At 63.6% G+C, this 55,653-nt stretch carries 55 protein-coding genes (2 of these 55 running past the window's edge); 27 read left to right on the forward strand and 28 right to left on the reverse strand.

Going from position 1 to position 55,653, the window contains the following annotated elements; all coding sequences use genetic code 11:
• From FDP25_RS03015 to FDP25_RS03040, 6 genes are all read right to left on the reverse strand, one after another.
• Positions 1-239, reverse strand: the 5' portion of a protein-coding gene (locus FDP25_RS03015; protein WP_154148797.1) for a DUF2484 family protein. The gene continues 10 nt to the left of window position 1, outside the view; the window shows 239 of its 249 coding nt (coding positions 1-239); it begins with the start codon at positions 237-239; its stop codon lies beyond the left edge, outside the window.
• Positions 236-1,423, reverse strand: coding sequence for an APC family permease (locus FDP25_RS03020; RefSeq protein WP_154148799.1), 1,188 nt, complete (start codon positions 1,421-1,423; stop codon positions 236-238). The genes FDP25_RS03015 and FDP25_RS03020 overlap by 4 nt, the downstream gene beginning before the upstream one ends.
• Before the next feature lie 94 nt (positions 1,424-1,517).
• A complete protein-coding gene (gene murC / locus FDP25_RS03025; RefSeq protein WP_154148801.1) occupies positions 1,518-2,918 on the reverse strand; it encodes a UDP-N-acetylmuramate--L-alanine ligase in 1,401 nt (466 codons plus the stop codon).
• A 29-nt stretch (positions 2,919-2,947) separates the two neighbouring features.
• The gene (locus FDP25_RS03030; protein ID WP_343031946.1) at positions 2,948-4,051 is read right to left on the reverse strand and encodes a UDP-N-acetylglucosamine--N-acetylmuramyl-(pentapeptide) pyrophosphoryl-undecaprenol N-acetylglucosamine transferase; all 1,104 of its coding nucleotides are present in this window, start codon (positions 4,049-4,051) and stop codon (positions 2,948-2,950) included.
• 58 nt (positions 4,052-4,109) lie between these two features.
• Positions 4,110-5,276: a putative lipid II flippase FtsW gene (ftsW, locus tag FDP25_RS03035; protein ID WP_154148803.1), complete on the reverse strand. Its 1,167-nt coding sequence runs from the start codon at positions 5,274-5,276 to the stop codon at positions 4,110-4,112.
• A 247-nt stretch (positions 5,277-5,523) separates the two neighbouring features.
• A complete protein-coding gene (locus FDP25_RS03040; protein WP_154148805.1) occupies positions 5,524-6,156 on the reverse strand; it encodes a helix-turn-helix domain-containing protein in 633 nt (210 codons plus the stop codon).
• Between the two features lie 160 nt (positions 6,157-6,316).
• Between FDP25_RS03040 and FDP25_RS03045 the strand changes: the two genes are divergently transcribed.
• Together FDP25_RS03045 and FDP25_RS17295 are read left to right on the forward strand one after the other, a co-directional pair.
• Positions 6,317-7,366, forward strand: a complete 1,050-nt coding sequence (locus FDP25_RS03045) for a zinc-dependent alcohol dehydrogenase family protein (protein ID WP_154148807.1) — start codon at positions 6,317-6,319, stop codon at positions 7,364-7,366.
• A 103-nt stretch (positions 7,367-7,469) separates the two neighbouring features.
• Positions 7,470-7,604, forward strand: coding sequence for a hypothetical protein (locus tag FDP25_RS17295; RefSeq protein ID WP_281350445.1), 135 nt, complete (start codon positions 7,470-7,472; stop codon positions 7,602-7,604).
• A gap of 79 nt (positions 7,605-7,683) precedes the next feature.
• Here FDP25_RS17295 and ndk read toward each other — a convergent pair whose 3' ends face one another.
• Positions 7,684-8,106 carry a nucleoside-diphosphate kinase gene (gene ndk / locus FDP25_RS03050; protein WP_154148810.1) on the reverse strand — a complete coding sequence of 141 codons (423 nt, stop codon included), beginning with the start codon at positions 8,104-8,106 and terminating at the stop codon, positions 7,684-7,686.
• 131 nt (positions 8,107-8,237) lie between these two features.
• Between ndk and FDP25_RS03055 the strand changes: the two genes are divergently transcribed.
• The 3 genes from FDP25_RS03055 to FDP25_RS03065 are packed head-to-tail and all read left to right on the forward strand — an operon-like array spanning position 8,238 to position 11,343.
• Positions 8,238-10,091: an ABC-F family ATP-binding cassette domain-containing protein gene (locus tag FDP25_RS03055; RefSeq protein ID WP_154148812.1), complete on the forward strand. Its 1,854-nt coding sequence runs from the start codon at positions 8,238-8,240 to the stop codon at positions 10,089-10,091.
• Between the two features lie 6 nt (positions 10,092-10,097).
• Positions 10,098-10,727, forward strand: a complete 630-nt coding sequence (locus FDP25_RS03060) for a MarC family protein (RefSeq protein ID WP_343032065.1) — start codon at positions 10,098-10,100, stop codon at positions 10,725-10,727.
• A 37-nt stretch (positions 10,728-10,764) separates the two neighbouring features.
• Positions 10,765-11,343: a retropepsin-like aspartic protease family protein gene (locus FDP25_RS03065; protein WP_154148816.1), complete on the forward strand. Its 579-nt coding sequence runs from the start codon at positions 10,765-10,767 to the stop codon at positions 11,341-11,343.
• 9 nt (positions 11,344-11,352) lie between these two features.
• Here FDP25_RS03065 and FDP25_RS03070 read toward each other — a convergent pair whose 3' ends face one another.
• A complete protein-coding gene (locus FDP25_RS03070) occupies positions 11,353-11,787 on the reverse strand; it encodes a CBS domain-containing protein (RefSeq protein ID WP_154148818.1) in 435 nt (144 codons plus the stop codon).
• 63 nt (positions 11,788-11,850) lie between these two features.
• Positions 11,851-12,741, reverse strand: a complete 891-nt coding sequence (locus tag FDP25_RS03075) for a LysR family transcriptional regulator (protein WP_154148820.1) — start codon at positions 12,739-12,741, stop codon at positions 11,851-11,853.
• A gap of 103 nt (positions 12,742-12,844) precedes the next feature.
• On the opposite strand from FDP25_RS03075, the gene FDP25_RS03080 reads away from it, so the two are divergent.
• From FDP25_RS03080 to FDP25_RS03110, 7 genes are all read left to right on the forward strand, one after another.
• Positions 12,845-14,344: a CoA-acylating methylmalonate-semialdehyde dehydrogenase gene (locus FDP25_RS03080; RefSeq protein ID WP_154148822.1), complete on the forward strand. Its 1,500-nt coding sequence runs from the start codon at positions 12,845-12,847 to the stop codon at positions 14,342-14,344.
• A 112-nt stretch (positions 14,345-14,456) separates the two neighbouring features.
• Entirely contained in the window at positions 14,457-15,590 is a 1,134-nt protein-coding gene (locus tag FDP25_RS03085) for a carboxylate-amine ligase (RefSeq protein WP_154148824.1), read from the forward strand.
• 59 nt (positions 15,591-15,649) lie between these two features.
• Positions 15,650-16,123: a paraquat-inducible protein A gene (locus tag FDP25_RS03090; protein ID WP_154148826.1), complete on the forward strand. Its 474-nt coding sequence runs from the start codon at positions 15,650-15,652 to the stop codon at positions 16,121-16,123.
• Positions 16,124-16,236: 113 nt separating this feature from the next.
• Entirely contained in the window at positions 16,237-17,001 is a 765-nt protein-coding gene (locus FDP25_RS03095; RefSeq protein WP_154148828.1) for a DNA repair protein, read from the forward strand.
• A gap of 39 nt (positions 17,002-17,040) precedes the next feature.
• Positions 17,041-18,405, forward strand: coding sequence for a DNA repair protein RadA (radA, locus tag FDP25_RS03100; protein ID WP_154148830.1), 1,365 nt, complete (start codon positions 17,041-17,043; stop codon positions 18,403-18,405).
• A gap of 27 nt (positions 18,406-18,432) precedes the next feature.
• Positions 18,433-18,993 carry a CvpA family protein gene (locus FDP25_RS03105; protein ID WP_154148832.1) on the forward strand — a complete coding sequence of 187 codons (561 nt, stop codon included), beginning with the start codon at positions 18,433-18,435 and terminating at the stop codon, positions 18,991-18,993.
• 18 nt (positions 18,994-19,011) lie between these two features.
• Entirely contained in the window at positions 19,012-19,458 is a 447-nt protein-coding gene (locus FDP25_RS03110; protein ID WP_154148834.1) for a DMT family transporter, read from the forward strand.
• Between the two features lie 22 nt (positions 19,459-19,480).
• Here the strand turns inward: FDP25_RS03110 and FDP25_RS03115 are convergent, their stop codons facing one another.
• Positions 19,481-20,665 carry an alpha/beta hydrolase gene (locus FDP25_RS03115; RefSeq protein WP_172982737.1) on the reverse strand — a complete coding sequence of 395 codons (1,185 nt, stop codon included), beginning with the start codon at positions 20,663-20,665 and terminating at the stop codon, positions 19,481-19,483.
• A 181-nt stretch (positions 20,666-20,846) separates the two neighbouring features.
• Between FDP25_RS03115 and FDP25_RS03120 the strand changes: the two genes are divergently transcribed.
• The 5 genes from FDP25_RS03120 to FDP25_RS03140 all read left to right on the forward strand — a co-directional run bounded on the left by FDP25_RS03120 (position 20,847) and on the right by FDP25_RS03140 (position 25,344).
• Positions 20,847-21,047 carry a hypothetical protein gene (locus FDP25_RS03120; RefSeq protein ID WP_154148838.1) on the forward strand — a complete coding sequence of 67 codons (201 nt, stop codon included), beginning with the start codon at positions 20,847-20,849 and terminating at the stop codon, positions 21,045-21,047.
• 228 nt (positions 21,048-21,275) lie between these two features.
• The gene (gene purF / locus FDP25_RS03125) at positions 21,276-22,730 is read left to right on the forward strand and encodes an amidophosphoribosyltransferase (protein WP_172982809.1); all 1,455 of its coding nucleotides are present in this window, start codon (positions 21,276-21,278) and stop codon (positions 22,728-22,730) included.
• Complete coding sequence (locus FDP25_RS03130) at positions 22,730-23,146, forward strand: DUF1284 domain-containing protein (RefSeq protein ID WP_154148843.1); 417 nt, start codon at positions 22,730-22,732, stop codon at positions 23,144-23,146. Before purF ends, FDP25_RS03130 begins: the two co-directional genes overlap by 1 nt.
• 341 nt (positions 23,147-23,487) lie before the next feature.
• Positions 23,488-24,159, forward strand: a complete 672-nt coding sequence (locus tag FDP25_RS03135) for a hypothetical protein (protein WP_172982738.1) — start codon at positions 23,488-23,490, stop codon at positions 24,157-24,159.
• A gap of 276 nt (positions 24,160-24,435) precedes the next feature.
• Positions 24,436-25,344, forward strand: a complete 909-nt coding sequence (locus tag FDP25_RS03140; protein ID WP_154148847.1) for a pirin family protein — start codon at positions 24,436-24,438, stop codon at positions 25,342-25,344.
• Between the two features lie 76 nt (positions 25,345-25,420).
• Here FDP25_RS03140 and FDP25_RS03145 read toward each other — a convergent pair whose 3' ends face one another.
• Entirely contained in the window at positions 25,421-25,987 is a 567-nt protein-coding gene (locus tag FDP25_RS03145; RefSeq protein WP_154148849.1) for a biotin transporter BioY, read from the reverse strand.
• Between the two features lie 115 nt (positions 25,988-26,102).
• Here FDP25_RS03145 and FDP25_RS03150 point away from each other — a divergent pair, with 115 nt between their 5' ends.
• The 4 genes from FDP25_RS03150 to FDP25_RS03165 all read left to right on the forward strand — a co-directional run bounded on the left by FDP25_RS03150 (position 26,103) and on the right by FDP25_RS03165 (position 29,521).
• Entirely contained in the window at positions 26,103-26,756 is a 654-nt protein-coding gene (locus FDP25_RS03150; protein WP_154148851.1) for an SDR family NAD(P)-dependent oxidoreductase, read from the forward strand.
• A 90-nt stretch (positions 26,757-26,846) separates the two neighbouring features.
• Complete coding sequence (gene surE / locus FDP25_RS03155) at positions 26,847-27,629, forward strand: 5'/3'-nucleotidase SurE (protein WP_154148853.1); 783 nt, start codon at positions 26,847-26,849, stop codon at positions 27,627-27,629.
• On the forward strand, positions 27,626-28,282 hold the full coding sequence (locus FDP25_RS03160) for a protein-L-isoaspartate(D-aspartate) O-methyltransferase (protein ID WP_154148855.1): 657 nt from the start codon (positions 27,626-27,628) through the stop codon (positions 28,280-28,282). Before surE ends, FDP25_RS03160 begins: the two co-directional genes overlap by 4 nt.
• 63 nt (positions 28,283-28,345) lie before the next feature.
• Entirely contained in the window at positions 28,346-29,521 is a 1,176-nt protein-coding gene (locus tag FDP25_RS03165) for a peptidoglycan DD-metalloendopeptidase family protein (protein ID WP_154148857.1), read from the forward strand.
• A gap of 82 nt (positions 29,522-29,603) precedes the next feature.
• On the opposite strand, the gene FDP25_RS03170 is transcribed toward FDP25_RS03165, so the two are convergent.
• The gene (locus tag FDP25_RS03170; RefSeq protein ID WP_154148859.1) at positions 29,604-30,302 is read right to left on the reverse strand and encodes a winged helix-turn-helix transcriptional regulator; all 699 of its coding nucleotides are present in this window, start codon (positions 30,300-30,302) and stop codon (positions 29,604-29,606) included.
• Between the two features lie 97 nt (positions 30,303-30,399).
• On the opposite strand from FDP25_RS03170, the gene FDP25_RS03175 reads away from it, so the two are divergent.
• Complete coding sequence (locus FDP25_RS03175; protein ID WP_172982739.1) at positions 30,400-31,209, forward strand: class I SAM-dependent methyltransferase; 810 nt, start codon at positions 30,400-30,402, stop codon at positions 31,207-31,209.
• Between the two features lie 36 nt (positions 31,210-31,245).
• Here FDP25_RS03175 and FDP25_RS03180 read toward each other — a convergent pair whose 3' ends face one another.
• Positions 31,246-33,717, reverse strand: a complete 2,472-nt coding sequence (locus tag FDP25_RS03180) for a penicillin acylase family protein (RefSeq protein WP_154148862.1) — start codon at positions 33,715-33,717, stop codon at positions 31,246-31,248.
• Positions 33,718-33,797: 80 nt separating this feature from the next.
• On the opposite strand from FDP25_RS03180, the gene FDP25_RS03185 reads away from it, so the two are divergent.
• Positions 33,798-34,670, forward strand: coding sequence for an NAD(P)-dependent oxidoreductase (locus FDP25_RS03185; protein WP_154148864.1), 873 nt, complete (start codon positions 33,798-33,800; stop codon positions 34,668-34,670).
• Positions 34,671-34,752: 82 nt separating this feature from the next.
• On the opposite strand, the gene FDP25_RS03190 is transcribed toward FDP25_RS03185, so the two are convergent.
• The 4 genes from FDP25_RS03190 to FDP25_RS03205 are packed head-to-tail and all read right to left on the reverse strand — an operon-like array spanning position 34,753 to position 37,812.
• Positions 34,753-35,418, reverse strand: coding sequence for an alpha/beta hydrolase (locus FDP25_RS03190; RefSeq protein WP_154148866.1), 666 nt, complete (start codon positions 35,416-35,418; stop codon positions 34,753-34,755).
• Positions 35,415-36,041, reverse strand: a complete 627-nt coding sequence (locus FDP25_RS03195; protein ID WP_154148868.1) for a DNA-3-methyladenine glycosylase family protein — start codon at positions 36,039-36,041, stop codon at positions 35,415-35,417. Before FDP25_RS03195 ends, FDP25_RS03190 begins: the two co-directional genes overlap by 4 nt.
• Positions 36,041-36,769, reverse strand: a complete 729-nt coding sequence (locus FDP25_RS03200; protein ID WP_154148870.1) for a cobalt-precorrin-6A reductase — start codon at positions 36,767-36,769, stop codon at positions 36,041-36,043. The genes FDP25_RS03195 and FDP25_RS03200 overlap by 1 nt, the downstream gene beginning before the upstream one ends.
• Positions 36,766-37,812 (reverse strand): cobalt-precorrin-5B (C(1))-methyltransferase, encoded by a 1,047-nt coding sequence (locus FDP25_RS03205; protein WP_154148872.1) that lies wholly within the window; start codon positions 37,810-37,812, stop codon positions 36,766-36,768. The genes FDP25_RS03200 and FDP25_RS03205 overlap by 4 nt, the downstream gene beginning before the upstream one ends.
• 150 nt (positions 37,813-37,962) lie before the next feature.
• On the opposite strand from FDP25_RS03205, the gene cobA reads away from it, so the two are divergent.
• From cobA to FDP25_RS03220, 3 genes are read left to right on the forward strand one after another with little or no spacing between them, the layout of a single operon-like run.
• On the forward strand, positions 37,963-38,814 hold the full coding sequence (gene cobA / locus FDP25_RS03210; RefSeq protein WP_154148874.1) for a uroporphyrinogen-III C-methyltransferase: 852 nt from the start codon (positions 37,963-37,965) through the stop codon (positions 38,812-38,814).
• Positions 38,815-38,817: 3 nt separating this feature from the next.
• A complete protein-coding gene (locus tag FDP25_RS03215) occupies positions 38,818-40,089 on the forward strand; it encodes a cobyrinic acid a,c-diamide synthase CobB (RefSeq protein ID WP_154148876.1) in 1,272 nt (423 codons plus the stop codon).
• A 42-nt stretch (positions 40,090-40,131) separates the two neighbouring features.
• Positions 40,132-41,349 (forward strand): MFS transporter, encoded by a 1,218-nt coding sequence (locus FDP25_RS03220; protein ID WP_154148878.1) that lies wholly within the window; start codon positions 40,132-40,134, stop codon positions 41,347-41,349.
• A 124-nt stretch (positions 41,350-41,473) separates the two neighbouring features.
• On the opposite strand, the gene FDP25_RS03225 is transcribed toward FDP25_RS03220, so the two are convergent.
• The 5 genes from FDP25_RS03225 to FDP25_RS03245 all read right to left on the reverse strand — a co-directional run bounded on the left by FDP25_RS03225 (position 41,474) and on the right by FDP25_RS03245 (position 46,622).
• Entirely contained in the window at positions 41,474-42,253 is a 780-nt protein-coding gene (locus tag FDP25_RS03225; protein WP_154148880.1) for a squalene/phytoene synthase family protein, read from the reverse strand.
• A 5-nt stretch (positions 42,254-42,258) separates the two neighbouring features.
• Positions 42,259-42,990: a class I SAM-dependent methyltransferase gene (locus FDP25_RS03230; RefSeq protein WP_154148882.1), complete on the reverse strand. Its 732-nt coding sequence runs from the start codon at positions 42,988-42,990 to the stop codon at positions 42,259-42,261.
• Entirely contained in the window at positions 42,987-44,606 is a 1,620-nt protein-coding gene (gene cimA / locus FDP25_RS03235) for a citramalate synthase (protein ID WP_154148884.1), read from the reverse strand. The genes FDP25_RS03230 and cimA overlap by 4 nt, the downstream gene beginning before the upstream one ends.
• Before the next feature lie 100 nt (positions 44,607-44,706).
• Positions 44,707-46,122: a cysteine--tRNA ligase gene (gene cysS, locus FDP25_RS03240; RefSeq protein ID WP_154148886.1), complete on the reverse strand. Its 1,416-nt coding sequence runs from the start codon at positions 46,120-46,122 to the stop codon at positions 44,707-44,709.
• 200 nt (positions 46,123-46,322) lie between these two features.
• Positions 46,323-46,622, reverse strand: a complete 300-nt coding sequence (locus FDP25_RS03245) for an FtsB family cell division protein (protein WP_154148888.1) — start codon at positions 46,620-46,622, stop codon at positions 46,323-46,325.
• Positions 46,623-46,762: 140 nt separating this feature from the next.
• On the opposite strand from FDP25_RS03245, the gene FDP25_RS03250 reads away from it, so the two are divergent.
• A complete protein-coding gene (locus FDP25_RS03250) occupies positions 46,763-48,391 on the forward strand; it encodes an acyl-CoA dehydrogenase family protein (protein ID WP_154148890.1) in 1,629 nt (542 codons plus the stop codon).
• An 89-nt stretch (positions 48,392-48,480) separates the two neighbouring features.
• Here FDP25_RS03250 and FDP25_RS03255 read toward each other — a convergent pair whose 3' ends face one another.
• The 6 genes from FDP25_RS03255 to glyS form a co-directional block, all read right to left on the reverse strand.
• The gene (locus FDP25_RS03255; RefSeq protein WP_154148892.1) at positions 48,481-50,019 is read right to left on the reverse strand and encodes a trimethylamine methyltransferase family protein; all 1,539 of its coding nucleotides are present in this window, start codon (positions 50,017-50,019) and stop codon (positions 48,481-48,483) included.
• 222 nt (positions 50,020-50,241) lie between these two features.
• Positions 50,242-51,426, reverse strand: coding sequence for a pyridoxal phosphate-dependent aminotransferase (locus FDP25_RS03260; protein ID WP_154148894.1), 1,185 nt, complete (start codon positions 51,424-51,426; stop codon positions 50,242-50,244).
• A 147-nt stretch (positions 51,427-51,573) separates the two neighbouring features.
• Complete coding sequence (gene rpmG / locus FDP25_RS03265; protein WP_039682682.1) at positions 51,574-51,741, reverse strand: 50S ribosomal protein L33; 168 nt, start codon at positions 51,739-51,741, stop codon at positions 51,574-51,576.
• A gap of 114 nt (positions 51,742-51,855) precedes the next feature.
• Positions 51,856-52,464 (reverse strand): cell wall hydrolase, encoded by a 609-nt coding sequence (locus tag FDP25_RS03270; RefSeq protein WP_154148896.1) that lies wholly within the window; start codon positions 52,462-52,464, stop codon positions 51,856-51,858.
• A gap of 172 nt (positions 52,465-52,636) precedes the next feature.
• Positions 52,637-55,207 (reverse strand): putative PEP-binding protein, encoded by a 2,571-nt coding sequence (locus tag FDP25_RS03275; protein WP_154148898.1) that lies wholly within the window; start codon positions 55,205-55,207, stop codon positions 52,637-52,639.
• A gap of 156 nt (positions 55,208-55,363) precedes the next feature.
• Positions 55,364-55,653: the final stretch of a glycine--tRNA ligase subunit beta gene (gene glyS / locus FDP25_RS03280; RefSeq protein WP_154148900.1), read on the reverse strand. It continues 1,966 nt past the right edge of the window; only the last 290 of its 2,256 coding nucleotides appear in the window; its start codon lies off the right edge, out of view; the stop codon is at positions 55,364-55,366.

The following is a 55,653-nucleotide window of genomic DNA, read 5'->3' on the forward strand; positions in this document are numbered from 1 at the left end:
ACGCGACGCCGCAACCACCGGCCCAGGTAGACAAGGGGCCAACGCAACACGCTCATCCCGCCGATCATGAAGGCCAGCCCCCACCACGGCCCGTTCTGATAGGTGACGAACCCCAAAAGCGGAATGCCAACCGCGATCAGGGCATAGGCCCGGCGCCAATGGTTGTCCCGGCTCGGGATCATGCCCAGAACATTGGCCAGAACGACCCAGATACAGGCCAGGAGAAGCGACACGGTCATACCCCACCTCCAAAACTCAAGACCAGGGCCGCCAGCGCCGCCAACAGCCCCGCGACCGGCACGATCATCGGAACAGTAAAGGGCGCTTCGGGGGTGCGCCGCTTCATGGCAATCAAGGCGGCATTGACCAGAACGAAAACCGACAACAGGATGACCGAGGTCACCTCGGCCAGTTGCGCCACCGGCAATAGAAGGGCCCCGGCGATCACCCCCGCCCCGATCACCACGGTCGCCAGGACCGGCGTACCAAAACGCGGGCTGGCATGGTAAAATACCGAAAGCCCGGAATGCCGCCGCCCCAGGCCGAACAAGACCCGCGCCGCCATCACGACCTGGGCCAGAATCCCATTCAGTGCGGCGGCCACAGCGATCAGCGATAAAAACCCGGCACTGCCGCCCCGCGCCTGGGACCAAACCAGCGGAAGGGGCTGTTCGCTCATCGCAAGCCGCTCAAGCGGCACCACGCGCACGGCGGCCCAACTGACCAAGCCATACAGCAGGCTGGTCAACAAAAGCGAAAGCAGAATGGCCCGCGGCAGGGTGCGCTCGGGGCGGCGCACTTCCTCGGCCATGTTGACGATATCCTCGAACCCGATGAAGGCGAAAAAGGCCAGGACCGCGGCGGCCACCACGCCCGACCAAACAATCCCGGACGGCGCAGTATAGTCGGCCACGGGGTCCGCGCCCGCCCCGGCCCAGACGACAAGGCACAGGCCGAAAACCTCGATGGCGGTGAAAATCGCGGCCATGCTGAGGCTTTCCAGGACGCCCGCAATGGCCACCCCGACCAAGGCCAGCCCCATGATCACGACCACCCAAAGATCGGGCCACCCGGTGACCGAGGTCAGGTATCCCGCGCCTCCGCGCAAAACCGCCCCGGCCGAGACCGTGCCGGCCGCCACGATCCCCAAGCCCACCACAAGGCCCAAGAACCGTGAACTCAGGCCCTTTTCCACGAAAAGCGCTTCACCCGCCGCTTCCGGCAGGCGGGTGCTGAACTCGGCATAAGACAGCGCCGTGGGGGCGGCAATCGCGCCCGCGATGAGAAAGGATAATGGCGCCCAGACCCCCGCTTGCGCGGCCACGGCCCCCACAAGCACATAGATGCCGGCCCCCACCATGACCCCCACGCCATAGGCGGTCAGCAGGCCCAGCCCAATACGGCGTTGCAGGTGCTCGGTCATTCGTGCCCCCGTCCTCCAAACTGCCCGGGAGCCGGAAAATTCGAATTTTCCGGCACGGAATTCTTGATAAATTCCGTTCGCCCGCGCCCCATGGTCAGCCCCGGCTCAACCGCTCCGGCAGACCGTTGGCCCATGTGCTGATGGTGCCCGCGCCAAGGCAGACAACCATGTCCCCCGGTTTCGCCTGTTCGCGGACCAGCCGCTCCAGATCGTCCTCGTCCTGAATGGCCCGTGCATGGCGATGCCCTGCGCGGATCAACCCGGCCACCAGATCGTCCCGCGTGGCCCCTTCGATGGGGTCTTCGCCCGCGGCATAGACCTCGGCGATGGCCACCACGTCGGCCTCGTTGAAACAGGCGCAGAAATCATCGAAATGGTGATGCAGGCGGGTATAGCGGTGCGGTTGATGCACGGCGATGACCCGCCCCTCGCAGGCCTGCCGCGCCGCCTTCAGAACGGCGGCAATCTCGGTCGGGTGGTGACCGTAATCATCGATCACCGTCACGCCGTTCACCTCGCCCACACGGGTAAAGCGGCGGTTCACGCCTCCAAAACTCGCCAAAGCCTCGCGGATTTCCTCGCGCTTCATGCCCAGATGCCGGGCAACGGCCACGGCACTCAAGGCATTGCTGACGTTATGATCCCCCGGCATCGGCAACCGGCACCCCTCGATCACCTTGCCCTCGGCCTGCAGCGCCACATCGAAATGCGCCACGCCCTTTTCATAGCGCAGGTTCATGGCCCGGATGTCAGCCTGCGTGTTGAACCCGTAGGTCACCACCCGCCGGTCGGTCAGCTTGGCCACAAGCGCCTGCACATCCGGATCATCGGTGCAGCAGACCGCAAGGCCGTAAAAGGGAATGTTGCTCACGAAGTCATAAAAGCCCCGGTGCAGGTTTTCCTCGGTGCCCCAATGCTCCATGTGCTCGGGGTCGATATTGGTAACAATGGCAATCGTCGCGGGCAGGCGGTTGAAGGTGCCGTCGCTTTCGTCGGCCTCGACCACCATCCATTCGCCCTGCCCGACGCGGGCGTTCGATCCATAGGCATGGATGATGCCGCCATTGATCACCGTGGGGTCGAACTTGCCATGATCCAGCAAGGCCGCGACCATCGTGGTGGTGGTGGTCTTGCCATGGGTGCCCGCCACGGCGACATTGGATTTCAACCGCATCAACTCGGCCAGCATCTCGGCCCGGCGCACCACCGGAAGGCCCTTCCGGCGCGCCTCGTCCAACTCCGGGTTCCCCGGCTTGATCGCGCTTGAAATCACCACCACCTCGGCCTCGTCAAGGTTCTCCGCCGTCTGCCCCTGAAAGATATGCGCGCCCATGGCCTCAAGCCGCTGGGTGATGGGCGTCGATTTCAAATCGCTGCCCTGCACCACGTAGCCATGGTTCAACAGTACCTCGGCGATCCCCGACATGCCGATGCCGCCAATGCCGACGAAATGGATGGGGCCCACGTCCCCCGGCAGTTTGGTTGCGGCATTCATCGCTCTGTCCCCTCTGATCGCCAGATCTTTCATGTTTCCCGACCTCCTGCCAAGTCCTCGACCATATCGGCCAAATGCACCGGCGCGTCGGGCAGGCCCTGCCCAAGGGCCGCCTGCGCCATCTGTGCGGCCCCCTGCGGGTTGGTCAGAACGCTGGCTATCTGCTCTGAAACCACCTCGACCGCAAGCTTTCTTTCCGGGATGACAATCGCGCCGCCCGCCTTGGTCAGCCCCTTGGCGTTCGCCGCCTGATGATCCCCCGCTGCCGCCGCATAAGGGATCAGGATACTAGGGCGCCCGATCACGCTGATATCTGCGATCGAAGAGGCGCCCGCCCGGCTGATCACCAATTGCGCCTCGCTCATCCGGCGCGGCACATCGCGGAAGAAGGGCTCCACCTCGGCGTCGATCCCGGCCTCGGCATAGAATTGCGCCACGCGCTGCCCGTCCTCGTCGCGCGCCTGGTGCGCCACGCGGACATTGCGCCGCAAACCCTCGGGCAACGCCGCAATCGCCGCCGGGATCATATCCGACAGGATGCGCGCCCCCTGGCTGCCGCCGATCACCAGAACCGACATCGGGTAATCGCCGGGCGGAATATATCCTGCCCCTGCCCGCTCCAGAACACTGGCGCGGACCGGGTTGCCTACATGTACCCCCGCGACACCCTCGGGCAAATCCGTCGGCCATGTGCCACAGGCCACACGATCAACCCGCTTGGCGAATATCTTGTTGACCCGGCCCAGAATCCCGTTCTGCTCATGGATCATCCGCGGCCTGCGTAACAACCACGCCGCGCCAAGCGCCGGGATCGTCGGATAGCCCCCAAAGCCCACCACCACGTCGGGGATGTCGCGCATCATGCCGAAGGCCGCCCCGATGACACCGCCCAGAATGCGGAACGGCACCAAGGCCTTGGCCAAAAGCCCCCCCCGGGCAAACGTCGCGCTCGACACCTGACTGATTTCGACGGAATGCGGGAAGCCCCCGGTATAACGCGTCCCGCGCGTATCGGTGGACAGCTTCACACGCCAGCCCCGGCGTAACATCACCTCGGCCAGCGACTGCGCCGGAAACATATGCCCGCCGGTGCCCCCGGCGGCGATCACAAGTAATGGCTGTCTTTCGCTCACAGCATCACCTCATTGCCTGAATTGCGCCCTCATGGCGCAAGAGGCCGGAATTGACCAGTCACCTGAACCGTCCACGCAGAATATCGCCGATCTCGCCCTGCGGCCGGGATCGCGTGAAGGCAAAAAGCATTCCCATGGCCAGTCCCCCCGCAATCAGGGACGAGCCGCCATAACTCACGAAAGGCAATGTCATGCCCTTCGCGGGCAACAGGCGCACGGCCACGCCCATGTTGATCATCGCCTGCACACCGAACATGGCCACAAGACCCGCGCCGGCCAAGCGAATGAACGGGTCCCGCTCACGCATCAAGCGCGCCAGGGACCGGACCAGCACCGTAGTATAAAGAGCGATAATACACAGCACGAGGATCAGCCCGTATTCCTCGGCCGCCACGGCAATGATGAAATCGGTATGCGCATCGGGCAGGCTCCATTTCACCTCGCCCTCGCCTACACCGACACCGAAAAATCCGCCCTCGCGAATGGCATTGGTGGCAAAGCCCAACTGCGTGTTGGGGTCCACGTCGGGGCTCAGGAACCCGTCGATCCGGCGCGCGAAGTGCTCGGAATTGGAATAGGCCACGCTCCCCGCCACGATGACACACAGCGCCATGCCCAGCAAAAGCACGATCGGCGCACCGGCCACGAAATACATCACGCCCCAGCCGAACAGCACAAGGCAGGCCTGCCCGAAATCCGGCTGCATGGCCAGAAAGGCGACGATCACGATTGCCAGAACGAAGGACCAGCTCAGCCCCGGAGGCCCGTTGATATCCTGGCTGGCCGCCATCATCCATGCCGCGACCACCACGAATCCGGGCTTGAGAAATTCCGACGGCTGCACCGAGGCGAAGCCAAGGCTGTACCACCGCACGGCCCCCTTGCCGAAATCGGTGCCGAAAACGGGCAAAAGGATCAAGGCGGCAAAGGCCGCCAGAAAGCCGATCACGGCAAGACGCCGCACGAGGGCGGGGCTCATCATCGACGTCAAAAGCATGGAGCCAAGGGCCAGGCAGCCGAAAAAGGCCTGCCGCTGGACATAGTGAAACGGGGCAAACCCGTTTTTCTCGGCCAAGGGCGGCGAGGCCGCCAACCCAAGAAGAATGCCGATCCCGAACAGGATCAAAACACAGGAAATCGACCACTTGTCGATTGTCCGCCACCACTTGGGAAGAACGGGCTCCGCATCCCGCACCGGGACCGCGCCATACACCATCTCTGTCATCAGAACCGCCGATACTGCCTCGAACACGCCCCGTTTTCGGGGTCTATCAGGGAATAGTAGCAGGTCCGACGCGCCGTGGGAAGAGTCTTGCAATCACATCGCCTTCAGGGGGCGCTGCCCCCGCCGCCCTGCGGGCGTCTCCCCCGGAGTATTTATGGAAAGATGAAATGCGCAGGAGCAGTTTTCATCTTTCCCAAAATACTCCCGCCGGAGGCGCGACCAGTTGGATGTCACCAGACGAGTGGACTTAATTTCCACCCTGCGGATACGAGATCACCGAAAGATACCGTATCGGCATCTTGATCAGTTCATCCGGGCCATGCGGCGCGTCCGCGTCGAAAAACAGGCTGTCTCCTGGGCGCAGGTGGAAACTCTTGTCGCCATGGCGGTAGCCCACCTCGCCTTCGAGGATATATAACAGTTCCACACCATCGTGCTGGAAGGTCGGGAAGACATCCGAGGTTTCGTTCAGGGTGATCAGGTAGGGCTCCACGATCACGCCGCTGCTGTTGGCGTCCAGGTGGCCCAGCAGGTTATACTGATGCCCTGCCCGCGTGCCTGCACGCTCCATCTCCACGGCTTCCCCCGCCTTGACATGCACGGCCTCGCGCCGCTCCTCGAAGCGGAGGAAAAAGGACGTGATGGGGACGCTCAGGGCCGCCGAAAGGGTCTGCAACGTCGTGAGCGACGGCGAGGTCACACCATTTTCGATCTTCGACAACATTCCCACCGACAGTCCCGTTGCCGCCGAAAGGTCGGCCACCGTCATCGCCCGCGCGCGGCGCATGTCGCGCACCTCTCGCCCGATGGCTGTTTCAAGATTCTTCTCGCGGGTTTCCCGGATCTTGTGGGGGTTCTGGCGCAGTTTCGTGTCGGACATCTGTGTTCCCTTGTGGCGACGCTCAACCATGGAAAATCACGCCGCGAATTGCAAGGTTCGTACGAGTTGTACGATGGGGGTCGCAAAGCGGCAGGATTTCGTATGAAACTGGGTCGGTAGTCGTACGAGTCGTACGTTTGATTCCAACCCGAGGTTCCCCATGAAAGCCGCCCTTCTCACTGCCTTCGACACCGCCCCCGAAATCGTGCAGGTGGCCGATCCCGATTGCCCGCGCGACGGGGTGGTCGTCGCGGTGCGTGCTTGTGGTGTCTGCCGCTCGGACCACCACGCATGGAAGGGCGCGGACCCGGATGTTGCCTTGCCGCATGTCATGGGGCACGAATTCTCGGGCGACGTGATCGCCGTTGGCCCGGAATGCCATGGGTTTGCGACAGGCGACCGGGTAACCGCACCCTTTATTCTGGGCTGCGGCGCCTGCCCCGATTGCAGGGGCGGAGAGCCCACGATTTGCAACCACCAGCATGTCATCGGCTTCACCGGCTGGGGCGCCTTTGCCGAACAGATCGCGATACCTAGGGCCGATTTCAACCTCGTCGCCCTGCCCGAGGGGGTTGGCTATGCGGCGGCAGCAGGCATGGGGTGCCGGGTCACGACCGCGTTTCGCGGGGTGGTGGACCGGGCGAAAATTCAACCGGGAGAATGGCTTGGCGTGCATGGTTGCGGCGGTGTGGGGCTTTCGGCCATCATGATCGGCGCCGCCCTGGGGGCCCGCATCGTCGCCGTTGACGTCAACCCCTCCGCGCTTGAGGCCGCACGCGTTGCCGGGGCCAATGTCACCCTAAACGCCAATGACCATGACGATGTCGGCGAGGCCCTGCGCGAGGCCACGGGCGGCGGCGCGCATGTCTCGGTGGATGCGCTCGGTGTCACCGCCACCTTCCATAACTCTCTGAGGTCGCTTCGCAAAATGGGGCGCCACGTCCAGATCGGCATGCCGCTTGGCCCCCATGCAACCCCGCCCCTCCCCCTTTTGGAATTGGTCTATGCCCGCCAGATCACCCTTCACGGCACACGTGGTATCGGCGCACATCGGTTTGCCTCGCTCTTCGAGATGATCGCCGCCGGGCGGATCGACCCGGCGTCCCTTATCACCAAGGAAATCGCGTTGAGCGGCGTCGCCCAAGCCCTCAAGGACATGGATGAATTCACCGGTCACGGCGTCACGGTCATCACCGACATGAGCGGCTGAGGCCCTGCCACATTTCCGCCCCATTTGGAGGGTATTCTGCCTTTATAATCAGGCGCCGGCCGGGCGCCGTCCGGCTGGTTTGCCTCATAAAAGGAGCAGACCCATGGCCAGCACAACCCCACCCAAACCACCCAAGCAGGGGACAGACGCCCCGAAAGAGGCCGGTCCCACCACCTCGCGCCCCCCGGTTTCACAAGGCGATCCACGCAAGGTCTTCAACGACTTCGCAAGCATCTAAGGCCTTGTGTTCCCAAAAGAAAAGGCCGCGCCCATGAAGGCACGACCTTGATCTTTCCGGTGATCCGAAACGCTGTGGCTTAGCCCACCAGTTCCAGACCCGAGAAGAAGAAGGCGATCTCGACCGCCGCGGTTTCCGGAGCATCCGACCCGTGAACCGAGTTTTCGCCGACCGACTCCGCGAATTCTGCGCGGATTGTGCCCGGCGCCGCATCGGCGGGGTTCGTGGCGCCCATCACTTCGCGGTTCTTGGCAATCGCGCCGTCCCCTTCCAGCACCTGCACGACAACCGGCTCGGACGCCATGAATTCGCACAGTTCGTCATAGAACGGGCGTTCCTTGTGCACGGCATAGAATTCACCGGCTTGCGCCTTGGTCAGCTGGATACGCTTTTGCGCAACGATGCGCAGGCCCGCATCTTCGAACTTGGCGTTGATCTTCCCGGTCAGGTTGCGTTTGGTGGCATCGGGTTTGATGATGCTCAGGGTGCGTTCCACAGCCATGTCAGCCTCTTTCCTTGATGAATAGGCGCGGAACCGTCCCGCGCGCGTTTGATCGCGGCTCCGATAGCATGGGGTCGGCCCTTTGAAAAGCCGCGATTGACGCCTGCCCGGGATTGCGTCACACCCCGGCCATGCTGCGACTTGATGACATTTCCTATTCGGTGGCGGGACGCCCGTTGATCGAACATGCCTCGGCCACGATACCCGATGGCCACAAGGTGGGCCTTGTGGGCCGTAACGGCACCGGCAAGACCACGCTTTTCCGGTTGATCCGGGGGGAACTTGCCCTTGAAACCGGGGATATCACCCTGCCCTCCCGCGCGCGGATCGGTGGCGTGGCCCAAGAGGTGCCCGGCAACGAGGTCTCGCTGATCGACACGGTTCTGGCGGCCGATACCGAACGGGCCGAACTGCTGGCCGAATCCGAGTCATCGACAGACGGCACCCGGATTGCCGAAATCCAGACCCGGCTTGCCGATATCGACGCGTGGTCCGCCGAGGCACGGGCCGCCAGCATCCTCAAGGGGCTCGGCTTTAATGACGCCGAACAGCGAATGCCATGCAGCGCCTTCTCCGGCGGCTGGCGGATGCGCGTGGCGCTTGCCGCCGTGCTTTTCGCACAGCCCGACCTGCTGCTGCTCGACGAACCCACGAACTACCTCGATCTGGAAGGCGCGCTATGGCTGGAAAGCTATCTGGCGCGCTATCCGCACACCGTTCTGGTCGTCAGTCACGATCGCGGACTGCTCAACCGCGCGGTCGGCTCGATCCTGCACCTCGAAGACCGCAAGCTGACGCTCTATCAAGGCGGCTATGACAGCTTCGCCAAGACCCGCGCCGCGCGTCTGGCGGCGGCACAATCCGAGGCCAAGAAACAGGAGGCCCGCCGCGCGCACCTGCAATCCTATGTCGATCGTTTCCGCTACAAGGCCGACAAGGCCAAGCAGGCGCAGGCCCGGATCAAGGCCCTCGCCCGGATGGAGCCGATCACCCAACCGCAAGAAGCCGCCCTGCGCCGCTTTACCTTCCCCGAACCCGAGGAACTGTCGCCGCCCATCCTCCGCCTCGAAGGGGCTGCCGTGGGCTATGACGGCGAGCAGGTCCTCAGCCGCCTCGACCTACGCATAGATCAGGATGACCGCATCGCCCTTCTGGGCCGCAACGGTGAGGGGAAGTCGACACTGTCCAAGCTTCTGGCAGGGAAGCTTTCGCCAATGGACGGGCGCGTGCACAGCGCCTCGAAACTGCGCGTGGGGTATTTCGCGCAACATCAAGTGGAAGAACTGCACGTCGATGAAACCCCCATCGACCATATCCGCCGCCTGCGCCCGGATGAGGCCCCCGCCAAGCTGCGCGCACGATTGGGAGGCTTCGGCATCGGTGCCGAACAGGCCGAAACCCTCGTCAGGGGGCTCTCGGGCGGGCAAAAAGCGCGCCTGTCGCTCATGCTTGCCACGCTGGATGCACCGCACCTGTTGATCCTCGACGAGCCCACGAACCACCTTGATATTGAAAGCCGCGAGGCCCTGGTCGAGGCGCTGACCGCCTATAGCGGCGCGGTGATCCTCGTTAGCCACGATATGCACCTTCTGGAACTGGTGGCCGACCGGCTTTGGCTGGTCAAGGATGGCCGGGTTGCGCCTTACGAAGGTGATCTGACGGCCTATCGCACTATGCTTCTCTCCGGCGACGCACCGGCGAAAACGGCTTCCAAGCCGAAACCGGCCAAGCCCAAGCGCCCCTCTCGCGATACCCTCCTCGCCCTGCGGCAGGACCTGCGCAAATGCGAGCAACGCGTTGATAAACTCAACGAAATGCGGGATCGTATCTCGGCCAAGCTGGCGGACCCGGCCATGTATGACGAGGCCAACGTCAACGACGCCGCCGAGTGGCAAAAGAAATTCGCCGAGGTCGAGGACGGGCTGGCCCGCGCCGAAACCCTGTGGATGGCGGCACTGGAGCGACTGGAAGAGGCCGAGGGATAGATGATCATAGATACCGCTTTTCTCATTACGGCTTTCGTCACGCTTTTCGTGATCATCGACCCGATCGGCATGACGCCCCTCTTCGTGGCCATGACCCAAGGGATGGGCACGTCCAAACGGCGCGCGATTGCCCTGCGCGCCTGTATCACGGCGGCGCTGATCCTCATTATCTTCGCCAGCTTCGGCGAGGCGGTGCTTGGCTTTATCGGCATCTCCATGCCCGCCTTCCGCATCGCCGGGGGGATCCTGCTGTTCCTGACCGCCCTTGACATGCTGTTCGAGCGGCGCAGCAAGCGGCGCAAGACACAGGCGGATGAAGCCGAGGAAGAAGACGACAGCGACGATCCGTCGATTTTCCCGCTGGCCATTCCGCTGATTGGCGGGCCGGGGTCGATTACAACGGTGATCCTGCTGGCCGGTCAGAAACCGGGGCTGGAGGGGCTGGCATGGGTCATCGGCGTGATGCTCTGTGTTGTCAGCATGGTCTTCATCCTGTTCCTGACGGCGGGTATGCTGGAACGGGTCATGGGCCGGACCGGGATCAACGTGATCACCCGGCTTTTGGGGATGCTGCTGGCCGCTCTGGCGGTACAATTCGTGCTGGACGGGTTGCGCGGTTTCGGGCTGGCGGCCTGACCTTTCAAAACCCTTACCCCCGCCATATATCCAGCCCATGCAAAATGATCTCACCAGCCTTGTTTACCTTGTCATCCTCGGGTCGGCCATCGGCCTGTGGTTCTTTGCGCAAAACCGCCAATCATTGGGAAAGCTGGCGCAACAGGCGGCGGCCTGGGGCCTGATTTTCATCGGTGCGATCGCGGTTGTGGGGTTGTGGGGTGACATCCGGCAAAGCGTGGCACCCAGTCAGAATATCGTGGCGGACACAGGCCAGATCGAACTGCCCCGCGCCCCGGACGGCCATTATTACCTGACGGCGGAAGTCAACGGGGAACCCGTGCGCTTTGTCGTGGACACCGGGGCAACGCAAATCGTGCTCACCAAGGACGACGCCCGCCGTGCGGGCCTGAATGTGGACGATCTGGTTTATCTTGGCCGCGCCAATACCGCCAACGGCGAGGTTCGCACGGCCCCCGTGCGCCTTGACCGGTTCACAATTGGTCCGATCGAAGACTGGGATGTGCGCGCCGTGGTCAACGACGGCGTCATGGATGGCTCCCTTCTTGGGATGGAGTACTTGCAGCGCTTTTCAAGCGTCGAAATCGGCGGCGGGAAACTTATCCTGACGCGGTGAGTGCAGGGCTCAGTAGCCCATGATCATCCCTTCGAGGGCGTCTTTCTCCATCGACAGCTCCTGAAGCCGCGCCTTGACCACGTCACCGATGGTCACGATCCCCACGAGCTTGCCGTCTTCCACCACCGGCATGTGGCGGAACCGCCCGTCGGTCATGCGGGCCAAGACTGCATCGGAGCTATCCTGCATGGTGCAGCATACCGGGTTGGCCGTCATCATCTCGTCGATGGTCTCGGCCAGGCACCCGGCCCCGCGCACCCCGAGCGAGCGAACGATATCGCGCTCCGAGATAACGCCCTCCACCTTGATCCCGTCCCTGGACACGACAAGCACCCCGATCCGCCGCTCGGCCAGTGTTTGCGCCGCATCGGAAACGCGCGTTCCGGGCTTCACCGTGACAACCTTGTGGTCCCCTTTGGATTTCAGGATCTGTTGCACGAGCATGTTGAAGCCCTCCAAGTTTTTTTTATGACGCGTATACCACGGTTCACGATAATAAAGTTTCTGTCAAGCAAGGGCTTCAAGCCGGGACACTTCCTGTCGCAATCCGTCTACCAAAGCGGCGGCAAAACGGTTTTGCCGTTCCAGCCGCCGGTCGTCGGCGTGCCGCACAAGGTAGAAACTGCGCGTCAGGCTCACCTCCCCGGGCAAGACCTTGACCACCCCGGGGGCTGCCGGGATCGAAAAATCATGCAAAATACCCACCCCGGCCCCGTTCCGCACCCAGTTGAGCTGTACCGCGACGGAGTTGGAGGCAAGGTTCACCGTGTCCACCCCCGCCTCGCGCAGGTAATCCAGTTCCTTGTCGAAAATCATGTCCTGAATATAGCCGACCACCCGATGTCGGCTAAGGTCGTCAAGACGCTCAATCGGGTCGTATTGGTCAAGATACCGCTTCGAGGCCGCCAGATGCAGGCGATAATCCGTGATTTTCTGCACCGTGAGGCGCCCCGCCGTGGGCGGGCTTACGGCGATCACCATGTCGGCCTCGCGCCGGGTCAGGTTAAAGACGCGCGGCAGGGCGACGATCTGCACCTCAAGATCCGGGTTTTCCTCGGCGATCCGGGCGCAGACCTGTGGCAGGAGGTAGTTGGCCGCGCCATCGGGCGCACCGATGCGGATTTGCCCGGTCAACCCGCCGGATTGGCCTGCCATCTCTTCGGCGGCGCCTTCGATGGCCTGCTCAACCCTGACCGCATGACTCATCAGCCTCTGCCCCGCATCCGTCAGGGCATAGCCCGTGGGCGACTTGGCGAACAAGGGCGCGCCGACATCGGCCTCAAGCCGCGCCACGCGCCGCCCCACCGTTGCCGGATCGACCTTCAACACACGCCCCGCCCGTGACAGGCTTTCGTGCCGCGCCACGGCCAGAAAGGTTTTCAGATCATCCCACTGCATGCCTCGCCTTTGCATATTTGCAAAACACTTTTGGAATATTTCCCCTTTTGCGGGGATAGTTGCAAGACTAAGCTGCGCGCAAATCTCGGATTGGGAGGATTCCATGAAAGAACTGACGCATTATATCGACGGCGCCCATGTCAAAGGCACATCGGGCCGCTTTGCCGATGTCTTCAACCCGGCAACGGGTGAAGTGCAGGCCAAATGCCCCCTTGGCAACAATGATGAACTGAACAAGGCCGTCGAAGCCGCCGCCGCCGCGCAGCCCGCCTGGGCCGCCACCAACCCACAGCGCCGCGCGCGGGTGATGATGAAATTCGTCGCCCTGCTGAACCGCGACATGGACAAGCTGGCCGAGGCGCTTTCGGCCGAGCACGGCAAGACCTTCCCCGACGCCAAGGGCGATGTGCAGCGTGGCCTTGAAGTGGTGGAGTACTGCATCGGCGCCCCCGAACTCCTGAAGGGGGAATACACCGACAGCGCCGGCCCCGGCATCGACATGTACTCGATGAAACAGCCGCTTGGCGTGTCGGCAGGGATCACCCCCTTCAACTTCCCCGCCATGATCCCGATGTGGATGTTCGCCCCCGCCCTTGCCTGCGGCAACGCCTTCATCCTCAAGCCGTCCGAGCGCGACCCCTCGGTGCCGCTCATGCTGGCCGAACTGATGGAAGAGGCCGGCCTGCCCAAGGGTCTGCTGCAGGTCGTCAACGGCGACAAGGAAGCCGTCGACGCGATCCTTGATCACCCGGTGATCCAGTCGGTGGGCTTCGTCGGCTCCACCCCGATTGCCGAGTACATCTATTCGCGCGGCTGCGCGAACGGCAAGCGCGTGCAGTGCTTCGGCGGTGCGAAAAACCACATGATCATCATGCCCGACGCCGATATGGACCAGGCCGCCGATGCACTTATCGGCGCAGGCTACGGGGCTGCCGGCGAACGCTGCATGGCCATCTCTGTCGCCGTGCCCGTGGGGGATGAAGCCGCCGACCGCCTGATCGAAAAACTGGTGCCGCGCATCGAGAAACTGAAGGTCGGCCCCTACACCGCAGGCGATGACGTGGATTATGGACCCGTGGTCACAGGTGCCGCCAAGGAAAAAATCCTCGGCCTCGTGCAATCGGGCATCGATCAGGGCGCGGAATTGGTCGTGGACGGTCGCGACTTCCAGCTTCAGGGATACGAGGACGGCTTCTTCGTCGGCCCGCACCTCTTCGACAAGGTGACGCCCGACATGGACATCTACAAGCAGGAAATCTTCGGCCCGGTCCTCAGCACGGTGCGCGCGGGCTCCTACGAAGAGGCCATCGGCCTTGCCATGGATCACGAGATGGGCAACGGGACTGCGATCTTTACCCGCGACGGTGACGCCGCCCGCGACTTCGCCAACCGTATCAACATCGGCATGGTCGGCGTGAACGTCCCGATCCCCGTGCCGCTGGCCTACCACACCTTCGGCGGCTGGAAGAAATCCATGTTCGGCGACCTGAACCAGCACGGGCCGGACGCCTTCAAGTTCTACACCCGCACCAAAACGGTGACCTCCCGCTGGCCTTCGGGCATCAAGGAAGGTGGCGAGTTCAACTTCAAGGCCATGGACTAATCCCGCATCCGAACTGATAGGAACGCCCGCCCTTCCGGCGGGCGTTTTCCATTGCGCCCCCCTGCCTGCACATGCTGAAATGGCGCGACGACATGGCAAAAGGGGGCGCATCATGGCCCTGATCCATCCCGAGTTCACGATCGGCATCGAGGAAGAATACCTGCTTGTCGACCGCGACAGCATGGCCTTGTCCGAGGCCCCCGCGGCCATGATGGACGAGTGCCGCGCGCAACTCGAAGACCAGGTCAGCCCCGAGTTCCTCAATTGCCAGATCGAGATCGGCACCAAGGTCTGCCGCAACGTGGCCGAGGCGCGTGATGATCTCAAACGCCTGCGCAGCACCGTGTCGGCTTGCGCGGCCAAGCATAACCTTGCGCCGATTGCCGCCTCCTGCCACCCCTTTGCCGATTGGCGGGATCAAAAGCACACCGACAAGGAACGCTACAACATGCTGGCGGGGGATTTGGCCGGGGTGGTGCGGCGGATGCTGATCTGCGGTATGCACGTGCATGTCGGCATTGACCCGCCCGACCGCCGCGTCGACTTGATGAACCAGCTCAGTTATTTCCTACCGCATCTGTTGGCGCTCAGTTGCTCCTCGCCCTATTGGCAAGGGCAGGATACCGGCCTGAACTGCTATCGCCTGACGGTTTTCGATAACCTGCCCCGTACCGGCCTGCCCCCGCGCATGGAAAGTTTCGGGGAATTCGAACGCTCGGTTCAGGTTCTTGTCGATCTTGAGGTGATCGAGGACAGCTCGAAGATCTGGTGGGATTTGCGCCCCTCGCACCAGTTCCCCACGCTGGAATCCCGCATTTGCGACGTGCAGCCCCGGCTGGAGCACGCCCTGACACTGGCCGCCGTGGTCCAGGCGCTGTCGCGGATGCTCTGGCGCCTTGCCGTCAAGAACCAGCGGTGGCGCATCTACGACCGCTTCCTGATCGCCGAGAATCGGTGGCGCGCGCAACGATACGGGGTGCGCGAAGGGCTGATTGATTTCGGCCTGGGCGAGATCATCCCCATGGGCGATCTGGTCGAGGAACTGATCGAGCTTTTGCAGGAAGACGCGCAGTTTTTCGAATCCGTGGCCGAGATCGAAGGCGCGCGCGAAATGCTGCGGACAGGCTCCTCGGCGGGGCGTCAACGACAGGCCTATTCGGATGCCCTCCACGCCGAGGACGACCCCGATCATGCCATGCGCGCCGTCGTCCGCCACCTGATCGAGGAATTTCACGCCGACCTGTGACACATTGCATCCCTACGACGATGCGCCTAGATGGCTTGGTGTGTCCATCTAGGGTCTGCATGTTGAAATACGCCAATCTCGCGCTTCTGGTGCTGTTTCCGGTTGCATGGTTCGCACCGCTGATGCGTGCCGGGCTATTGCCGATTTTCGGCCTGTCCGAGGTCAGCGTGATCACCGGGTTGCAATCCCTGTGGGAAAGCGATGTCTTGCTTGCCCTGATCGTCACGGCCTTCGCACTTTTCGCCCCTTACCTGAAAACCATCGGCCTTGCGCTGATCCACTTCGGGCTATTGCGCCGGAAGGTTCTTCCCGCGCTCCAAATTCTGGGGAAACTGGCGATGGCCGATGTCTTCCTGATTGCGCTTTACATCACCCTCTCCAAGGGAATCGGGGTGGGCCGGATCGAGACCGCATGGGGCCTTTACCTGTTCACGGGCTGTGTCCTGGCCTCGATTGCCATTGGGTACTTCACTGAAAAGCCGCCCCGAATTGGCAAAATTGTTTCCAAAGGGGAAACGCCAAACCCGCAATAACGCCGGTTTTTCGGACCTTGACACAATTTTGCACAATTTATCCTTGGGCAATCACCCTTCATCGGCATAAACTTGCCTATGTATTAGGTTAGATCGCTTTCTGGGGGGAAGTCATGTCCGACCAGATCAAATCGCTTTTTGTTTTGATTCAATTCTTGATGCAGCGGTTGGCAGTCGGCGCATTTATCGCCGCCGCCGTGGGCTTGACCGCAGTCACAGCCGTGGCCGCCTTCGGGGCCATGCCATGGCTGCAATTCAGCGCCGAGTTCAACGGCGTGCCCTATGACAACGCGGGACAGATCGTGCAGGTCACGCTGACCGCCGTGGCTGTTCTGCTGTGTTTTTTCATTCCGATGAATGGCCGTATCATGCGGCTGGAAACCTCTCACCGCCGATTTGAGCTCGGGATGCAAGACATCGCCCGCGCCTATGTCGCGGCCCATGGCGCGGATCGCGAGGGGCTGTTTCAACTCAGTTCCGAATTTGACGCGGTCCGCGAGCGGCTTGCCTATCTGCGCGATCATCCCGACCTTGGCGATCTGGAACCGGCGCTTCTGGAAGTCGCGGCACAGATGTCCTTCATCAGCAAGGAACTGGCCGAGGTCTATTCCGACGAAAAGGTCAATCGCGCCCGCGCGTTCCTGACCCAACGCCAGCAAGAGATCGAGGCTTTCAACACCCGACTGGAGAAGGCCAAACAGGTCTGCCAGGAGTTGCACCACTGGGCACATGAAGTGGAACTGGAAGAAAGCGTCGCCGCCAGTCAACTTCAACGCCTGCGTGACGACCTGCGCGACATCCTGCCCGAGTTCGGCCATGAAGACGTGGCCCGGGCCGATGGAACCATCGTTTCACTAACCGAAAAAGCCGCCGAATAGGGTTTGACCGCCCCCGCCCCGATGGGGCAATAGCGGGCCATGGCAAAATCTGCATCCTTTTCCTGTTCCGCCTGTGGCGCGGTATCCTCCAAGTGGTCCGGGCGCTGTGATGCCTGCGGCGAATGGAACACGATTGTCGAAGACACCCCGCTCTCGGCGGGCCCCGCCTCCAAATCGCTCGGCGCAAAACGAGGGACCACACTCACCCTGACCGATCTTTCGGCCGAGGAAACACCGCCCCCCCGCACGCAATCCGGGATCACGGAACTGGACCGCGTGCTTGGCGGCGGCATGGTCCCCGCCAGTGCCATCTTGGTCGGTGGCGATCCGGGCATCGGCAAATCCACCCTTCTTTTGCAGGCCGCCGCGCGCTTTGCCGGGGCGGGCCTCAAAACCGTCTACGTGTCGGGCGAAGAGGCAAGCGCACAGGTGCGCATGCGTGCGCAGCGCCTCGGCCTTGGGGACGCGCCGGTAAAACTGGCCGCGGCCACCTCGCTTCGGGACATCCTCACCACCTTGGAGGCCGAGAAACCCGACCTCGTAGTGATCGACTCGATCCAAACCGTCTGGGCCGACAACGTCGACAGCGCCCCGGGAAGCGTCAGCCAGGTGCGTGCCGCTGCCCATGAGCTGACCAGCTTTGCCAAACGCAAGGGCGCCAGTGTCATCCTCGTGGGGCATGTCACCAAGGAAGGCCAGATCGCAGGCCCCCGCGTTGTGGAACACATGGTCGATACCGTGCTTTATTTCGAAGGCGAGCGCGGCCATCAATTCCGCATCCTGCGCAGCGTCAAGAACCGCTTCGGCCCCGCCGACGAGATCGGAGTGTTCGAGATGACGGGCGGCGGTCTGGCCGAGGTGGCCAACCCCTCCGAGTTGTTCCTGTCTGGCCGGGGCGACCCGGCCCCCGGCTCGGTCGTTTTTGCCGGTATCGAAGGCACCCGGCCCGTCCTTGTGGAGATGCAGGCGCTCGTCGCCCCCACCCCGCACAGCCAGCCGCGCCGCGCCGTGGTGGGCTGGGACGGCGCACGGCTTGCCATGATCCTTGCCGTGCTGGAGGCGCGCTGCGGCATCCCCTTTGCCGGTCTCGATGTCTACCTCAACGTCGCCGGCGGCATCAAAATATCCGAACCCGCCGCCGACCTTGCCGTGGCCGCCGCCCTTCTGAGTGCGCGCGAGGATAGCAGCCTGCCCGCCGAAACCGTCGTTTTCGGGGAAATCAGCCTTTCTGGCGCGCTTCGCCCGGTCGGTCAGACCGAAAACAGGTTGAAAGAAGCGCAAAAACTTGGTTTCACATCGGCAATCGTGCCAGCGGGCGGAAAACCCGGCGGCAAATCGGGCCTCACCTTGACCCAACTGGGCGATCTGACGGCATTCGTAGGTGACATTTTCGGCGCAGGGTAAGGCGCCGCACGGAACAGGGACAGAACCATGGAAGGTTTCACCATCATCGACGGCGTTGTCGCGCTGGTCATCGTCTTGTCGGCCCTGCTGGCCTATTCGCGCGGTTTCGTGCGCGAGGCTCTGGCGATTGCCGGCTGGATCGTGGCAGGCGTTCTGGCCTTCATCTTCGCCCCACAGGTGGAACCTTTGGTCAAAGAGGTGCCCGTGGTCGGCGACTTCATCGCTGACAGTTGCGAGTTGAGCATGATCGCCGCCTTCACCGCCGTCTTTGCCGTGGCCCTGATCATCGCCTCCTTCATCACGCCGCTGTTTTCCTCGCTCGTCCAACGCTCGGCGCTTGGCGGCCTCGACCAAGGGGTCGGTTTCATCTTCGGCGTGGCACGCGGCATCCTTCTGGTGGCGATCGCCTATTTCGTCTACGAAACCGTGATCACCAGCCAGAACATCCAGGTCATCGACGACAGCCGCTCAGCCCGCGTCTTCAGCCGCCTGACCGGCAAGGTCGAGGACGGCAACCCCGAACAGGCGCTTGGCTGGATCACCCAACAGTACGAGCAACTGGTTGGCGCCTGCGACGCCCCCGAGTAAGCCTACGGGACGCATGGCATGACAAACACCCCCCTTCTGGCCTTGCTGCTTGTCGCCGCTTCGGGGGTAGCGATTGCCCTGCAATCCCCCCTCAATGCCGCGCTTGGCCGGTATATCGGCAGCAGCCTCGGCGCGGCCACGATCTCGTTCGGGGTAGGGTTCGTCCTGCTGTTGGTGGTCACCATCGCCTATGGCGACGGCGGGCGCCTGCTTGACGCGGCCCATGCGCCGCGCATCTTGCTGACGGGCGGCCTCCTGGGGGCATTCCTGGTCTGGGCCACACTTTACAGCGTGTCCGTTCTGGGCGTCCTGACCATGGCGGCGGTGCTGATCCTCGGGCAGATCCTCGCGGCACTTGCCATCGACCACGTCGGCCTCTTCGGGATCGAAGCGCGCCCTGTCTCGATCAACCGCCTGCTGGCCGCCGGTCTGGTCGCTGCGGGCGTGGTCCTCTCGCGATACTGACCCTGCCCACCTGCCCGTCGGTTCACGCGCTACCGTGTATCGAAAGGAATCGGTCTACCGCCGATAGCATGTCCTGCCAGCCCTTATCCTGCGGCAAGGCGATGTGATTGGGGCTGTCGAAGGCAAAGAATTGTGCACTCGGCACCCCTCGCGCCAACTTTTGCCCCTGATCGAAGGGCTGTACGGCATCCCGGTGCCCATGCCCCACCAGAACCGGGCAACGCACCTTGTCCAACTCCCCTGACACATCGAACATGCCGATCGCCTGACGCAGTTCAACCGCCCGCCCCGGCGTGGCCGATTGCAGTTGCATCTCGATGAAACTGTCCGTCTGCGCAGGTGTACCCTCGGGCATGAACAGGCTGGAAAACGCGGTCATGAAGGCGCTGTCGGGTTGGCCCCATCCACTTTCGATCAGGCTCAGGAAGGTATCGGTCATCGACTCGCTGCGCGCTTCGTCGCGCAGCAAACTTCCCTGGACAAAGCCCGATACCAGCACCAGTGCGCGCACCCGCTCGGGATGTCGGGCCGCGAAGGCCAGGGCCACCGGCACACTTTGCGACACCGCGAAAATCACGGCGCTTTCAACCTTTGCCGCCTCCAGAACCGCGGCCATGTCCTCCACGAAGGTCTCCAGGGTCAGCGCGCCACAGTCGCGCTCCGACAGGCCGGTGCCACGCTGGTCATACTGGATCAACCTGCGCCCCTGCCCCAGCCGGTGAATCAGCGGTCGCCAGACCGGGCTTTTCCAGTCCAGTTCCAGGTGCGACAGCCAATGCCCCGCCCGCAAAAGCGGCGGACCGTCGCCCGACACCTGCCAGGCGATCCCGCTGCCATCCGCCGAGGTGGCCATGCGGATTTCGGGAATGTCCTGACCGGATGCGAATGACACGGGGCCGGGGACCTCCTCACCGTCCCCATTCACACAGTCCACCGGCACGGCCAGTTCCAGCCCCACACGGTTCACCGTCCGAATGACGGCCTGCCGCCGCCCGTCATCACCCACTGCGGCCCGTGCCGCACTGATGCGCGCACTGACCGTCGCCTCCGACACGATCCGCCCCTGCCAGACATGGGCGATAATCTGATCACGGGTCACGATCTCGTCCGCGTGCCGTGCCAAGAGTTCCAACAGCGCAAACACCTGTGGTTCGACATGAACGGCCTTTTGCGCCCGCGTCAGGCGGTGACGCCGCAGATCAAGCATGCAATCGGCAAAGCGATACTCCATGGGTGAATTTAACCATCAAAGCGCCCATTCCCGAACAGAAAAACCGGGGGCCAGCGGAAAATCAGGAAAATCCCAAGGGTTTGGCAAGCCTGTCTTCAAGCATCCAGCCAGACCAAAGGCCATCCTGACGATACGATTCCATTGACAGGAGAGCGACATGCCAAAGGTCACACCCACCCCGATCCGCTACCGCCCCGACGGCTCAATCGACACGGCATGGCACATGCAGGTCGGTCGCCACATGCGCAGCCTGAAAGCCCATGAGTTGATGGGGCGGGGGCGTCCTCGCAAAACGCCTTCCAAGCCTGCGTATATTCACTGGCTTACCCTGTTGCTACGCCCCCTGTCGCTGCACTGAACCCTTGCGCACGGGACTGGCCGGCCACATCCCCGTGCGCAAGGGGGACCCGGCGGCACCGAAAAGCCCGGCTTGGGGTTTCTGCGGTGTCGCCGGGCGGCCCCCGCTGGCCCCTTCCCCCATGCCACAAACAATTCATGTGATAGTTTCGTGACATACGCCGTCACAGCCACTATCTAGGAGGCAAATAGCGAGACCGGGATTCGGAGCTGCCCCTTGTCCAAGCATATGCCCCCCGCCCATCCTTTTGACGACGACAAACTCAAGGAAGAATGTGGCGTCTTCGGCGTGATCGGCGTGACCGATGCGGCGAACTTCGTGGCCCTAGGCCTTCATGCCCTGCAACACCGTGGCCAAGAGGCCGGTGGCATCGTCTGCCATCACCGTGACCACGGGTTCAACAGCGCCCGTCGTTTCGGCTATGTGCGCGATAACTTTACCAAGCAATCGCTGATGGAAACCCTGCCCGGGCCGCTGGCCATCGGGCACGTGCGCTATTCCACCGCCGGGTCGAAAGGTCCCGCGCAAATCCGCGATGTGCAGCCCTTCTTTGGTGAATTTGCCATGGGCGGCGCGGCGATTGCCCATAACGGCAACATTACCAACGCCGAGGCCCTGCGCCGCGAGTTGATCGAACGCGGGTCGATCTTCCAGTCAAGCTCGGACAGCGAATGCATCATTCACCTGATGGCCCGCTCCCTGCAACGCACGATCCCCGAACGCATGGAAGACGCGCTGCGCCGTGTTGAAGGCGCATTTTCGGTTGTCGCCATGACCCGCACCAAGTTGATCGGTGTGCGCGACCCGCTCGGCGTCCGCCCGTTGGTTCTGGGGCAAGTGGCCGATGGCTGGGTGCTCAGCTCGGAAACCTGCGCTTTGGACATCATCGGCGCGCGTTTCGTGCGTGAGGTCGAACCGGGCGAAATGGTTGTTATCACGGATAAAGGTGTGGAAAGCCACTACCCCTTCCGGCGCCAGAAATCGCGGTTCTGCATCTTTGAACACGTCTATTTCTCGCGCCCCGATTCGATCATCGGCGGCCAGTCGGTTTACGAAACCCGCCGCCAGATCGGCGTGGAACTGGCCAAGGAAAGCCATGTGGATGCCGATCTTGTCTGCCCTGTCCCGGACAGCGGGACACCGGCGGCCATCGGGTTCAGCCAGCAATCGGGTATTCCCTATGCCATGGGGATCATCCGCAACCAATACATGGGCCGGACCTTTATTGAGCCGACAGAGCAGATCCGCAACATGGGCGTTCGCCTCAAGCTCAACGTCAACCGCGCCCTGATCGAAGGCAAGCGTGTGATCCTTGTTGACGATAGCGTCGTGCGCGGCACAACATCGCGTAAAATCAAGGAGATGATCCTTGATGCCGGCGCCAAGGAGGTGCACTTCCGCATCGCTTCACCGCCCACGGCATGGCCTTGTTTTTATGGCGTCGACACGCCGCAGCGGGAGAAACTTCTGGCTGCGACCATGAGCGAGGACGAGATGCGCGAGCATCTGGCGGTGGACAGCCTTAAGTTCATCTCGTTGGACGGTCTGTACCGCGCCGTGGGGGAGGCCGGGGGCCGCAAGAACGACTGCCCTCAGTATTGCGATGCCTGTTTCTCGGGGGAATACCCGGTAGTCCCCTCGGATATGGTCGAAAAAGGCTTCGAGATCAAAGCGGCGGAGTGATGCCGCCGGTACGTTTCAGGCCCCATCATTTCCTTTGTTCTCAAGGGTTTAAGGGTAAAGGCTATTCCGAGGGCTTTACCCGGAACATGACGCGCATCGTGGTCGATGGCCTGCGCGCGCCGGATGGCGACGCCACCGAAATCGAGGTCGTGGGCAGCTTGGACGACATCTGCGCCCCCTGCCCCAAGCGGCGCGGAGACCTATGCCAAGCCCAAGAAAAGATTGAAGAAATCGACGCACGCCATGCCGAGGCCCTGTCTCTGCGGCCCGGTGACCGCCTGACATGGGGCGAGGCCAAGGCGCGCATGAAAAGCAGCGTGAAACCGGGTGACCTGACCCGGCTTTGCAAGGGCTGCCAGTGGCTTGAACTTGGGCTATGCGAGGCCGCACTCAGGGATTTGTTACAAGAGGATTAGCAGGCCGCGCTGTCGTACGACTCGTACGCTCAAGGGGGTATTTTCGTACGAAAATCCGGGGGCTGGCGAAAAGTTTCGTACGAGTCGTACGAAACACGGGTCGGTTGCGGCACGGGGCGACATTGTGCGCCATGGCTGCAACACGGTTCTGCAGCGCTGAAAATGGCAGCGTTGAGCCCAACTTGCATTTTTTTTGCGATGCAGCGAATATCGGTTAGCGCGTCGAAGAGCGAATTGGCTGGTCAATCGGTAAAGCACCTAGGCGTAATCGGAACCACGAGAAACCCTAGGTAATTGATGGGCTTTTCCGGTTGCGGAAAACTCAATAACGACTCTGAGCGATGTTTAGAGCAGGGAAGGTCAAAGGCTTGGCGCTCGAATGGCTGACAGGCAGTTTAATCTATAGCGCGGTCAAGGACTCGGTTGGCGGCCTACTTCGCTATTTCAAGCCGATGCCGCCGCAGCAAAAGATTGAATTGAGGCAGAAGTGGAAACCTCGGTTTGAGGATCATATCAGGGATCATTTTGCCAAGAAGCTTCGATCAGATGTAATAATTCGCGATGTAAAGCGCGTGGATCAGTATCCGGAGACCAAAGAGAAGGAGAAAGGTATCTCAGCTTGGTTCCGCCTCGGCCTAGTCGGCACGTATCATCGCGGTATCTTGGTTGCTTTTGATTGGAATCGGCTGGTTGACGTAGGGGAAGGTGAGTTTCGATTCCTCGATTACGATAACGATGATCAGCAGACCAAAGACGAAGCCCTCAAAGTCTTACAAATTGGAATGATACCTTTTGAAAACATCGAAGATGTCGATTTTGAAGGCGACGAATATTATGGCTACCCTCACATTTACTGCCACTTCGCAAACCGGGGCGAACCCTATGAGCGTGTCGCCTACTTCACACAAAATCAGCTTTTTGACGACTCCTTGCCGTACCATACCGAAGTTGTAGAAGCGAAAGCTGTTCGAGCAACGAGCCGAAAGCTTGGCGTGAACAGTCCATACATTTGATCCAAGTAGGTCTAGCGTGGCTTTGTGGCGACCCCTAGGTTGTCCGCATAACGCAGTAGCATACCGAAAGCCTCGATGCCGACATTGGGTTTACCGAATTTAATGGCGGCTCCGTCCCGCCCTCCGGTCGCTCGTTCAATCAATCGCGTAGGTCTGCTTGCCGATCGGCGCCGGGCGCACTCTGTGCACCCTCGCACAGCGCCTAGGCAAATGCCGCCCTTGGCCTGTCGCGCAACACACCCCACCTTTGACGAAACCAAGCATGGAGCTTTTCACATGACCTTCAGGCCCGTCACCGCCACCAGCACCGCGCAACCCCATATCGAAGGGGCGGGCGTTCACCTGAACCGGGTTTTCGGGTTCGAAGACCCGTCGCTGACCGATCCGTTCCTGATGATGGATGATTTCCGCAATGACGACCCGCGGCTTTATTCCAAGGGGTTCCCGTGGCATCCGCATCGCGGGATCGAGACCATCACCTATGTTTTGGAAGGTGAGGTCGAGCATGCGGACTCCTTGGGCAACCGGGGGCAGCTTGGGCCGGGCAGCGTGCAATGGATGACCGCCGGGTCCGGCATCGTGCATCAGGAAATGCCCTCGGGCGATGCGCAGGGCCGGATGCACGGGTTTCAGCTTTGGGCGAACCTGCCCAAGTCACTGAAGATGACGACCCCGCGCTATCAGGACATCACGCAAGGCGACATTCCCATTGAGGGCGATGAGGATGGCACCACCGTCAAGGTGATCATTGGCTCGTTCTGGGGCAAGACCGGCCCGGTAGACGGGATCGCGGCAAACCCGATGCTGCTGGATATTTCCATCCCGGCGGGGCGGCGCAAGACCTTTCCGGTGGATACGCGGGCCAATGCACTGGCCTATGTCTTTGCCGGGTCCGGGCGCTTTCGCGATGCCAGTGCGCCCATGGGGATCAAGGTTGAAAAAGAGTATCGCGGCGAGGAGCTGAACATCCGCGACATGAGCGGCAACCGGACGCTGATCCGCTTTGGCGAAGGCGATGAGATCACCGTTCAGGCCGGGGATGAGGGGGTGCGGTTCCTGCTGATGACGGGCCGCCCCATTCAGGAACCCGTGGCGTGGCATGGCCCGATCGTGATGAACACCCAAGACGAGTTGCGCGAAGCATTCAAAGAGTTGCGCAACGGCACCTTCATCAAGGTAGGTTGAGCGCATCGCCCTCCCGCAACGAAAAACGCCGCCTCAAACAGAGGCGGCGTTTCTATTTCCAAGCGTTACGCAGGGCTTAGCCGCGGCGCGCCTCAAGGGCTTTCCAGCCGCCCCAGACGACCATGGCCGCCAGAACCGCCTTCAGGGCATCGCCCAGAAGGAAGGGCGACATCCAGTATGACCACAGCTCGGGCATGGATTTGCCCAGAACCGCTGCCGGCCATGCCAGACCGGGGATGTAAAGTGCCGCCGAAATCACCATGCCGACCAGCGCGGTCGAGACGATGCCACGGGCAAGGCCCTTTTCCACGGCCAGACCGGCAAGGAAGGCCATGCCGACGAAACCGTAAAGGAAACCGGCAGTCGGGCCGACAAGCGCCAGCGTGCTTGCACCATTGGCGAAGACGGGCAGGCCCATCGCGCCCTCGGCCAGATAGGCCAGCAGGGTCACCGCACCAAGGCGCGACCCGAAGGTCAGGCCTACGGTCAGGATCGCCAGCGTTTGCAGCGAGATCGGCACCGGCCAGCCAAAGCTGACCTGCGCGGCCATGGCGATGAAGAGCGAGCCGCCCAGCACAAGGGCCGCCTGCTTGAGAAGAGTGTCCTGACCGATCACGGCCCGGCTGAGAACTTTATCGCGCATGGTTTCGCGTCCTTTCCGTGGTTTTCCTGTTTCTTGCCCGACTTTTTCGCTGCACATCGGCAAAAGTCAAGCGAATGCCCTTGATTTATACCCCGTCTGGTGGGATTTGCCAAACATGACCGACACATCAGATACCAAGATCGCCCTTGTCACCGGTGCCTCGCGCGGATTGGGCGCGGCATTGGCCGCGGCCCTGTGCGAAACCCATCATATCGTTGCCGTGGCACGCACCACCGGCGCGCTTGAGGAACTGGATGACCGCATTCAGGCCAAGGGCGGGCAAGCCACGCTGGCGCCGATGGATATTACCAATAGCGATGCCATGGCGCATCTGTGCCGCTCGATCTATGACCGCTGGGGTGGTCTTGATCTTTGGGCGCATACCGCTGTCCATGCCGCGCCGCTTTCCCCGGCAAGCCATCTGGATGCCAAGGATTGGGAAAAATCCGTGGCGATGAACGTGACCGCAACCGGGCAGCTTATTCCCTTCATCACCCCGCTTCTGGGCGATACGGGCCGGGCGCTGTTTTTCGACGATCCGAAGGCCGGCGAGAAGTTCTTTGGCAGCTACGGCGCCACAAAGGCCGCGCAGATCGCGCTGGCGCGCAGTTGGCAGGCCGAGACCCAAAAGACCGGGCCGCGGGTGCATATCCTTGAACCACGGGCGATGCCCACGGCCACCCGCGCACGGTTTCACCCCGGCGAGGATCGCAGCGGTCTGGCCGATCCGCGCGCGGAGGCGCGGCGGCTGCTGGATCAGATCACCTGAGGCGCGCGGCGGGGCACAGTCCCTTGTCGGGTCGCCGCCGCGTCGCTACACATCAAGGACGTCAAAGGGCAGGAAAAAAGGGGCAGGACCTTGCGCATTCTCATTACCAACGACGACGGGATCAACGCCCCCGGCCTGAGCGTTCTGCAAGAGATCGCCGAAGAGCTTGCAGGCCCCGACGGCGAGGTCTGGACCGTGGCCCCGGCCTTCGAGCAATCGGGCGTGGGGCACTGCATTTCCTTCACCCGTCCCATGATGGTGTCTAAAATGGGCGAGCGCCGCTATGCCGCCGAGGGAAGCCCCGCCGACTGTGTGCTGGCCGCCCTGCATGACATCATGAAGGATGCGCGCCCCGATCTGGTGTTGTCGGGGGTGAACCGGGGGAACAACTCGGCCGAGAACGCGCTTTATTCCGGCACGCTTGGCGCCGCGATGGAAGCCGCCTTGCAAGGCGTGCGGGCCGTGGCACTGAGCCAGTATTACGGGCCCGCCAACAAGGATCTGGACGATCAGTTCGAAGCGGCGCGCGGTCATGGCCTTGCCACCATGCGCGCGCTTCTGGAACGCGGCGTCTGGACCGAGGATGATTACGGCATCTTCTACAACATCAACTTCCCCCCCGTGCCATCGGCGGATGTGAAGGGCATCAAGGCCGCGCGGCAGGGGTTCCGCCGCGACATGGGCTTTGGTGTGCAGCCGGTCAGCTCCCCCTCCGGGCGGCAATTCCTTTGGGTCACCGGCGCACCGCAGCAACAACCCACCTCGCCCGGCTCGGACGCGGATGTGAACCTTCAGGGGTATATCTCGGTCACGCCGATGCGGGCGGACCTGACGGCGCATGACGTGATGGAGGCCCTCACGGCGATCGAATGACGGGGGATGACGTGGATAGCGCGGAACGCAAGATGCAGTTCCTCTTCGCCCTGCGATCCAAGGGCGTGACGGATGCGCGCGTTCTGACGGCGATGGAAAAGATCGACCGGGGGCCGTTCATCCGGGGCTATTTCGCTGAACGCGCCTATGAGGACATGCCCCTGCCCATCGCCTGCGGGCAGACGATTTCGCAGCCCTCGGTGGTGGGCCTGATGTCCCAGGCGCTCAAGGTCAGCCCGCGGGACAAGGTGCTGGAGGTCGGCACCGGTTCGGGCTATCAGGCGGCGATCCTCAGCCAGCTGGCCCGCCGGGTCTATACCGTGGACCGGCACAAGCGGCTGGTGCGCGAGGCGGGCGAGATTTTCCGCCAGATGGACCTGACCAATATCACCGCCGTCACCGCCGACGGCAGTTTCGGCCTGCCCGATCAGGCCCCCTTTGACCGGATCATCGTGACCGCCGCCGCCGAAGACCCGCCCGGCCCCCTATTGGCGCAATTGAAAATCGGCGGTATCATGGTGGTGCCGGTGGGGCAGTCGGACACCGTGCAAAGCCTGATCCGCGTCACCCGGCACGAGGACGGGTTCGATTACGACGAATTGCGCCCCGTACGGTTCGTGCCGCTGGTCGAAGGGCTGGGGCGCGACAGTTGAGCGACGTAAACGATTGAACAAGGCCCCGGCCAACAAGGGGCAGATGATGAGGACCAGATCGAGATGACCCTTTCCTTTCGCCCCCTGCCCCTATTTGCGGGATCTGCCGCCTGCCTGATGCTGGCCGCCTGTGACGAGCCGCTCGATTTTGACCTGCGCGGCGGGATCGGCGGACGTCTGGACACCGCAGATGCGGCGCGGACGGCCACCGCCGAGCGGCCAGCCGCCGACCAGCGCGGGATCATTTCCTACCCCGGTTACCAGGTGGCCGTCGCCCGGCGCGGTGACACCGTGGCCAGCCTTGCCGCCCGGATCGGCGGCAATGCACAGGACATCGCCCGTTTCAACGGCATTCAGACCGGCGACCGCCTGCGCAAGGGCGAGATCGTCGCCCTGCCCTCGCGGGTGGCCGAGCCTGCGGGCGGACCGATCCAACCGCCCGAGGGCGTCGATATCACCTCGCTTGCCGGGAATGCCATCGACGAGGCCGATGCCCAGCGCGTGGAAAGCAGCACCCTGCCCCCGGCCCAGACCGGGGCGGAACCCGTGCGCCACAAGGTCGAACGCGGCGAGACCGCCTATACCATCGCGCGGCTTTATGACGTATCCGTACGCAGCCTGGCCGAATGGAACGGGCTGGGCAGCGATTTCGCGGTGCGCGAGGGGCAATACCTGCTGATCCCCGTGGCCCTGCCGGGGGAAGAGACAGAACCCTACGAGGAGCCCTCAAGCGCCATCGTGCCCGCCCCGGGCACGGGCTCTCCCACGCCCGAGCCGCCCAGCGCCTCGACGCCTCTGCCCGAGGATAACACCCAACCCGCCGCCAAGCCGGTGGAAACCACCGCCGCCCCCGATCTGGGCACAAGCCAGACCCAGACGGCAAGCAGCGACGCGCGTATGGCCATGCCGGTTCGCGGCGATATCATCCGTGAATATGCCAAGGGCAAGAACGACGGCATCGACATTGCCGCCCGCCCCGGCACATCGGTCAGGTCCGCCGCCGATGGCGTCGTGGCGGCGATCACCGAGGATACCAACGGTATCCCGATCATCGTGGTCAAGCACCCCGACAACCTGCTGACGGTCTATTCCAACGTCGCCAACGTGGCGGTAAAAAAAGGCGACCGCGTGGGGCGCGGCGACAAGCTCGCCGAGATACGCCGCGACGGCACCGCCGCCGTGCACTTCGAAGTGCGCGAGGGCTTCGACTCCGTCGATCCGGCGCCTTATTTGGGGTGAGGCCCGGCATAAGCGGCGGGAATGGCGACGCCCTCTGACGCCGGGCAAGCCGAAATGGATAACCTGCGCCGCCTTAAGCCGATTAACCGGGCTTTGCGTCCGGGCGGCGCGACGGAATCTTTGTCAGTGGCCCGAGGTTGAGCCATTCATCGAAGGCCCTTGTTGCCCAACCGTCTCCGAGCAACTCAAGCCGCCCCGTTCCAAGCGCCGTTGCCGGGGCAAGGTCGCCACGGATGATATAGATCGCGTCCGGTAGCGTGCAGGCGAGGTAGATGTTCACATCTCCGCCCGGATCGTCAACGCAGAGTTCGCAACGGCCTTTCTGATTCAGGAACCACCACCACCGTTTCGCCTTGGGCTGGTCGGTCAGTTCCAACCGGATAAGGCAACGCCTCGGACCGAATGCTTGCGGATTGGATGAACTCTCCAAGCTCCAGACCAGCAGCCCCAGATCGATTTCATGCGCCTTGAGTTCACGGCGGGTCCAGCGTTGCCCCCAGATGCCCAGAGCCTCGACCAGAGGAGCGAATTCCCGACCGGCTTCGGTAAGGGCGTAACCCGAGTGCTTGCCGCCCATACCGTGCCGCGCGACCACGCCTTCTGCGATGAGCCACTTCAACCGCGATGACAGAAGCGACGGGGACATCAGGGGAACCCCCCTTTGCAATTCGGAAAATCGGCGCGGCCCGGACGCCAGATCACGAATGATAAGGGCATTCCAGCGTTCACAAAAAAGTTCGGCCGCTTTGGCGACAGGGCAAAACTGACCATAGGACTTCATGTTTCGTCCCCCAGTTTGCTACAGATTCAAGACTATAACACTACGGGCGGATTGCGTCACGCTGAAGGCGATCTTAACCAAGCTAACGGGTGTCACCATGACAACGAATGCCGCAACTGCCGGGCAGGTTTCCAAATCTGCCGCCGAAATCTATGACGAATTCTTTGTTCCGGCCCTGTTCGGACAATGGGCCGGGCCGCTTTGCGACGCGGCTGACATTCAGCCGGGGCACGACGTGCTGGACGTTGCCTGCGGGACAGGCGCGACAACGCGGGAAGCCGCGAGGCGCATGGCCCGGAAAGGGCGCATTGTCGGCCTCGATCGTAATCAGGGGATGCTCGATGTCGCACGTTCGCGGGCACCGGGGATAGAATGGGTTGAGGCCGTCGCAGAAGGGATTCCTTATGCCGGTGACACATTCCACACGGTCCTTTGCCAGTTCGGCCTGATGTTCTTCGACGACAGGAAAAAAGCACTGGACGAGATGATGCGCGTGCTTCGCCCGGATGGGCGAATAGCCTTATCCGTATGGGATGATGTTGCCAACTCTCCGGGATATGCAGACATGATCGAACTGATCGCAGCCATGTTCGGAAAGGAGGCCGCCGCGGCCTTGCAAGCGCCATTCATCCTTGGGAACAAGCAGGAATTGCGACAGGTTATGGAAGACGGCGGATTGGCCAAAGCGAATGTAACCACAATGACCGGGACAGCGCGATTTGCCTCAATCCGCGATTGGGTGCGCATGGATGTTCGTGGCTGGACCCTTGCCGATTACATCGACGATGCCGGTTTCGAAGCCCTGGTCGCGGCGGCGGAAAAGCAATTGGGCCGGTTCGCCGCAAGCGATGGGTCCGTCGCCTTCCCGGCCCCGGCGCATATGGCCGTCTGGGACAGCAGTCCGTGACAGACAGTCGTGCAAGCGCACCGCGGCAAGCGGCGCCTATTCCACCGGCTGCAAGACCGTCACCCCGACCGAGGCCGCGCGGGCCAGTTCGGGGTCAAGCGACATCGGGATGTATTCGCCCCGCCGCCACAGTTGGGCCATGTCGTCGTAATGACGTGACAGGAAATGCCCCGATTGCCCGGTCGAGGTGATAAAGACGCTACTGTCGGGATCGGCGAAATCATAGACCCCGCGATAGCCCGCGCCATGGACGTTCTGGAACGGATCGGGATCCTGCCCGCTGGTCCGCCCCCGCAACAGGGTGTTGTCGCCGCCCGAGGTGCTTTGCCGGATGTTCACGAAATAGCGCAGCACCGGCACCTCGCCCAGAACCTTATGGTCATGCGTGGCCTGATGCGCATCGCCCCAACGCAGGGATTCCAGCGCCGTGCCATAGTTTTCATTGATCCAGACAAGCGCATCGTCCAGCGCCATGCGCGCAATATCGGTGCAGGTTTCGACGGGTGAGGATTGCTTGACATCGCACCATGCCTCGGCGCCGTCCTTCTGCCGGTAGACCCGTTCGATGAACAGCGGGTCGGGGTGGTTGAACTCATCGGCCAGCGGCCCGAGGTCGTCGCGGATCAGCCGTTCCTGAAGCGCGCGCAGCCATGCGGCATAAATCAGCGGCTCGGGCAGGTGTTCGTTCATCTCGCCGTTCCATTCCGACAGCAGTTCAAGCGCCCGCTGGCGTTGGCGCTGTGGCGTGCCTTCGGGCGCGGCCTCGCCGGTGAACCAAAGGTCGGCCCCGATCAGCGGCAGAAGCGACCGGGCGGTGAAACTGACGGTATCGAGCTGCGCTTCGATGAAACTGTCGCGGGTGTGCACCTCGCGGCTTTGCATCAGGCGGCGCCAACGATAGACGCGCTGTGTATCCCCCCAAAGATAGCTGACGTGCAGAGGAAAGGGCCGGTCGACGGTCTTGTTGTTGGTATTGCCCAACAAGCCCCCCGCCGGGTCGCGGAATTCGGGATTGGCGGAAAACGGGCTGACGCCCTGCCAGCGGTTTTCGCGAATCCAGCCGCGCGAGGGCATACGCCCCCGGCTTTCATGCTCGGCATGGCGCCGCGGCATGGCGCCGATGGTTTTCATCGCGATCTGGTCTTTATCAACCAGCGTGAGGTTCTGCGAGGGCGTCACGTAAAGCCGCCCGGCCTCCAGCGCGTCATCGACCGAGCCCGCCCGCATCAGCCCCATGGCCGCGGTCATGGTGGTGTCGCGCGGCGACAGCGCCGTCCAAGCCAGTGAGGCCACATGCCCCGGCGGCGTGACCTCGGCCAGATCGTAATGCGAGCCGGGCAGGACGGGGCCGTTTTCCGTCCAGCGCAGGGTCAGCGTGACCGGGTCCATATCCTTGATCCGGATGATGGAGCGTTCGGTGCGGAAGGGTTTGTAGCCCTCGGGCGTCAGGTATTCCTGCGGGTTCTCGGGGTTGAGTTTCTCGATATAGAGGTCCTGATCATCCATGTAGGACGAGGTGACCGCCCAACCAACTTTCGCCGAGCGTCCGGTCATGACGGCCGGAACGCCGGGGATGGTGCCGCCGATCACCCCACCTGTCTCCAGCTCCAGCCGCGCCAGATACCAGATCGCGGGCGCGGAAAACCCAAGGTGCGGGTCATTGGCCAAAAGCGTGCCCCCCGAGGCCGAGCGCGCGGGCGCCGCCGCCCAGGCGTTGGAGGCCCCGGCGAAGGCGCGTTTCTTGAACGGAGACAGCGGGTGGTCGGTCACATCTGCCGCCTGCGCCATGCGGGTTTCGCCCGCATGGGGGAACAGCGCGGCATATTCCGGCAGGGCGGCGATGCCGCTTCCGGGGGCGACGGGCATGATGTCTTTCAGCCGCTCAGGATCATCGAGTGCCAGTGAGGCCCGGGCATGCAGCACCTCGTTTTCCAGATGCGAGGACAATTGCACCGCCATCAACTTGATAATGGCGATGGAATCGGCGGGTTGCCACGGGGCCACGGGGGCGTTGAAGATGAACATCTCGGGTGCGCCACGGCCCAGCGCCTCGGTGTTGATCTCTTGCAGGCGGGCGTTGACGCCCGCGGCATAGGCATCGAGCGCGGCGCGGGTCCGGGCATCCTGCGCCTCTACCGATTCGCGCGCCAGACGGTACAGGCCGAACCGGCGCAATGTCTTGTCTATCTTGACGGTCCGGGGGCCGAAGACCTCGGACAGGCGCCCCTGCACCGTGCGGCGCAGCATCACCATCTGCCATAGCCGGTCCTGCGCATGGGCATAGCCGAGGCCATAGAAGGTGTCGCGATCGCTCTGGCCAAAGATATGCGGCACGTTGGCGTTGTCGCGGACGATCTCGACCGGGGCGGTGATCCCCTCGACGCTCAGGGTCTTGTCGTAGTCGGGCAATGAGCGCGACAGAAGAAAATAAAGTACCGCGACCGCCACGACCGCCAAAACGATCATCCCCCCTGCGATCCGCAGCAACCACCGAAAGAGACCAGCCATGCACGCGCCCTTGTTTACCCTTGCATCCCCGTGTGGGATAGTCAGAAATCCGGGGCGAGACAATGAAAAGGGGAGAGATGATGACGAAACTGGCATTCCTTGGCCTTGGCGTGATGGGCTATCCGATGGCGGGCCACCTGCAAGCGGCAGGCCATGACGTCTGTGTTTACAACCGCACCACCGCAAAGGCCGAATCTTGGGTGAAAGAACATGGCGGGCGCATGGCCCCCACCCCGCGTGAGGCCGCCGAGGGCGCCGATTTCGTGATGGCCTGCGTGGGCAATGACGATGACCTGCGCAGCGTCTGCACCGGCGCGGACGGGGCCTTTGACGGGATGACAAAGGGGGCGATCTTTGTCGATCACACCACCGTTTCCGCCAAGGTCACCGAAGAAATGTATACCGCGGCCAAGGCGGCGGGTCTGAATTTCGTCGATGCGCCCATCTCGGGCGGTCAGGCCGGGGCCGAGAACGGCCAGCTTTCGATCATGTGCGGCGGCGATCAGGCGGCCTTCGACGCCGCCCTGCCGGTGATGGAGATCTATGCCAAGCTCTGCCGCCGGATCGGCGAGTCGGGCGCGGGGCAGATGACCAAGATGTGCAACCAGATCGCCATCGGCGGACTGGTACAGGCCCTGTCCGAGGCGCTGCATTTCGCCGAGAAATCGGGGCTGGATGGCCGTGCCGTGGTCGAGGTGATCAGCCAGGGCGCCGCCGGAAGCTGGCAAATGGCGAACCGCTACGAGACCATGCTGGACGATGAATTCGAGCATGGCTTCGCGGTAGACTGGATGCGCAAGGATCTGGGGATTTGCCTTGCCACGGCCAATGAAAACGGCGCGTCGCTGCCTGTCACCGCCTTGGTGGATCAATACTACAAGGACGTCCAGAAGATGGGCGGCGGGCGTTGGGATACGTCAAGCCTGTTCAAACGCCTGCGCAAGCTGGGCTGAGGCCCCGCGCCTTGCGGCCCTGTTCGCACCACTGAAACAACCTGAAGAACGCGCGGTATCATATTGATTCCGCGCGTTTTTCTCAAAGCCCCAGCTTATCGCGCATGAAGGCCAGTGCCACCTGAAGGCCATCGGGGGCGATGCCGTGGCCGGTGCCCTTCATCACATGGGCATAAACATCCTGCCAGCCCGCATCCTGAAGCGCCTCGGCCGCTTCCGGCAAGGATTGCGGTGGCACCACGTCATCGGCATCGCCATGTACCAACAAGACCGGCGGACGGCATTGCAACTCGTCCTTGAGCAATTCAGGCCGCAACAACCGCCCGGAAAAGGCGACGATCCCCGCCACCTCGTCCTCGCGGCGCGGGGCGACGTGCAGGGCCATCATCGTGCCTTGGGAAAATCCGAAGAGAACCACCTGTTCGGGCAGCACATCCTCGTCCACCATCAGCGCGTCGAGATAGGCGTTCAGGTCATCCACCGCGGCCATCATGCCGCGTTCGGATTCCTCCTCGCTCGAGCCGTCGATCCACGGGATCGGGAACCATTGATACCCGCCCGGCATCATCGGGATTTCCTCGGGCGCGTCGGGGGCCACGAAAAGCGTATCGGGCAGGTGCTCGCCCAAGACATCCGCCAGCCCCAGAAGGTCGGCCCCGTTGGCCCCATAGCCGTGCAGGAACACCACCACCGACCGCGTGGTGCCGGAATGCGGGCCCTTGCGCCCCGATTGAAGTACGCGTGTCATCTGATCCCTTCCCTGTCCTTTGCCACATGGTAGTAGGCCCAGAGCTGCCGGGCCGCAACCGATCTCCACGGGCTCCAAACCATCGCCATCTCGCGCAGGTCCTTTTCGCGCGGGCGCTCGGGCAGGTCGTAAAGCAGCCGCGCGGCCTCTTGCAGGGCCAGATCGCCGGGCGCGAAGACATCGGCACGACCAAGGCTGAACATGGCGTAAATCTCGGCGGTCCAGACGCCGATGCCGGGCACCTCGGTCAGGGTTTTCACGACCTCCCCGGTAGGGGCCTCGCGCAGGGCCTTGTAGTCGATCCGCGCCTCGGCCAGCGCCTTGGCATAGCGCGCCTTCTGGCGGCTCAGGCCCGCGCCGCGCAACGCCTCCTCGCTGGCCCAGAGCACCTTGCGCGGCCCCGTCAGGCGGGCGGCCTGCATCTTGCTCCAGATCGCGCGCGCGGCGGCGACGCTTACCTGTTGGCTGACGATCGCGCTCAGCAGTTGGGAAAACCCGTCCGGGCGGCGGCGCAGCGGCAAGGGCCCGGTGAGGTTTTGTGCATGGGCCATCCGGGGACAGGTTGAAGTCAGGTGTGAAAGGCCCTCTGCAACATCCTGATATGAATGGATAATTATTTCCATTACACCGCCTCCGCCCAAGCCAGGGCCTCCTCCACCGTTCTCACTTTGGGGGTATCGGGCTGTGGCGGCCGGTTGATCATGGCAACCTTGATCCCAAGTTCCCGCGCGGCCATGAGTTTCGTGCGCGATGCCGCGCCGCCCGCGTTCTTCGCAATCAGCCACTCCACGCCCAGATCCGTGAACACCCGGACCTCGTCCTCCAGCGAAAACGGCGGTCGCCCGATCAGGAACCGACCATTGGGAAAAGGAAAATCCCGGTCCGGCGGGTCGATCACCCGGCAGATCAGGCGGCACCCGGACAGGTTGGCGAAACGGTCAAGGCCTTGCCGCCCTGTGGCTAGGAAGACGGTTGCGCCCGGCGTGATATGCCCCGCCGCCGCCGCCTCATTCTCCAGAAAGGTCCAGTCGTCCCCCGGTTCGGGCTGCCACTCCGGCCTAAGCACTTGGCAATAGGGAATATTCTTCTCACCACAAATCGTGGCCGTCCGGTGTGAAATGCGGTGCGCGAAAGGGTGCGTGGCGTCCAGAACGGCGGTGATCCCGGCCTCGTCCAGATAGGCGCGAAACCCATCCGCTCCGCCAAACCCGCCAACACGCGTGGGCAGGTCCAAGGCGCGCGGTGACCGGGTCGCCCCCGAAAGCGAGGCGATGGCCGCGATTCCGCGTTCGGCAAGGCCCTTGGCAATGGCCTGTGCCTCGCCCGTCCCGGCCAGCAACAACAGCGTCATACACCCGCCCTTGCGATGATCCGCCCCTCGCGGTCGATCACTACGGTATCGGCCCCGACCCCATCGGGCAGCATGGACCGGACCTGTTCCAGCGCTTCGCGCGCCACCCATTCTACCATGGGTTCTCCAATTTTTTCATAGGCTTGCAAGGCAGTATTCATGTACTTCAACTCGTCATTCCCAAGCGCTTGGGCCAAGGCCGGGAAATCCACCTGACTGCGCCCCGAGTGCAAATCGCGCGCGCCTTGGGCCAGCTTGGTCATCTTGCCGATGCCGCCGCCGATGGTGATCCGCGGCACCGGATGCCTGGCCAGATACTTGAGCAATCCCCCCGCGAAATCGCCCATGTCCAGCATGGCGTGATCGGGCAGATCGTAAAGCGCCTGCACGGTTTTTTCGCTGGTCGCCCCGGTGCAGCCCGCCACATGCCGCAGCCCTTGGGCGCGGGCGACATCAATCCCGCGATGAATGGAGGCGATCCAGGCGGCACAGGAAAAGGGCCGCACGATCCCGGTGGTGCCCAGAATCGATAATCCGCCCTTCACACCAAGACGGGGGTTCCATGTCTGGCGGGCCAGTTCGGCCCCCTTGGGGATGGATATTTCTATCGTGATATTGGCAACCTGCCCCAACTCCTGCGCCAGATCGTGCACGACGCCCTTCATCATCTCGCGCGGCACCGGGTTGATCGCAGGCTCCCCCGGTGGGATCGGCAAGCCCGGCATGGTCACCTGCCCCACGCCCTGACCCGCCTTGAACCGCACGCCACCACCCGAGGCCGAAACCCGCGCGATCACCAAGGCCCCGTGCGTCACATCCGGGTCATCGCCCGCATCCTTGATGACCCCGGCCTCGCACCAATCCGTGCCCTGATCCCAATGGGCCAGTTCGAACACAGGCGTCTCGCCCTTCGGCAGGGTGATCTGCACCGTATCCGGCCGCCCCTGCCCCCAAAGCCCCAAAAGCGCGGCGCGTGTCGCGGCGGTGGCGCAGGCGCCCGTGGTCCAGCCACGGCGTAGGGGGGTATCGGGTTTGCGGGCCATATCAGCCCGGACTATAGGCACGGCACCGGTCATGGCAAACGGCAAATTCGCCCTCTCCCCGTCATGACATCCGACCAACATGACGCGAAATCCGGCGGAATAGGTCGCCCTCGGCCTTCCCCGCTGCAAAGACACGCGGCATAAAAGGGCATGACCGACTCACTCCCCCTTCCCACGGGCCAATGGCCCGAGCTCTTGCCCGGCTGGGTCTGGCTGTGCGGAGCAGGCCCCGGCGACCCGGGGCTTTTGACCCTGCATGCGGTCAATGCCCTGCGGCAGGCGGATGTGGTGATCTATGACGCGCTGGTGCAGGAGGCGATCCTCGAATGGGCCCCGCAGGCCGAGCATATCTATGCCGGCAAACGCGGCGGGAAACCTTCGGCCATTCAGCGCGACATTTCCCTTCGACTGATCGACCTGGCACGCGAAGGCAAACGGGTGCTGCGCCTCAAGGGCGGCGACCCCTTCGTTTTTGGCCGGGGCGGGGAAGAAGCGCAGACATTGGTGCAGCACTCGGTGCCCGTCCGTATCATCCCCGGTATCAGCGCCGGGATCGGCGGGCTGGCCTATGCCGGCATCCCGGTCACCCATCGCGACGTGAACCAGTCGGTGACCTTCGTCACCGGCCATGACCAATCGGGCGAAACGCCCTCTTCCCTCGATTGGGCCTCGATCGCCAAGGGCAGCCAGGTGATCGTGATCTACATGGGCATGAAGCACGTGGAGCGTATCGCCACCTCGCTTCTCGACGCAGGCCGCCCCGCATCCGAACCCTGCGCCGTGGTTTGCGCGGCCACCACCGGCGCGCAGGAGGTTCTGGAAACCACCCTCGGCAGCATGGCCCAAGACATCGCCCAAAGCGGGCTGGAGCCTCCGGCGATCCTCTGTGTCGGTCGCTCGGTCCTGATGCGGCAGGTGCTGGACTGGCAAGGCATGATCGCGGGCGACCCGCCGCGCAACCTTGATCCGCTGGGCCGGGGGCGTCCGGCCGAAAGCGCCTGAGACATGGGCGGGTTGATCTTTGCCGCCCCGGCCTCGGGCAGCGGCAAAACCACCGTCACGCTCGGGCTCCTGCGCGCCGCCGCGCGACGGGGGCTGCCCGTCCGTTCCGCCAAATCCGGCCCCGATTACATCGACCCCCGGTTTCACGCCGCCGCCACCGGGCGGGAGTGCGTAAACCTTGATGCATGGGCCATGACGCCCGACCGCTTGCGCAGCCTTGCGGCGCATGAGCCGGGGGAATGCCTGCTGATCGAAGGGGCCATGGGCCTCTTCGACGGCGCACCGCCCGATGGCAAGGGGTCCTCCGCCGACCTTGCCCGCATCCTTGGCCTGCCGGTGGTCCTGATCATCGACTGCGCCCGCATGGCAGGCTCGGTCGCGGCCATTGTCAAAGGGTTCACCTCACTAGACCCGAAGGTACAGGTGGCCGGTGTCATCCTCAACAATGTGGGCTCCCCCCGGCACGAAGACATGCTGCGCCGCGCCCTGCCCGACACGCCCATCCTTGGCGCCGTGCCGCGCAACAGGGCGCTGAGCCAACCCTCACGCCACCTCGGGCTCGAACAGGCCGAGGAACGCCCTGACCTCGAAACCTTCCTCGACACCGCCGCCGAGACCATGGCCGCGCATCTGGACATGGACGCCCTCCTGCACCTTGCCGCGCAAAGCGCCGTGCCGAAGGGGGCCGCCCTGCCGCTGCCGCCCCCCGCGCAGCGTATCGCCGTGGCCCGCGACCGCGCCTTCGGGTTCTCCTACCCGCATATGCTGTCGGATTGGCGGCAGGCGGGGGCCGAGCTTCTGGTCTTCTCCCCGCTCAATGACGATCCCGTACCGCAGGCCGATTTCATCTTCCTGCCCGGTGGCTACCCGGAGTTGCACGCTGGCACCCTGGCCCAAACGCAAGATTTCCTGCCCTCCCTGCGCAAGGCGGCCGAAACCACGCCGGTCTACGGCGAATGCGGCGGCTACATGGTGCTGGGCGAAGGGCTCATTGACGCCGAGGGCACGCGTCACGCCATGGCCGGCCTGCTGCGGCTGGAAACCTCGTTCGAGCGCCGCAAACTGCACCTCGGCTACCGTCACCTCACGGCCCTGCACGGCCCCTTCCCCGGTGATTACACCGCCCATGAATTCCACTATGCCAGCACCCTGCGCGCCGAGGGCGAACCCCTGTTCACTGCGCATGACGCCACGGGCACGGCCCTCGGCCCCATGGGCCTCAGCCACGGCCATGTCCAAGGCTCCTTCGCGCATATCATCGACCGGGCCACCTGAACCGTCTGGACCATTCGGTTCAGCCGGAGTAAGCCTGCGCCCATGACCGATATCACCGCCCTCCCCGACGACAGCCGCGCCAAGCGCAATGTCACCGTCCTGACCATGGCACAGGCGTTCCTTGGCGCGCAGATGGCGATGATCTTCGTGGTGGGCGGGCTGGCGGGCCAGACATTGGCCAGCAATGCCTGTTTCGCGACCCTGCCGATTTCGCTGATCGTTCTGGGATCGATGCTGGCCGCCAACCCGCTGTCGTGGTTCATGCAACGCGCAGGCCGCAAGGCGGGCTTTTTCGTGGGGGCCGGGGCTGGCGCCACCGGGGCCGCCATCGGGGCCTACGGCCTCTACCTCGCCTCCTTCCCGGTTTTCCTTGCGGGCAGCCTGATCACCGGGGTCTACATGTCGGCACAGGGGTTTTACCGCTTCGCCGCCGCCGACACCGCCTCGGATGCCTTCCGGCCCAAGGCGATCTCCTATGTGATGGCCGGCGGACTGGCCAGCGCGGTCCTCGGCCCGCAATTGGTGAAGGTAACCAGCCAGGCCATGGTGATCCCCTTCATGGGGACCTATATCGCCGTGGTCGTGCTCAACCTCGTCGGCGCGCTTCTGTTTCTCTTCCTCGACATCCCCAAACCGCCCGTCCCTTCCGAGGACGCCCCCAAGGGGCGCTCCCGCTGGGAGCTTCTGACGACCCCGCGCATCGCCGTGGCAGTGATCTGCGCCATGGTCTCCTATGCGCTGATGAACCTCGTGATGACCTCGACTCCGCTGGCCGTGGTCGGCTGCGGGTTCGAAACCGACGATGCCGCCAATATCGTCACCGGGCACGTGCTGGCCATGTTCGCGCCGTCGTTCTTCACCGGCCACCTGATCGCCCGCTTCGGGGTGGAAAAGATCGTCGGCACCGGCCTCGTGATCCTCGCCGCCGCCGGGGCCGTCGCCCTGCAAGGCGTGGCAATCGAAAACTTCTTCATCGCCCTCATCCTGCTCGGGCTGGGCTGGAACTTCGGTTTCATCGGCGCCACCACAATGCTCGCCGGTGCTCATGAGCCGCATGAACGCGGCCGGATGCAGGGCCTCAACGACGTGCTGGTCTTCGGCGGCGTGACCTTGGCCTCGCTGGCGTCGGGCGGGTTGATGAACTGCTCGGGCGGCAACGCGCAGGAAGGCTGGATGTCGGTCAACCTCGCCATGGTGCCTTTCCTCGCCCTGGCAGGCGGGGCGCTGATCTGGCTCATCCTCCGACCGGACGACGCGTAACCCCTCTTCTTCTTTTCCCAAATATCCCGGGGGACGTTGAAAATCCCATTTTCAACGGGGGGCAGCGCCCCTGAATACGGCGCGCGTCAGCGCGCTCATCCTGCCGCGCCGCAGGCGCGCCCTTTTACCAGCGCCCGGTCAGTGCCGCCCGCATGAGGGCCAGCCGCCGCCGGATCGGGGCGGGGTCCAATGTGCCCTCGCCCACACGTGCAGGCCGCGACGCGGCCCGGTGCAACACCGCCTCGGCCTGCGCCACGGGCAAAAGCGCGGGCCGCGCAGCGGGGGGAATGTCGCCTCGCCCCCGGCGGGCCGCTTGCAGGCTGTCCACCCCCTCTTGGGCCAAGGCGCGCACCGCCTGCGCTGTCCCCTCCACAAGCGGGATGCGCCCTGCCGCTTCCAGCGCGGGCACCGCCCGCAGCCAGTTGGCCAACCCCAGCGCAAAGCCCGCCTGCTCCAGCACCTCCGCCGGGGCGGACCGGTCCAGAGCCTGCCCTGCCACCACAAGCAGCCCCCCCGAGGTATCGCGGATGTGCCGCCGAAACGCCGCCATGTCCTCGAAGGGCTCCCGCCCGATATCCCAGCGGCGCGCCAAGATCAGGTCATCCAGCCACTCGGTGTCTTCCGGGCTGAGCAGATGCGCCAGCGGCGTTACCACCTCGTGCCGCCGCACCACCCCGCGTTCGCGGATTTCCTCCAGCGCATCGCGCCACCATTGCAGGCGCATCTCGGCGATCATCGGTTCCTGCGTCACCCAAGGGGCGCGCGAGACCTCGATATTGAAGGCATAGAGCGGGAAAAGCTTCGCCCGCGCCGCCACCGGCGCGGCCATCACGGCAGCAAAGCGCTCGGCGTCCCCCGCTTCCACAAGCGCCGCACAGGCGGTCAGATCGGCATCGAACTCCATGCGCGTCAACTCGGCCCGGTGCCGGGCCGGACCAGCATCAATTCGTATCGTACATGGTCGGGGGCCGCGCGCCACAGCGTGATCTCGCGTTCCGCCTCGGCCAGAACCGGCTCCAGTTCCGCATCGGCCCCGGCCCGCAGGCGCGCCACCCGCGCGGCCAGCGGCATGTAATAAGCCGCCCAGGCGGCGGTGCCCAGCGGGCGGTGATCCACCACCTCGAATCCGGCCGCCTCAACCCGTGCCTTCAGCCCCGCATAGTCGGTGACCTGCGGATAGTCGGCCCAGAACTCCTTGGCCGCTTGCGGGGCGTCGGGGTCCAGCACTGGTTCGGAAAAGGCAATCGCCCCGCCCAGCGCCAGAGATTGCCGCCACAGGCGCAACCCCTCGGTCACGCCCAGGAAATAGATCGCCCCGGCCGACCAGATGAAATCGTAAAAATCGCTCAACGCGCCCATGTCGCCGGTGGTCACCTGGACATTGGTGAAATGCCCCAGCCGCTCGCGCGCTTCATCGGCCAGATGCGGGATTTGCTCGATCCCCTCGATCCGGGCCATGGGCCGCGCCTCGGCCAGGGTTTCCAGGTCGGCCCCCGGCCCGCACCCGGCATCCAGAATGCGCGCCTCGCGGCCCACCTCAAGCCCCTCCAGCGCCCAATGCACATCCTCGGGCAAGCCCGGCCCCTGCCGGGGCAAATCGGCATGCAGGGTCAGGAAGGCCTCCTCCTCGCTCAGGCTCATATCTGCCCCCCGTCGCGGGCCAGCTTCCACATGATCGCGTCCAGAAGCGCCTCGAAACTGGCATCCACGATGTTGGCCGAAACCCCCACGGTGGACCAGCGCCGCCCCTGCCCGTCCTCGCTGTCGATAATGACGCGGGTCACCGCCTCGGTCCCGCCCTGGGTGATCCGCACCTTGAAGTCGACCAGCCGCATATCGTCGATCGCGCCCTGATAGCGGCCCAAATCCTTGGCCAGCGCCTTGGCCAGCGCGTTCACCGGGCCACGGTCGTTGCCCGCCTCGTCCATCGACTCGCTGACCGACAGCTTCTTTTCGCCATCGACCTTCACCACCACCACGGCCTCCGAGAGGCTGACCATCCGGTCATACTTGTTCTTGCGCCGCTCGACGGTCACCTTGTAGCGCTTGACCTCGAAGAACTGTGGCAACTGCCCCAACTCCCGCCGCGCCAGCAATTCGAAACTCGCCTGCGCGCTGTCATAGGTATAGCCACGATCCTCGCGCGCCTTGATCTCCTCCAGGATACGCGGCAGCGCCGGGTCGTCTTTCGCAACCTCGATCCCGGCCTCGGAGAGGCGGCGGCGCAGGTTGGATTGCCCCGCCTGGTTCGACATCGGGATGATACGCGCATTGCCCACGACACCCGGGTCGATATGCTCATAGGTGGACGGATCCTTGAGGATCGCCGAGGCATGCAGCCCCGCCTTGTGCGCAAAGGCCGAGGCCCCCACATAGGCCGCCTGTTTCACCGGCACCCGGTTGAGGATCTCATCCAGCAACCGGCTGGCCTGTGTCAGGGTTTCCAGCGCCGCGCGCGTCACGCCAACCTCGAACCGGCTGGCGAACGGCTCTTTCAACATCAGCGTCGGGATGAGCGTCGTCAGGTTGGCATTGCCACAACGCTCGCCAAGGCCATTGAGCGTGCCCTGCACCTGCCTCGCGCCCGCCTCCACCGCCGCAAGGCTGCCCGCCACGGCGTTCTCGGTGTCGTTGTGAGTGTGAATGCCAAGCCGATCACCGGGAATGCCCGCCTTGATCACCGCGCTGGTGATCTCGCCGATCTCCTGCGGAAGCGTCCCGCCATTGGTATCGCACAAAACGATCCACCGCGCCCCGCCCTCCAGCGCGGCCAGGCAACAGGCCACGGCATACTCGGGGTTGGATTTGTAACCGTCAAAGAAATGCTCGGCATCGAACAGCGCCTCACGCCCCTGCCCCACGATATGGCTGATCGACTGCGCGATATTGGCGGTATTTTCCTCTAGGGAAATGCCCAGCGCGGTCTCCACATGGAAATCATGGCTCTTGCCGACAATACAGACCGATCCCGTCCCGGCATTCAAAACGGCGGCCAGAACATCGTCATTCTCCGCCGACCGCCCCGCGCGCTTGGTCATGCCAAAGGCGGTCATCTTGGCGCGGGTCGCGGGCGCTGCCTCGAAAAAGGCGCTGTCGGTCGGGTTCGCCCCGGGCCAGCCGCCCTCGATATAATCCACGCCCAAGGCATCCAGCGTTGCCGCGATCTGCTGTTTCTCGGCGGTCGAGAACTGCACGCCTTGGGTCTGCTGCCCATCGCGCAGGGTGGTATCGTAAAGGTAAAGCCTCTCCTTATCCATCACAGACCCCCTGCTTTCTTCTTTTCAAAAATATCCCGGGGAGTGTGAGGGGCTGGCCCCTCACTCCAACAGCGCGGCTTGGCGGTGAGGGTCCTCAACTTCATCCCAACCCCTCCAACTTCGCAGGATCGAACCCCGCGCCGGGGATGAGCTCCACCCCCTCCTTGCTCATCCGCACCTCGACGCCTGCTTCGACCAAGACAGCCTTTAGCCGATCCACTTCTGAGAAATCCTTGGTGTCCATGGCTGCTTGGCGGGCATTGAGAAGTTTCAGCTCCCAATCAGAGATAAGTCCGCTATCTGCTGTCTCACGCAAATTGGCAGATTGCATTTCCACCCACTTGTAAAACTCGGGCGGGTCTATACCGATGAATGCAAGAGAACCATAAAGGGCTTCGTAGTCCCCCTTCCCTGCAAGCTCATGAAGCCGGGAAATAGCCTTGGGCGTATTTAAATCATCTGCCAAGGCCTCAACCACCTGCTCATCAGGGTGGCCGGGGCGGAAATCCTGACTATACGCCATCCACTTGCGCAACGTCGCCTCAGCCTCCCGCGCCTTCTCCGCCGTCCAATCCATCGGCTTCCGATAATGCGTGCTCAAAAACACGAACCGGATCACCTCGCCCGGGTATCCCTGTTCCAGTAAATCATGCACGGTAAAGAAGTTGCCCAAGGATTTGGACATCTTCTTGCCCTCCACCTGCAACATCTCGTTGTGCATCCAGACCTGCGCAAAGCCCCCTTCGGGATGGGCGCAGCAGCTTTGCGCGATCTCGTTTTCGTGGTGCGGGAACATCAGGTCGTTGCCGCCGCCGTGGATGTCGAAGCTTTCGCCCAACAACTCATAGGACATTGCCGAACATTCGATATGCCAGCCGGGCCGCCCGCGGCCCCATGGGCTATCCCACCCCGGCAGGTCGTCACTCGACGGTTTCCACAGCACGAAATCCATCGGGTTGCGTTTGTAAGGCGCCACCTCGACCCGCGCCCCGGCGATCATGTCATCGACCGACCGGCCCGACAAAGCACCGTATTTCTTGTAGCTTTCCACCGAGAACAGCACATGCCCCTCGGCCGCATAGGCGTGGCCATCGGCAATCAGCTTCTCGATCATCTCGATCATCTGGCCGATATACTGCGTGGCGCGCGGCATCTGCGTGGGTTCCAAGGCCCCAAGCGCGCCCATATCGTCCAGAAACCACTGCGTCGTCATCTCGGTGATCCGGGCGATCTCGGCGTTCACATCGCCGCCCTCGCCCACGTTCTCGATGGCCCGCGCGTTGATCTTGTCATCCACGTCGGTGAAGTTGCGCACATAGGTCACATGATCCGGCCCATAGACATGCCTGAGCAACCGGAACAGCACGTCAAAGACGATCACCGGACGCGCATTGCCCAGATGCGCCCGGTCGTAAACCGTGGGGCCGCAGACATACATGCGCACATTGTCTGGATCGAGCGGCTGAAAGACCTCTTTCTTGCGGGTCTTGGTGTTGTGCAGTTTGATCGTCGTCATAAGGCCCTCGCGCGCGCAGCTTCCCTGCGGCGGGCTTTAGCAACTTCATGTCATGGATGGAATAGAAGACCAGCCCGCCTGAGTTGTCTCAGTGGGTAATGCAGCAAATGATGATGCAGGTTCTGGTCATGGCGGGACGATACGCGCGCAAGCCGCCCCACGCAAGGGGGTTGCAGGCCATCAAGGAATATGGAGCGGCCTTACCGGATCACGATCTCGTCGGCGCGCAGCAGGCCCAGCACATCGCGCGCCTGTTGGTCCAACAGGTCCAGATCAAGGTAGCTATCCGACAAGCGATGCGTCAGATTCTCCATCCGCGCAACCTTGTTTTCCAAGGTTGCCAACTGCTCGGCTAATTCGCGGTTCTGGGCGTCGATCTCGGCGCGGCGGAACAACCCATAATCCCCCTGCACGGCGGCAAAGGTGAAATAGGCACAAAGCCCGAAGGCCACGACGGAATAGATCAGAACGCCCAAGGCGGGCCGCTTGCGGGATGTCATCTGCTTTGCCTGTCTTTGCCTCATGCGCCGCCTCTGACGGGCAGTCAGGCCCCAGAATGCCACAAGTGATTCGCAATGTGAATCCCCCTTTCCCTTCAATTGCTTGCCGCGCTACATTTCGCGGTAAAGGAGAGTCGCCCATGCCACATCTGCCGCCCCGCACCCGACTGGCCACCCACGAGGTCGGCAACCAGCCGCCCACCCCCGGCGATCTGGACCTCTGGGCAGGCGATTCCCCCCTTCGCGATCACGCCGCAGCGGCGGGGGCGGATGGCGAAACCCTCGCCCGTTTCGGCGCGCGGATCGGCACCGAGGAGATGCGCACAGCGGGCCGCGAGGCCAACCGGCAGAGGCCCGAGGCCGTGCTTTTCGACGCCGGGGGCCGGCGGCTCGACGAGGTGCGCTTTCACCCTGCCTATCACCAACTTCTGGGCGAAGGCATCAAGGCGGGCTATGCCGCGCTCCCGTGGGAAGGGGCAAAGGGCGGCCACGCCACACATGCCGCGATGGTTTACCTCATGAGCCAAGTGGAACCGGGCGTGTGCTGCCCGATGACCATGACATATGCCTCCGTGCCCGCCCTGCGCGCCGATGAGCGGCTCTTTGGCGAATGGGTGCCGAAACTGACCGCGCGGGCCTATGACGGCGCCGTTCTACCCTTGGCGCACAAGCCCGGCGCCACCATGGGCATGGCGATGACCGAAAAACAGGGCGGGTCCGACGTGCGGGCCAATACCACCCGGGCCGAGGCCGATGGTGACGCCTACCGCCTGACCGGGCATAAATGGTTCTGCTCGGCGCCGATGTCAGACGGATTGCTGACACTGGCCCAGACCGACACGGGCCTGACCTGTTTCCTTGTCCCCCGCTGGCTGGAGGGCGAGCGGAACGCGGTCCAGATTCAACGCCTCAAGGACAAGCTGGGCAATCGCGCCAATGCCAGCGCCGAGATCGAATTCGCAGGCGCCCTTGCCCATCGCCTCGGAGAGGAAGGCGCGGGCATCCGCACGATCATCGAAATGGTGCACCACACGCGGCTGGATACCGCCATGGCCCCGGCGGGGCTGATGCGGGCCGCCCTCGGACACGCCCACCACTGGGCCAGCCACCGCACGACATTCCAGAAACAACTGACCGACCAGCCCTTGATGCAAAGCGTGCTGGCCGACCTGGCGCTGGACTGGGAAGGCACGCTGGCGCTTGGCCTGCATGTCGCCCATACCTTCGATGGCAAATCCGAGGGGGACCGCGCCTATGCCCGCCTTGCCGTGGCGCTGGCGAAATACCTTGGCAACAAGCTCTGCCCCGGGCTGGTTTACGAGGCGATGGAGGCCATCGGCGGCATGGGCTATGTCGAGGACACGCCCCTGCCGCTGCTCTACCGCGAGGCGCCGCTCAACTCGATCTGGGAAGGCTCGGGCAACGTGATCTGCCTTGATATCCTGCGCACCCTGCGGCGCGAACCGCTGGCCGGGGAGCGGCTGAGTACGGAACTGGGCGCGGCCTCGGGGCAATACCGCGGCTACGATGCCGCGCTCAAGGCACATATGGAGCGGTTCCCAAAACTGCCCGAGGAAGGCGCGGCGCGATGGTATGCCGAAAGCCTCGCCACGCTGCTGACCGCCTCGGTGCTGATCCGCCATGCCCCCGCAGAGGTGGCCGAGGGCTATGTCGCCACGCGACTGGCAGGTCAGCGCGGACGCACGGCAGGGGCCATCCAGGCGGTGGATTGCGCGGCACTTGTGGGCCGGATCGGCGGTGCGATGTGACATCCCGGGGAAGATTGGGGGCCTTGCCCCCGACGCCCTGCGGGCGCCTCCCCCAGAGTATTTTTGGAAAGATGAAAAAGGATGAGGGATCACATCGGCAGGTGGATCTTGAAGGCCTTTCGGATTTCCGCATCCAGCATCGGGTTGAACCGGGCGGCGGACGGGGTGGCAAGGATCGCCTCCTTCCGGGCGCGGGCCTTGTCCACCAGATCGGGCTTGCCGTTTTCGGCCCATTCCTTGGGGCTGGTGCGGTCACCCAGTGACGGGTAGACGTGATCGGCCTGCATCCGGCCCAGCGTGGCCGCGGTGCCGAGGTAATGACCCGGGCCGCCAAGGCAAACCTCGCGCATCTGGTCGAGCGCGAGGGTTTCGTCGTCCACCTCGATGCCCCGGACACAGCGCAGCGCCTGCCCGATCATATCATCGCCCAGGATCAGGCTTTCGTGGCAAAACCCCAGAAGCGAGGCATGCATCCCCGCCGCTTCGTAGACCATGTTTAGGCCCGACAGCCCCGCCATGACGTTCGAGCACATCGCTTCCCACCCGGCCTGCATGTCGGGCAGCTTGCTGTCGGCGATACCGCCCACCGCCCCGCCGGGCAGGTCGTAGAAGCGGTGCATCTGGGCGCATCCCGCCGAAAGAAGCGCCTGTTCGCCCGAGCCGCCGGTCATTGCCCCGGTCCGCAGATCAAGGCCGAAGGGCCATGTGCCGAAGATCGCCGGATGCCCGGGCGAGACGGCATTGACATAAACCAACCCGGCCAGGCATTCCGCCACGGCCTGCACGATGGCCCCGGCCACGGTGGAAGGCGCGGTGGCCCCGGCCATGCCCGCCGAGAGCAAAAGCACCGGCATGCCGCCCTCGATGCAGGCCTCCATCACCTGGCAGGATTCGGTGGCGAATTTCATCGGCGGCACGACGAAGCAATTGGAATTGCTGACGAAAGGCCGGTCGCGCCACGCCCCCTCCCCGCCCGCGATCATGTGCAAAAGCCTGATCCCCTCGCGCGCATGGGCCGGGTCGCTGAAGGAGGTGCCGACGTGCTTGGTGGTGCCCGCGCAACAGGCATAGACCGAGTTCACCTCCATCTCGCAGGTGTCCTCGATATCGCGGGCGACCATGGGGCGTTGCAGGAAATGGATGTTCTCCAGCGTCTCGGCAATGCGGGCGGCATCATGCAGGTCTTGCAGGGTGCTGTCGCGATATTGCTTTCCCTCGATATCGACCATATGCACCGCCGCCCCCGCCGTACCGTAATGCACGCGGGTGCCGGAAAGGCGCAGATCATGCGCCGGGTCACGGCCATGCAGGGTGATGCCGCGATTGGCCCGCGCCAGCGTGTCCTCGACAAGCGCACGGGGAAAGCGCAGCCGTCCATCACCGCCAAGCGTCGCCCCAGCGGCAGTCATGTAATCAATGCCGCTTTGCGGGGCATCGGCAAGGCCGATCTGGTCAAGTGCCTCCAGCGCGGCGGCATGGATTTTTTCGATCTGGGCCGGGGTCAGCACGTTGAGCGTGCCACCCTCCATGCCGGGGCGGACGGGGCGCAGGGTGTCGTCAAGCGGGGCGGCACGGCTGGCACGCCGGGCCGCGCGCCCGCCGGAGCGGCGCGAGGTCATCTGGTTCATTGATTGGGTCCTTTGGATGGGGTTTGGCCATGAGGTGAAACACATCACCTGATGGCTGGCCGCCCCCGTGCCGCGCGCCCCCGCGCGGCGCCAATGGTCCTGATGATCAGAACGTGTTTGCAGCTCGGCATCATGGCCGGGCCCTCCTCCCTGAGTGGCCCGATCAAAGCTGATTCTCCTGCGTCCGTCTGTCTCAATCGCGACTCGTGTCGCAAACAGCCCTCAGACCGTCGCCGGCGCCACCAAAGATTGCGCCGTTTCCAGCAATTGCCGCAGTGCCGCTTCAAGGCGGCTGTCCTCGACGGTCAGGGCCGCGCGGACATGGCCCGCCGCCGCCTTGCCGAAGCTTTCGCCGGGCATCACGGCTACGTGGTGCTGATCCAGCAGGCGCAAGGCGAAGTCTTCGCCCGACAGGCCCGTGGCGCGGATATCCAGCATGACGTACATCGCCCCCGCCGCGGGGATCGGGCGCACCACGTCCTGCCCCTTCAAGAGACCCAGAACCAGATCGCGGCGGCGCTCGAAGGGTTCGGCGATCTTCGCCTCGAACTCCGGCCCTTGGTCCAGCGCGAAACAGGCGGCCTCCTGAATGAAACCGGCCACGCCATAGGTGGTATGGGTGGCAAGGTTCGACATATGGGTGATCGCCTTCTCCGGCCCGACGACCCAGCCGATGCGACTTCCGGTCATGGCGTGGCTTTTCGACAATGAGCCGATGACAAGCGTCCGGTCGGCCATACCCTCAAGGCTGCGCGGGGTGATATGGTCTCCGTCCCAGACCTGCGTGTCGTAAACCTCGTCCGAGATCATCCACAGATCATGCGCCCGGCAGACATCGGCCAGCCCGTCCAGTGTCTCGCGGGTATAGTTCACGCCGGTGGGGTTGTTCGGCGTGTTGATCAGCAGGCTCCGCGCGCCCGGGGCGGCCTCGGCCACCTCTGCCGGGTCGGGTTGAAAGGCGCGCTCGGGGCGGGCCTCAATGGCATGGGGCCGTGCGCCGACACCCCGGATGGTGCCGGGATAGGTGGCGTAATAGGGGTCGATGAACAGCGCGGTGTCGCCCTCGTCACAGGCGGCGTGATGGGCGGTGAACAGCCCCGCCTGCCCGCCGGGCACGACCAGCACGTTATCGGGCGTGGTGGGCACGCCGGTCCGCTCGGTCACCCGCGCCGCCACGCGTTCGCGCAGGCCCTTGATGCCGTTGAAGGCGGAATAGCCGGTGATCCCGGCAAGGGTTGCGTCATGCATCGCGTCAAGGATGCTGCGATCGGTGCCGATGTCGTGTTCCCCGATGGTCAGATGGGTGATGTCATGGCCCGCCGCATCCATGGCATTGGCCTTGTAGTAGACGTCCCAGCCGTCCGATCCGCCACCTGTCAGCCCTTTGATCCGCTGTGCCAGCCGCATGTTCTGCCCTCCGAATATCGCGTTTCCGCGCCCAGATGGCCCGGGGCGCACAGGCTTGTCAAACAGGTCGCCCGCGCCTGCACGGACGCACGCAAAAGGCCGCGCCCGAAGGTGCGGCCCTGCAAAAGCATCCCGAAAGGGCAGATCTTACTTGATCTTGCCTTCCTTGTACTCGACGTGCTTGCGCGCGACCGGGTCGTACTTGCGAACGACCATCTTCTCGGTCATGGTGCGTGCGTTTTTCTTGGTCACGTAGAAATGGCCCGTGCCCGCGGTCGAGTTCAGACGGATCTTGATGGTCGTCGGCTTCGCCATTGGTCTTCTCCTGCACCGGGGCGGCGCACATGGCCCTCTGCCCCGTGAAATTCGTCATGAAGCCTGCCTTTTAAAGCTGCGCGCGCCCGAGTCAACCGGAATCTCGCGCAGACCTCAGTTCTGCGACAGGCGGGTCGGCATCTTGTAGAAATGATGCACGCCGATGGTGGCCGTGCGCGGGAAGACACGCGCCCAGCGCGGGTTCACCGCGCGGGTATGATAATGCGTGGCCCCCTTGGTCAGCGGGCGGTCGGCCCCCTTGATCATCATCTTGGCCACCTTGCCCACGCGGGCAAAGGCGCGCGGCTCGGCGACCACTTCCTTGTGACCATCACAGGTATAGGTGAACTGGCACTGGTACTTGCGGCCCGTCCCCTGGTTGACCACACCACAGACACTGTTGGGAAACTCGGCGCTGTCGACACGATTCATGATCACCTCGGCCACGGCGAACTGTCCCTTGACGGTTTCACCGCGGGCCTCGAAATACAGCGCCTCGGTCAGGCATTGCCACTGCGCGCCACCCGATGTCTTGGGCTGCGCATCCAGCCACGCCCGGCTATAGGTCAGGCCCACCTCGGGGCGTTGCAGGTAGCTCAACAGCCGGTTCTGCGAGATCGAGGACAGCGCGCGCGCCTCTTCTTCGACCAGTTGCTTTACCGGGGGTTCGGCCACGGCAGGCCCCGTCAGGGCCACCAGAATCGCCATCGCAAATCTCAACATGCCACCCTCCTTGCGGTTTGACAGGGCATCCGCCCCCTTGGCATTCCGGCGTGGATATAACATTCGATGGGCCCGAGTCTAGCTTGCCGGGTCGGCAAAGACCCGCCACGCAACAAACGACAACGGCGGCCGCCTTTTGGCATACCGGATGTTGTCGAAACCGGGGCAGCCCCTACCCGATCCTGTCTTTCACCGCCAGCTGTGCGGCAGCAAGTCGCGCCACCGGAACCCGGAAAGGCGAGCAACTGACATAGTCAAACCCGGCTTCGCGACAGAACGCGATTGATTCGGGATTGCCACCATGCTCGCCACAGATGGACAGCACAAGGTCATTTTGCGCACTTCGGCCGCGTTCGGCCCCGATCCGCAGAAGTTCCCCCACGCCCTCCACATCCAGCGTATGGAACGGGTCTTCCGGGTAGACCCCCTGCTGCACGTAATCCGACATAAAACGCCCGGCGTCATCGCGGCTCAGACCATAGGTCATCTGCGTCAGGTCGTTGGTGCCGAACGACAGGAACGCCACCTGCGGCGCGATCTCGTCGGCGCGCAGGGCCGCGCGCGGCGTTTCCACCATCACCCCAAGGCGATAGGTGAAATCCTCGCCCGTTTCGGCCCGCACGGCGGCGGCTACCGCATCGATCCGGCCCTTGACCAGCTCCACCTCGCGACAGGCCGAGACCAGCGGGATCATGACCTCGGGCACCACCGGGGCGCCCTCGTGGCTGGCCTCGATGGTGGCCTCGAAAATCGCCCGCGCCTGCATGTCGTAAATCTCGGGCACGGTAATGCCCAAGCGCACCCCGCGCATCCCCAGCATCGGGTTATATTCGCCCAGCGCCTCGACCCGCCGGGTCACATCCGACAAGGGCAGGTCCAGCGCCTCGGCCAGTTCCAGCATCCCGGCCCGGTCCGTGGGCAGGAATTCGTGCAACGGCGGGTCAAACAGGCGAATGCACACCGGCTGTCCCTGCATGATGCGGAACAGGTCAATGAAATCGGCCCGCTGCATCGGCAACAACACCTCCAGCGCCGCCGCGCGATCCTCGCTTGAATCGGCAAAGATCATTTCGCGCATGGGCGTCAGGCGGTCCAGTTCAAAGAACATATGCTCGGTCCGGCACAGCCCGATCCCCTGCGCCCGGAAATTCCGCGCCACCTTGGCATCGGCGGGGGTGTCGGCATTGGCCCGCACCGCGATGTCACGAATGTCATCGGCCCAGTTCATCAAGGTCTGGAAGCTTTCGTCGCGGGCCGCTTCCAACATCGGCGGCTCCCCGGCCAGAACCTCGCCGCTGTTGCCGTCGATGGTGATGACATCCCCTTCCGACAGGATACGCCCGTCGGGAAAGGCCAACTGCCGCTGCTTGCTTCGAAACTCGATATCCGAGGCCCCGACCACGCAAGGCAGGCCGATCCCCCGCCCGATCACCGCCGCGTGGCTGGTCATGCCGCCCCGCTCGGTCAGGATGGCGGCGGCGGCATGCATCCCGCGAATATCCTCGGGGCTGGTCTCGCGCCGGACAAGGATACAGGCCTCGCCGCGCGCCTCGGCCGCCTGCGCCTCGTTCGCGGTGAAAACGATCTTGCCACTGGCCGCGCCGGGGCTGGCCGCAATCCCGCGCGCCAGCACGTCGCGCGGCGCCTCCGGGTCGACCTGCCGGTGCAGCAATTCATTCAGGGCGCGCGGCTCCACCCGCATCAGCGCCTCTTCGCGGGGGATGATCCCATCCTCGGCCAAGGCCACCGAAATCGCCACCGCCGAGCGAGCATTCCGCGCCACGCGCACCCCGTCCAACAGGTAAACCTCGCCATTCTCGATGGTGAATTCGGCCTGCATCTCGGCGCGCAGCTTCTCGCGCATGATATACAGGTAGTCCTTGAGCTTCGCGAAGGCCTCCGGCGCCAGTTCCTCCAACGACGGCCCGCGCGGGTCACGCTCCAGATAGAGCGAATCCGCCCCCTGGCTCAGGGCCTCGCGCCCCTGGCTCTGGCTCAGGTAACGCCCGGTGATTTGCCGCGCGCCCGTGGTACTGTTGACCAGTTGCATCACGCCCGAGCCGCATTCGCCCGTGCCCAGACCATAGGCCATCTCCTGCACCACCAGCCCAAGGCCCGCATCCACCGGCGCGCCCTTGGCCTGCCGCAACAGCCGCGCCGTTGTGCCTTCCCATGCCCGCGCCATGGAGCGCAGCACTTCAAGAAGCTGCACCGCGGTATCCTGCGGAAAGGGCTCCTCGGTTTCCTCTTCATAGGCGCGCAGGGCTTGGCCCAGACCTGCAACAGGGTCTTCGGACACATCATCGAACATATCCGGATCAAGCCGTGCGACGTGAATGGCAAAGGATTGCACGAACCGCATGTAAAGTTCAGCGGCGGACGCCTTGCCGATCCGATCGCTCAGGACGACATAGCTGGCATCGTTCATCCCGATGTTCAGAACCGCCCCCGGACCACCCCAATCGGGGTCTTCCGACGAAGGGCGCACGCACAACAGCGGCTCATCCCCGAAACCGCGCACCAGATCGCCCATATCCGGGGCCTCCCCGGCCGCGATGCGATGCACCGCCTCGAACGACAGGGCCACCGTCCGGGGAACGGGCAGGTCCAGCCGCACCAGACGTTGCAAACACTTCGCCCGCCCACCATGCGTTTCGGTGGTCAAGGGTGCATCGGGGGTGATCAGGGTGATATGCTCTTGGTTATGCTGCACTGCGGCACCTGTGTTGTTCAGGTGCAGCATACGCCCGGTGCGGCACAAGGCAAGGGGAAGAGCGCCGCAGATTACCCCGCCATGGCCCCGTATTTCGTACGAGTCGTACGCTCCCCACACAGTATCCCCAGTTTTTCGTACGAAACCCGGGGTGTGTTCGTACGAGTCGTACGAAAATTCCGGGGCCTACCCCTCCAGCTTGGTCAAATCCGCCGCCTGAAGGCAGATGTCGCGGATTTTCCCAAGCAAGTTCAGCCGGTTACGACGTACGACATCCTTTTCGGTGTTCACTTGCACCGCCTCGAAGAAGGCGTCTATGGGCGCGCGCAATTTCGCCATTGCCTCCATCGCGGCGGTGAAATCCTCGGATGTGTTGGCCTTTGCGATATCCGCCTCGGCGGCCTCGAGTGCGGCAAAAAGCTCTTTTTCTTCAGGGACTTCCGCGTATTTCACATCAGGCCCGAAGGAGTATTCGA

The sequence above is a fragment of the Roseovarius bejariae genome, assembly GCF_009669325.1.
GTDB lineage: Bacteria > Pseudomonadota > Alphaproteobacteria > Rhodobacterales > Rhodobacteraceae > Roseovarius > Roseovarius bejariae.

What these genes read in the sequence shown, in the direction of transcription:
- FDP25_RS03140 (WP_154148847.1), top strand. Translation starts at nt 24,436, where the DNA reads ATGACCTTCAGGCCCGTCACCGCCACCAGCACCGCGCAACCCCATATC.
- FDP25_RS03120 (WP_154148838.1), top strand. Translation starts at nt 20,847, where the DNA reads ATGCCAAAGGTCACACCCACCCCGATCCGCTACCGCCCCGACGGCTCA.
- FDP25_RS03020 (WP_154148799.1), bottom strand. Translation starts at nt 1,423, where the DNA reads ATGACCGAGCACCTGCAACGCCGTATTGGGCTGGGCCTGCTGACCGCC.
- FDP25_RS03080 (WP_154148822.1), top strand. Translation starts at nt 12,845, where the DNA reads ATGAAAGAACTGACGCATTATATCGACGGCGCCCATGTCAAAGGCACA.
- FDP25_RS03110 (WP_154148834.1), top strand. Translation starts at nt 19,012, where the DNA reads ATGACAAACACCCCCCTTCTGGCCTTGCTGCTTGTCGCCGCTTCGGGG.
- FDP25_RS03085 (WP_154148824.1), top strand. Translation starts at nt 14,457, where the DNA reads ATGGCCCTGATCCATCCCGAGTTCACGATCGGCATCGAGGAAGAATAC.
- FDP25_RS03070 (WP_154148818.1), bottom strand. Translation starts at nt 11,787, where the DNA reads ATGCTCGTGCAACAGATCCTGAAATCCAAAGGGGACCACAAGGTTGTC.
- FDP25_RS03045 (WP_154148807.1), top strand. Translation starts at nt 6,317, where the DNA reads ATGAAAGCCGCCCTTCTCACTGCCTTCGACACCGCCCCCGAAATCGTG.
- FDP25_RS03075 (WP_154148820.1), bottom strand. Translation starts at nt 12,741, where the DNA reads ATGCAGTGGGATGATCTGAAAACCTTTCTGGCCGTGGCGCGGCACGAA.
- cysS (WP_154148886.1), bottom strand. Translation starts at nt 46,122, where the DNA reads ATGACGACGATCAAACTGCACAACACCAAGACCCGCAAGAAAGAGGTC.
- FDP25_RS03090 (WP_154148826.1), top strand. Translation starts at nt 15,650, where the DNA reads ATGTTGAAATACGCCAATCTCGCGCTTCTGGTGCTGTTTCCGGTTGCA.
- FDP25_RS03215 (WP_154148876.1), top strand. Translation starts at nt 38,818, where the DNA reads ATGGGCGGGTTGATCTTTGCCGCCCCGGCCTCGGGCAGCGGCAAAACC.
- FDP25_RS17295 (WP_281350445.1), top strand. Translation starts at nt 7,470, where the DNA reads ATGGCCAGCACAACCCCACCCAAACCACCCAAGCAGGGGACAGACGCC.
- FDP25_RS03095 (WP_154148828.1), top strand. Translation starts at nt 16,237, where the DNA reads ATGTCCGACCAGATCAAATCGCTTTTTGTTTTGATTCAATTCTTGATG.
- FDP25_RS03220 (WP_154148878.1), top strand. Translation starts at nt 40,132, where the DNA reads ATGACCGATATCACCGCCCTCCCCGACGACAGCCGCGCCAAGCGCAAT.
- FDP25_RS03130 (WP_154148843.1), top strand. Translation starts at nt 22,730, where the DNA reads ATGCCGCCGGTACGTTTCAGGCCCCATCATTTCCTTTGTTCTCAAGGG.
- FDP25_RS03065 (WP_154148816.1), top strand. Translation starts at nt 10,765, where the DNA reads ATGCAAAATGATCTCACCAGCCTTGTTTACCTTGTCATCCTCGGGTCG.
- FDP25_RS03250 (WP_154148890.1), top strand. Translation starts at nt 46,763, where the DNA reads ATGCCACATCTGCCGCCCCGCACCCGACTGGCCACCCACGAGGTCGGC.
- FDP25_RS03255 (WP_154148892.1), bottom strand. Translation starts at nt 50,019, where the DNA reads ATGAACCAGATGACCTCGCGCCGCTCCGGCGGGCGCGCGGCCCGGCGT.
- FDP25_RS03225 (WP_154148880.1), bottom strand. Translation starts at nt 42,253, where the DNA reads ATGGAGTTCGATGCCGATCTGACCGCCTGTGCGGCGCTTGTGGAAGCG.
- FDP25_RS03200 (WP_154148870.1), bottom strand. Translation starts at nt 36,769, where the DNA reads ATGACGCTGTTGTTGCTGGCCGGGACGGGCGAGGCACAGGCCATTGCC.
- FDP25_RS03180 (WP_154148862.1), bottom strand. Translation starts at nt 33,717, where the DNA reads ATGGCTGGTCTCTTTCGGTGGTTGCTGCGGATCGCAGGGGGGATGATC.
- ndk (WP_154148810.1), bottom strand. Translation starts at nt 8,106, where the DNA reads ATGGCTGTGGAACGCACCCTGAGCATCATCAAACCCGATGCCACCAAA.
- FDP25_RS03175 (WP_172982739.1), top strand. Translation starts at nt 30,400, where the DNA reads ATGACAACGAATGCCGCAACTGCCGGGCAGGTTTCCAAATCTGCCGCC.
- FDP25_RS03115 (WP_172982737.1), bottom strand. Translation starts at nt 20,665, where the DNA reads ATGCTTGATCTGCGGCGTCACCGCCTGACGCGGGCGCAAAAGGCCGTT.
- FDP25_RS03190 (WP_154148866.1), bottom strand. Translation starts at nt 35,418, where the DNA reads ATGACACGCGTACTTCAATCGGGGCGCAAGGGCCCGCATTCCGGCACC.
- cimA (WP_154148884.1), bottom strand. Translation starts at nt 44,606, where the DNA reads ATGGATAAGGAGAGGCTTTACCTTTACGATACCACCCTGCGCGATGGG.
- FDP25_RS03145 (WP_154148849.1), bottom strand. Translation starts at nt 25,987, where the DNA reads ATGCGCGATAAAGTTCTCAGCCGGGCCGTGATCGGTCAGGACACTCTT.
- radA (WP_154148830.1), top strand. Translation starts at nt 17,041, where the DNA reads ATGGCAAAATCTGCATCCTTTTCCTGTTCCGCCTGTGGCGCGGTATCC.
- FDP25_RS03245 (WP_154148888.1), bottom strand. Translation starts at nt 46,622, where the DNA reads ATGACATCCCGCAAGCGGCCCGCCTTGGGCGTTCTGATCTATTCCGTC.
- FDP25_RS03105 (WP_154148832.1), top strand. Translation starts at nt 18,433, where the DNA reads ATGGAAGGTTTCACCATCATCGACGGCGTTGTCGCGCTGGTCATCGTC.
- FDP25_RS03195 (WP_154148868.1), bottom strand. Translation starts at nt 36,041, where the DNA reads ATGGAAATAATTATCCATTCATATCAGGATGTTGCAGAGGGCCTTTCA.
- ftsW (WP_154148803.1), bottom strand. Translation starts at nt 5,276, where the DNA reads ATGACAGAGATGGTGTATGGCGCGGTCCCGGTGCGGGATGCGGAGCCC.
- FDP25_RS03150 (WP_154148851.1), top strand. Translation starts at nt 26,103, where the DNA reads ATGACCGACACATCAGATACCAAGATCGCCCTTGTCACCGGTGCCTCG.
- FDP25_RS03055 (WP_154148812.1), top strand. Translation starts at nt 8,238, where the DNA reads ATGCTGCGACTTGATGACATTTCCTATTCGGTGGCGGGACGCCCGTTG.
- FDP25_RS03275 (WP_154148898.1), bottom strand. Translation starts at nt 55,207, where the DNA reads ATGCTGCACCTGAACAACACAGGTGCCGCAGTGCAGCATAACCAAGAG.
- FDP25_RS03170 (WP_154148859.1), bottom strand. Translation starts at nt 30,302, where the DNA reads ATGAAGTCCTATGGTCAGTTTTGCCCTGTCGCCAAAGCGGCCGAACTT.
- FDP25_RS03185 (WP_154148864.1), top strand. Translation starts at nt 33,798, where the DNA reads ATGACGAAACTGGCATTCCTTGGCCTTGGCGTGATGGGCTATCCGATG.
- FDP25_RS03165 (WP_154148857.1), top strand. Translation starts at nt 28,346, where the DNA reads ATGACCCTTTCCTTTCGCCCCCTGCCCCTATTTGCGGGATCTGCCGCC.
- cobA (WP_154148874.1), top strand. Translation starts at nt 37,963, where the DNA reads ATGACCGACTCACTCCCCCTTCCCACGGGCCAATGGCCCGAGCTCTTG.
- FDP25_RS03230 (WP_154148882.1), bottom strand. Translation starts at nt 42,990, where the DNA reads ATGAGCCTGAGCGAGGAGGAGGCCTTCCTGACCCTGCATGCCGATTTG.
- purF (WP_172982809.1), top strand. Translation starts at nt 21,276, where the DNA reads ATGCCCCCCGCCCATCCTTTTGACGACGACAAACTCAAGGAAGAATGT.
- FDP25_RS03270 (WP_154148896.1), bottom strand. Translation starts at nt 52,464, where the DNA reads ATGTTGAGATTTGCGATGGCGATTCTGGTGGCCCTGACGGGGCCTGCC.
- FDP25_RS03160 (WP_154148855.1), top strand. Translation starts at nt 27,626, where the DNA reads ATGACGGGGGATGACGTGGATAGCGCGGAACGCAAGATGCAGTTCCTC.
- FDP25_RS03135 (WP_172982738.1), top strand. Translation starts at nt 23,488, where the DNA reads ATGTTTAGAGCAGGGAAGGTCAAAGGCTTGGCGCTCGAATGGCTGACA.
- rpmG (WP_039682682.1), bottom strand. Translation starts at nt 51,741, where the DNA reads ATGGCGAAGCCGACGACCATCAAGATCCGTCTGAACTCGACCGCGGGC.
- FDP25_RS03260 (WP_154148894.1), bottom strand. Translation starts at nt 51,426, where the DNA reads ATGCGGCTGGCACAGCGGATCAAAGGGCTGACAGGTGGCGGATCGGAC.
- FDP25_RS03205 (WP_154148872.1), bottom strand. Translation starts at nt 37,812, where the DNA reads ATGGCCCGCAAACCCGATACCCCCCTACGCCGTGGCTGGACCACGGGC.
- murC (WP_154148801.1), bottom strand. Translation starts at nt 2,918, where the DNA reads ATGAATGCCGCAACCAAACTGCCGGGGGACGTGGGCCCCATCCATTTC.
- FDP25_RS03040 (WP_154148805.1), bottom strand. Translation starts at nt 6,156, where the DNA reads ATGTCCGACACGAAACTGCGCCAGAACCCCCACAAGATCCGGGAAACC.